This window comes from Hamadaea sp. NPDC051192, assembly GCF_040682475.1.
Lineage (GTDB): Bacteria > Actinomycetota > Actinomycetes > Mycobacteriales > Micromonosporaceae > Hamadaea > Hamadaea flava.
In genome coordinates this window covers 1-53,952 of record NZ_JBFBAZ010000028.1, presented here as the reverse complement: position 1 = coordinate 53,952, position 53,952 = coordinate 1, and the positions used below count along the sequence as shown (strand labels likewise).

The following is a 53,952-nucleotide window of genomic DNA, read 5'->3' as shown; positions in this document are numbered from 1 at the left end:
CGCGGGCCGTGGAGCGCCTGGCTGACCTATGGCGCGTCGAAAGCGGCCAACATCCTGTTCGCGGCGGAGGCCGCTCGGCGGTGGCCCGACCTGCTGTCGTTCTCGTTCCACCCGGGCGTCATCCGCAGCAACTTCGGCACCCCGCTCGCGAAGCTGTTCTTCCAGATCGCCCCCGGCCTGTCCACACCGGAGCAAGGTGCCGACACCCTGGTCTATCTGGCCACCGCGCCCGGTGAGTCACTGGTGAACGGGGCGTACTACGCCGAGCGGAAAGTGTTGCGGCCCAAGGCGTACCTGGTGGACGAGGAGTTCGCCGCGCGGTTCTGGGCGGCATCCGAGCGCGCCGTCGAAAACTAGAGCTCCAGGTTCACCGGGATCGGCTGGCGCTTGGCCGAGCCGAGGATGACGAACGCGACGCCGCTGACGAGCAACGCGATCCCGGCCCAGGCGAGCGGCGCGGGCCGCTGATCCAGCCACAGCCAGCTGATCAGGGCGGCGCCCGGCACTTCCAGCATCACCAGGACGCTGACCGCCGTCGCCGACAGCTCGTGCAACGCGTAGTTGAACATCGAGTGCCCGAGCAACTGGGTGCCGACGGTCAATCCGAGGATGGCCAGCCAGGTGCTCCAGGCGTACCCGTGGAGGGGAACCCGGAACAGCACGCAACCGCAGAGGAGCACGGCCGCGCACACCGCGTAGCAGATGGTGGTGTAGCTCGTGGTGCTGGCTTGCGCGCGGGCGCGTTGGCCGAGGACGGTGTAGACCGCGGCCGCGAGGCCGCCGATCAGGGCGAGCACGTCGCCGAGGAGCGCCCGGCCGGAGCCGCCGACGTCCGCGCCGGTGGCCAGGGTGACGCCGAGGACGGCGGCGAGGATGCCGAGCCACATGGCACGGGTCGGCCGATCGCCCTGCCAGTACGCGATCAGCCCGGCCCACACGGGCTGGGTCGCGGCCAGCGCGGTGGCCGTCGCGACGGCGGTGAGCTGCGCGCCGGCCATCCACGTGGCGAAGTGGACGGCGAGCGCGAGGCCGGCCAGGACGCTCCACCGGAATTCCTTGCCGCGCCACAGCCGGGCGAGTTCGGCGCGCCGAGTCACCACCGCGGCCGGCGTCAGGACGGCGGTGGCCAAAGCGTTGCGCCAGAAGGCGAGCGCCAGCGCCGGAGCCGCCGCGTACGCGATCAGCGGGCCCGACGTCGAGATCGCGACGACGGCCAGCGTCAGCGCGAGCAGGGTCGGCAAGCTGATCTTCACGCCGTGACGGTAACAGTCACGTGACGTTCGGTTCCCCGCCGCTTTGGCGGATGCACAGCCGGTGAAGGAGTCGCTACGCTCGGGCAGTCGCTTGCAATATGCAACTTTCACTTTGGGACTCGTTTGCTGTGTTGGCATCGCCCGGATCGCCCCGAGCCGTCCTCTTCGACTTCTTCGGCACCCTCACCCAGGCCGCCCCGCGCGGCGATGGGCACGCCGCGGTGGCGCGCCTGCTGGGCTGCCCGCCGGCGGAGCTCAACGCCGTCCTCGACACCTCGTTCTACCGGCGCAGCCGGGGTGATTACGGGGACGGACCGACGACGCTGCGCTGGGTCGCGGCCGAACTCGGCCTGCGCCCGGACGCCGAGACGTTGCGAGCCGCCTATCGGGCCCGGGTCGACGCGCTCCGGGCCGACATCCGGCTTCGCCGGGACGCGTACGCCGTCCTGAGCCATCTCCGTCGGGAAGGTCTCCGGATCGCGGTGGTCAGCGACTGCACGCACGAGCTGACCGAGATCCTGCCGACGCTGCCGATCGCGCCGTTGCTGGACACGACGATCCTCTCCGTCCATATCGGAGCGGTGAAGCCGGATCCGACGATCTATCTCGCGGCCTGTGCCGCCCTCCGGGTGGAGCCGCGACACTGCCTCTACGTCGGCGACGGCGGTTCCCGCGAACTCACCGGCGCGAACGCGATCGGCATGTACGCCATCCGCCTGGCCGCCCCCGACCTCGGCGACCACCTGGTGTTCCGGCCCGACGAGGAGTTCTGCGGGCCCTCGGCCCGATCGCTCACCGAGATCTTCTCCCCGTCCCTCGTCGCCGCCTGACCTCCTACCTGCGCGACCTTTGCGTGCGGATCACGGTTACGCAGGCATCCCCGGCCGGATTCGGCACGCACAACCGTGATCCGCAGGGAAAGCCAGTGATCCGCAGGGAATGCCAGTGATCCGCGGGGAAAGCCGGCGGGAGGCGGCGGGGTGGCCGCATAGGATGGGCGCATGAATCCGCTCGTGGAGGAGGCGTCGAAGAAGGCCGCGATCGCCTGGGTGGCGTTCGGCGGCCCGGCGTACGCCGTCTGGTGCCTCCCGTTGGAGGGCAAGCTCTACGTCATCTCCGGCCCCGGCGAGCAGGATCTGCCCGGTCTCGCCGACGCCTTGAGCACGGAGTCGCGCGCCACCGTCAGCCTTCGGGGTGACCACGGCGGCCGGATCGTGTCGTTCGACGCGGCGATCACGGAGATCCACTCGAACGGCACCGAGTTCGAGACGGTCGCGCCGCAGCTGGCGCAGAAGCGGCTCAACGCGTCGGGGACGACCGAGGAGGTCGTGGCCCGGTGGGCGAGGGACTGCGTCCTCATCTCGCTGGAGGCGCAGGAGACCGTTCAGACGCCCGACGACAGCGAATCCGAGGCTCCCCGACCGGCGACCGTGCTCCGGGCGACCCGCAAGCCGTTCCGGCTGCACCGCGTCAAGAAGAGAGCCAAGAAGAGATAGGCCGCACCGCGTCAAGAAGAGACAGGCCGGACCGACCGCTTCTGGACGACCGTCCCGAGCAGGTGCATCTCGATGACGTCGTAGAGGATCTGCTGGGCGTACGGGTCGCCGTCGGCGAAGTCCTTGCCGTCCGCTCGCGCGATCACGCAGTAGACGAGGAAGTGCCCGCGGTAGTCCCAGCCGAGGTGCGTCGACGCCAGCGCCAGCGGCTTCGCCGCGTTCGTCGGCACGTACCCCTTGAACCGGCCCTGCCGGTTGTCGACGATCTGCTTGATCCGGTCGTACGCCGTCTTCGCCGCGTCGGTCGTGGCCAGGTTGAACACGCCTCCGGTGACGAGGTAGTCCCGCGTCGGTGAGCGCAGGGTCGCCCGGACGACCTGGGAGCAGCCCAGCCCGGCCAGGAGAGCGGCGATCCCGCCGTCGGCCGCGTTCTTGCAGGTGACCTGGTTCTGCGCCCCGATCAGCTGATAGGCGGGTTGCGCCGGGTCGATCGAGAGCTGTCGGCCGGGGAACACCTCGGCGGAGGTGAGCGGCCGCGGGTCGGCTTTGCGCGTACCGATGTCGCGCGGGAGCGCGGTGGGCTTCGGCTCGTTCGCCGTGGCGCGCGTACCGGCTTGCTCGTCGCGCAGGATCTGCCAGCTGCCGAAGCCGCACACCATCAGCAACACGAGCGCGGCCAGCCCGGCCAGGCTCGCCTTGAACCACGCCGTCGGGAACGCGTCCCAGAAACCGAAGGCCGGCGCCCGGTGCGATCGGGGGGCGGGTCGCCGGGCGGCGCGGCGCGTTTCGACTCTCGCCCGAGGGGATGTTTCGGACGAGTGCACCATTCCCATAGAAAGGGAGGATAGAGGATAATACCGATCTTCAGCCCCCGACAAGCCCGCCCATCGGCGTGATGGTGAAATGTGTCGTGACAGGCGAGCACTACTTCACGCCCGCGCCCGGTTCGGTCGCGCGCCCGCGTGAGGTCTCCTTCAGCATCGGCGGGCACGACTACACGCTCGCCGCGTCGACCGGCGTCTTCTCCTCGGACCGGCTCGACCCCGGCACCGCGGTCCTGCTCCGCAAGGCGGACCTGCCCGGCCCCGACACCCGCGGCACCCTGCTCGACCTCGGGTGCGGCTACGGTCCCATCACCGCCGTGCTCGCGACCGTCGCGCCGCTCGCGCAGGTGGTCGCGGTGGACGTCAACGAGCGGGCGCGGGAACTGGCCCGGCGCAATGCCGAGACGCTCGAGCTTGCCCAACGGGTACGCGTACAGGCGCCGGACGAGGTGGGCGACGAGGTCGAGTTCCAGCAGATCTGGTCCAACCCCCCGATTCACGTCGGGAAGTCGGAGCTGCACGGGTTGCTGCTGCGCTGGCTGCCCCGGCTGGCTCCCGACGGAGTGGCCTGGCTCGTCGTCGGGAAGAACCTCGGCGGGGACTCGCTGCAGAAGTGGTTGCAGGACCAAGGCTGGATCGTCGAGCGGCACGCCTCCCAGAAGGGGTTCCGCGTCCTGCGCGTCAGCCGGGACTAACGCGTACGCAGTCGCCGGGTCGCGTCGGCCCGTTCGGCCAGGGCGGACGCGTCCTCGGGATAGCCGACCTCGACCAGGGCCAGCCCATGCGGGGGCACCACCGGCACGTCGTCGGCTCGCTGCGTACGCGTGAGCAGGGTGGCCGGCCACGTCGTGGGCCGCCGCCCGTCCCCAGCCGTGAGCAGGCCGCCCATCAGGCTGCGAACCATGTTCTGGCAGAACGCGTCGGCCTGCACGGTGGCGACCAGGATGCCGTCGGGATCCCGCCGCCAATCCAGCCGGGTGATCCGCCGGATCGTCGTGGCGTTCTCCTTGCGCCGGCAGTACGCCGCGAAGTCGTGCTCACCGAGGAGCCCTTCGGCAGCCTCGTTCAGCCGGTCGAGATCGAGCCGTCGCGGCCAGGCCAGCGTGTCGCGGCGACGCAGCGGCTCGGCGCCGAACGGGGCATCGGTCACCCGGTACTCGTATCGGCGGTACAGCGCCGAGAACCGGGCGTCGAACTCCGGCGGCGCCTCCTGCGCTGTGCGTACCCGCAGATCGAGCGGGAGAAGCCCGGACAGCCGCCGGACCAGGGTCTCGCGCACCGCGGACCAGATGTCACCCGGGAGGTCGACGTGCGCGACCTGGCCGGTGGCGTGGACGCCGGCATCGGTGCGACCGGCGACTGTGAGCCCGGTCGCGGTGCCCGCGCCGAGGATCCGATCAAGCTCGGCCATGAGCACGCCCGCGACGGTACGCCGATCCGGCTGGACGGCCCAGCCGGAGAAGTCGGTGCCGTCATAGGAGAGGTCGAGCCGGATCCGCGTCATCTTGCCCCTCTGTCCGCCAGGACACGCAGCGAGCCGGCACCTTCGACAGATGCCGGCTCGCTGACGGGATGTGCTTACTTCTTGTCGTCGGCCTCGGCCTCGATCGCCTCGACCTCGGCGGCGGTGTCCTCGTCGGACACGTTCGCGGTGTCGTCGGCGTCGTCGGCCTTGCTCGCGACGGCCGGGGTCTCCTCGTCGGTGTCACCCGCGAGCGCCGCGACCACATCGGCCTTGGCGGCCTTCCGCTTCTCGGTCTTCGCGTTCGCGGTGGTGGCCACCTCGAGTTCCTCGACCAGTTCGATGATCGCCATCGGCGCGGCGTCGCCGCGGCGCGGGCCGATCTTCACGATGCGGGTGTAGCCGCCCGGCCGGTTCACGTAGCGCGGCGCGATCTGCTCGAAGAGCTCCACGAAGGTGTCCTTCTCGCGGATGACGCGACGGACGCGACGGCGGGCCGCCAGGTCGTCACGCTTGGCGAAGGTCACCAGACGCTCGGCGATCGGCCGGAGCCGCTTCGCCTTGGTCTCCGTGGTGGTGATCCGGCCGTGCTTGAACAGCGAAGTCGCCAGGTTGGCGAGCATCAGCCGCTCGTGCGCGGGGCTGCCGCCGAGGCGGGGGCCCTTGGTGGGCGTGGGCATGGTTCTGCTCCCTGTGTGGTGGCGGCAGCGGGTTACAGCTGCTCGGTCTCGCGGTAGTCGTCGACGTCGGTGTCCGAGTCGGCGTCGTCATAGTCGGCGTCGCCGTAGGAGTCGACGACGTTCGCCGGGTCGAAGCTGGGCGCCGAGTCCTTCAGGCCCAGGCCCATTCCGGCCAGCTTCATCTTGACCTCGTCGATCGACTTCTGCCCGAAATTCCTTATATCGAGGAGGTCGGCCTCGGTACGCCCGATCAGCTCACCGACGGTGTTGATCCCCTCGCGCTTGAGGCAGTTGTACGAGCGAACGGTGAGGTCCAGCTCCTCGATCGGCAGCGCCAGGTCGGCAGCGAGCTGCGCGTCCTGCGGCGACGGGCCGATGTCGATGCCCTCGGCGGTCTCGTCCAGCTCCCGGCACAGCCCGAACAGCTCGACCAGGGTCGAGCCGGCCGACGCCAGCGCGGTACGCGGAGAGATCGAGGCCTTGGTCTCGACGTCGATGATCAGGCGGTCGAAGTCCGTGCGCTGCTCGACACGGGTGGCTTCGACACGGTAGGTCACCTTGAGCACGGGCGAGTAGATCGAGTCGACCGGAATCCGGCCGATCTCGGCGCCACCCTGCTTGTTCTGCGCCGCGGTGACGTAGCCCCGGCCGCGCTCGACCGTCAGCTCCATGTCCAGCCGGCCCTTGCTGTTGAGCGTCGCCAGCTTCAGGTCCGGGTTGTGCACCGAGACACCGGCCGGGGGCTGGATGTCACCGGCGGTCACGTCGCCCGGGCCCTGCTTGCGCAGGTACATGCTGACCGGCTCGTCGTGCTCGGAGCTGACCGACAGCTCCTTGACGTTCATGACGAGCTCGACCACGTCCTCCTTGACCCCGGGGATCGTGGTGAACTCGTGCAGGACACCGTCGACCTTGATGCTCGTCACGGCAGCGCCGGGGATCGAGCTGAGCAGGGTACGACGGAGCGAGTTGCCGAGCGTGTAGCCGAAGCCCGGCTCCAGCGGCTCGATGGTGAACCGGGAGCGAACCTCGCTGATCGACTCTTCGGTAAGAGTCGGCCGCTGCGTGATGAGCACTTCGTGTCTCTTCTCTTTCAGGAGCGCCCGCTATATGACGCTCGCCGTGAGTGACCGGCGCGCCCTTTCGGACGCGCCGGCCGGAGCCCTTACTTGGAGTAGAGCTCGACGATGAGCTGCTCCTGGACCTGGGTGTCGATGGCACCCCGGGCCGGAAGCGAGTGAACCAGGATCTTGAGCTGGCTGGGGATCGCCTCGAGCCACGCCGGAACGGTGCGGCTGCCCGCCTCGCCCTGCGCGACCTGGAACGGGGTCAGCTCCTTCGACTTCGTCCGGACCTCGACGATGTCGTGGTCCGAGACGCGGTACGACGGGATGTCGACCTTCTTGCCGTTCACCGTGAAGTGACCGTGCTTGACCAGCTGACGGGCGTGGTCGCGGGACTTGGCGTAGCCAGCCCGGTAGACCACGTTGTCCAGCCGCGACTCGAGAATCTGCAGCAGCACCTCACCGGTCTTGCCAGCCTTGCGGTTGGCCTCCTCGTAGTAGGTGCGGAACTGCTTCTCCAGCACGCCGTAGATCCGGCGGGCCTTCTGCTTCTCACGCAGCTGGAGCAGGTATTCGGTGTCCTTGGTGCGGCCGCGACCGTGCTGCCCGGGCGGGAACGGCCGGGACTCGAACGGGCACTTCGGCCCGTCGCACTTGCTGCCCTTCAGGAACAGCTTGGTCTTCTCGCGACGGCAGCGGCGGCAGTCGGCGCCGGTGTAACGAGCCATCTTCCTCTATCTCCCCTTAGACCCGACGACGCTTCGGCGGACGGCATCCGTTGTGCGGCTGCGGCGTGACGTCGGAGATGACCCCGACCTCAAGACCAGCGGCGGTCAGCGAACGGATGGCGGTCTCGCGGCCCGAACCCGGGCCCTTGACGAACACGTCGACCTTGCGCATGCCGTGCTCCATGGCGCGGCGGGCAGCGGCCTCGGCGGCCAGCTGCGCGGCGAACGGCGTCGACTTCCGGGAGCCCTTGAATCCGACCTGGCCGGCGGAGGCCCAGGAGATCACAGCACCGGTCGGGTCCGTGATGGACACGATGGTGTTGTTGAAGGTGCTCTTGATGTGCGCCTGCCCGTGGGAGACGTTCTTGCGTTCCTTACGCCGGACCTTCTTGACGGGTGTCCCGGCGCGTGCCTTCGGCGGCATAGTTCTATGCGCTCCTTCTCGATCCAGCTACTACTTCTTGCCGGGCTTCTTCTTGCCCGCGACAGTCCGCTTCGGACCCTTGCGCGTACGCGCGTTGGTCCGCGTGCGCTGACCACGGACGGGCAGGCCCTTGCGGTGCCGGATGCCCGCGTAGCAGCCGATCTCCACCTTGCGGCGGATGTCAGCGGCGACCTCGCGGCGCAGGTCGCCCTCTACCTTGAAATTGGCTTCGATGTGATCACGAAGCTGAACGACCTCTTCGTCGGTGAGGTCCCTCGCCCGCTTGTTGGGGTCGATACCGGTGGCCGCGAGCGTCTGAGCCGCTCGCGTACGGCCAACGCCGAAGATGTAGGTCAGCGCGATCTCCATGCGCTTCTCGCGCGGGAGGTCGACGCCCAGAAGACGTGCCATGTGTGGGCTAGCTCCTCGTGGATGTGGCGGAGGTCTGTACCCGGCCCCTTCCCCACCTGCCCGGATGGGGCCCCGGCCTCCGACCGGGGGTCAGCCACGAGAGTTTCCCCGATGGGGACGTCCCCGCGGCCGGGACGAGCTATTCGGACGTGCGTGATCTGCGGACGCGTTCAGCGCCGGGGCTCAGCCCTGGCGCTGCTTGTGGCGCGGGTCGTCACAGATGACCATGACCCGGCCGTGCCGGCGGATGACGCGGCACTTGTTGCAGATCTTCTTGACGCTCGGCTTGACCTTCACGGTTCGCCTTTACTCCGGTTTTGGACACGGACATGCGTCCGATGTCGGTGTGCTGTTGCTACTTGTAGCGGTAGACGATCCGGCCCCGCGTGAGGTCATAGGGCGACAGCTCTACGACCACCCGGTCTTCGGGCAGGATGCGGATGTAGTGCTGGCGCATCTTTCCGCTGATGTGGGCCAAGACCTTGTGACCATTGGCCAGCTCCACCCGGAACATTGCGTTCGGGAGTGGCTCGATGACCCGGCCCTCGATCTCGATGGCCCCGTCCTTCTTCGGCATGTCCTCCGCTACCTGACATCGGCTGCATTGATTGGCTCACGTTGTCCTCGCGCAGGTGGCCCGGGAACCCGGGTCGCCGGCACGCCAGCCGCGGCACTGTCATCCGCCGGAGCATTGGCAGGCATGACAGAGGGGACGCGGTGCGCCGTTGAGCCAGTCTACGCGGCCATATGCATCGACGCCAAATCAGGGTCCGCCGCACCCGCGGTCGGGCGCGTCACAACCGGCGCGTCGTGATCTCCGTTACGCCACGCCGGTACGCAGCGGAGGTACGCAGCGGAGTTACACGGCGGACGCGGTGACCAGATCGCCGAGGCGGTCGCGCCCGCCGTCCTCCGCGGTGAACACCCAGACGCCGTCCTCGTAGAGGCCGATCGAGTGCTCGACATGGGCGGCGTACGAGCCGTCGACGCTCACCACCGTCCAGCCGTCGCCCAGTTCAAGCGTACGCGGAGAGCCCATCGTGATCATCGGCTCGATCGCCAGCGCCATCCCTGGCACGAGGAACGGACCCTTGCCGGGTCGGCCGTGGTTGAGGATGTGCGGATCCTGGTGCATCTCGGTGCCGATGCCGTGGCCGCCGTAGCCGTCGACGATGCCGTAGCGCCGCCGCGTTCCGGTCACCCGGCCGACGAGGGCCGACTTCTCGCCCCGGATCGAGGCCTGGATCGCGTACGAGATGTCGGTGAGCCGGCCGCGGCCGGACCGCACCCCGCGGGCGGTGGCGGCGATCCCCGCCCACATCGCGTCCTCCGCGACCGCGGCCATCCGCGTCAGCTCCGGCGCGGCCGCACCGACCCCGACGGTGACCGCCGAGTCGCCGTGCCAGCCGTCCAGGATCGCGCCGCAGTCGATGGAGATCAGATCACCGTCGGCCAGCACCTGGCCACCGGACGGGATGCCGTGCACGATCTGCTCGTTGACCGAGGCGCAGATCGAGGCGGGGAAACCCTGGTAGCCCTTGAACGACGGGATCGCACCGGCGTCCCGGATGACCTTCTCGGCGATCGCGTCGAGATCGGCGGTGGAGATCCCCGGCCGCACGGCCTCGCGCATCGCGGCCAGGGCCGCGGCCACGACCAGACCGGCCTGCCGCATCTTCGCGAGCTGGGCCGGCGTTTTGACCTGAATGTCGAGCTGGTGACGCATTAGACCAGACTAAGTCAGTCCCGGAGGGCACATCCTCGGGGCGGGCGGATAGCGGCGTCAGCCACCGTAGGAGCGCAGGGCGTCGATCGCGCGCGCGGTGACGTCCTCCACCGGGCCGGTGGCGTCGATGCCCACCAGCTTGTTCTGGGCGCCGTAGTAGTCCGCCAGCGGTGCGGTGTCACGCTCGTAGACGCGCAGCCGCTCCGCGATCGTCTCCGGCTTGTCGTCGTCGCGCTGGTACAACGAACCGTTGCACCGGTCGCAGACGCCCTCCTTGGTGGGCGGGTCGAACTCGACGTGCCAGATCTTGCCGCAGTTGTGGCAGGTACGCCGCCCGGACAGCCGCCGGATCACCTCGTCGTTGTCGACGACGAGTTCCAGCACCAGGTCGAGCGCCGCACCGGCGTCGGCGAGCATCTTGTCGAGCGCGGTCGCCTGCGGCACCGTACGCGGAAAGCCGTCGAGCAGGAAACCGTCGGCGGCGTCGGGCTCGGCCAACCGGTCCCGCACCATGTTGATGGTGACCTCGTCCGGGACGAGCCCGCCGGAATCCATGTACCGCTTGGCTTCCAGCCCCAGCGGCGTGCCCTGGGACACGTTCGCCCGGAAGATGTCGCCGGTGGAGATCTTGGGCACGGAGAGGGTCGAGGCGATGAACTCCGCCTGCGTACCCTTCCCCGCGCCCGGCGGGCCGACGAGAACCAGCCTCATCGCAGGAAGCCTTCGTAGTTCCGCTGCATGAGCTGGCTTTCGATCTGCTTGACCGTCTCCAGGCCGACGCCGACCATGATCAGTACCGCGGTGCCACCGAACGGGAAGTTCTGGTAGCTGCTGCCGCCGAGCCACATGAAGAAGAAGTTCGGCAGGACCGCGATGATGCCCAGGTAGAGGGCGCCCGGCAGGGTGATCCGGGTCAGGATGAAGTCCAGGTAGTCGGCGGTGGGCTTGCCCGGCCGGATGCCCTGCACGAACCCGCCGTACTTCTTCATGTTGTCGGCCACCTCAGTCGGGTTGAAGGTGATCGACACGTAGAAGTAGGTGAAGAAGATGATCAGCAGGAAGTAGGTCAGGATGTAGACCCAGTCGCTCGGGTTGGCCAGGTGCCGGTCGACCCACGTCCAGACCTTGCCCGGGTCGTCGCTCTTGGTGAACTGGAGCGCCAACTGCGGCAGGTAGAGCAGGGACGAGCCGAAGATGACCGGGATGACGCCGGCCTGGTTGACCTTGAGCGGGATGTAGGTCGAGGTACCGCCGTACATACGCCGGCCGACCATGCGCTTGGCGTACTGCACGGGGATCCGGCGTTGCGCCTGCTCGATGTAGACCACGGCGGCGATGATCGCGACGACCAGGACCAGTACGCCGACGAACCAGTACGCGCCCTTGGACTTGTAGATCTGCCAGCCCTCGGCGGGAAGCCGGGCGGCGATCGAGGTGAAGATCAGGACGGACATGCCGTTGCCGATCCCGCGGTCGGTGATCAGCTCGCCCAGCCACATGATGACGCCGGTACCGGCGGTCATCGTGATCACGAGCGAGGCCAGGGTCAGCCACTGCGGGATCGCGGTCTGCGGGATGATCTCGACGCCGGCCGGGCAGGCGTTGCCGAACAGCTGGCCGGACTTGCCGAGCGCGACGAACGCGGACGACTGCAGGACGGCCAGACCCAGGGTCAGGTACCGGGTGTACTGCGTGATCTTCGCCTGGCCGGACTGGCCTTCCTTGCGCAGCTGCTCGAGCCGCGGGATCACGACGGTCAGCAGCTGCAGGATGATCGACGCGGTGATGTAGGGCATGATGCCCAGCGCGAACACCGACAGCGAGAGCAGCGCTCCGCCGGAGAAGAGGTTCAGCAGGCTGAAGATCCCGTTGGTGTCCCCCGCCTGTGCGTTCTTGATGCACTCCTGGACGTTGCCGTAGGAGACGCCGGGGCTGGGAATGGTGGCACCGAGCCGGTAAAGCGCGATGATGGCCGCCGTGAACAGCAGCTTCTTGCGCAGGTCAGGCGTCTTGAACGCACTGAGAAACGCGGAGAGCAACTCTATCCTCCTGCGCGAGGCGACCTTTTCGGGGTCGGTGGCGGGGGCGTGACGGGATGGCTACGGGACGAATCCCATAGCTGGGTTTGGACTGTAACAGTCCAAGGGTGGTTCTGCTCAGGGGTGTCGACACATTATTTGCCTCAGTGCCCCTGGACCTGTGCTAAAAGCAAGGCGCCGACTGCCGGCTCCACAGAAGGAAGCAGCAGCCGGCGCCCTGATTGCCCGTGCGTAACAGCTCGATGGCTTGCCACCGAGCCTGCCTGGCTTACAGCTCGGTGGCGGTGCCACCCGCGGCGGCGATCTTCTCCTTGGCGGACGCGCTGAACGCGTGCGCCGAGATCTGGAGAGCGATGCCGCCGAGGTCGCCGGTGCCGAGCACCTTGACCGGCTGGCCCTTGCGGACCGCACCGGCCTCGGCCAGCTCCTGCGGGCCGACCTGGCCGCCGTTCGGGAACAGCTCGGCCAGCCGGTCCAGGTTCACGACCTGGAAGACGACCTTGAACTTGTTCTTGAAGCCCTTCAGCTTCGGCAGGCGCATGTGGATGGGCATCTGCCCACCCTCGAACGCCGCCGAGACCTGGTAACGGGCCTTCGTACCCTTCGTACCGCGACCGGCGGTCTTACCCTTGGAGCCCTCACCGCGACCGACACGGGTCTTCGCGGTCTTGGCGCCGGCTGCCGGACGGAGGTGGTGGACCTTGATCGTCATCAGTCGACCTCCTCAACCTTGACCAGGTGGTTCACCGCGAAGATCATCCCGCGAATCTCGGGACGGTCCTCCTTGACGACCACATCGTTGATCCGCTTCAGGCCGAGCGAACGCAGAGACTCGCGCTGGTTGAACTTGGCGCCGATCTCGGACCGGACCTGCGTAACCTTCAGCCGCGCCATCACGCACCCGCTCCCGCGCGCAGTGCCAGCATGCGAGCCGGGGCCACGTCCTCGACCGGCAGACCGCGGCGAGCGGCGACAGCCTCAGGCGACTCCAGCATCCGCAGCGCCTTCACGGCGGCGTGGACGATGTTGATCGGATTGGACGAGCCGAGGCTCTTGGAGAGCACGTCGTGGATGCCGGCGCACTCCAGCACGGCACGCACCGGGCCACCGGCGATGACACCGGTACCAGCGCTCGCCGGCTTCAGCAGGACGACGCCCGCGGCGTCCTCGCCCAGCACCGGGTGCGGGATGGACGAACCGATCCGCGGCACCTTGAAGAAGTGCTTCTTGGCCTCCTCGACACCCTTGGCGATCGCCGCGGGCACCTCCTTGGCCTTGCCATAGCCGACGCCGACCGTGCCGTCGCCGTCGCCCACCACGACCAGCGCGGTGAAGCTGAACCGACGACCGCCCTTGACGACCTTCGCGACGCGGTTGATCGTGACGACCCGCTCGATGTGCGGGGTCTTCTCGACCGGCGCGCGGTCCCGGCCGCCGTCGCGACGGTCGCCGCGACCGCGACGCTGACCGTCGCCGGACTCGTTGCTGTTACCGGACCCGGAGCCCCGGCGCTGTGGACCTGCCATTATTCGATCCACTCCTTCCTAGAACTCGAGCCCGCCGCTGCGGGCCGCGTCTGCCAGAGCCGCAATACGGCCGGCGTAGCGGTTGCCGCCACGGTCGAACACAACCTTGCTGATGCCCGCAGCCTTGGCGCGCTCGGCCACCAGAGCGCCCACCTTCGTGGCGAGGTCGCTCTTGGTGCCCTCGGCGCCCCGGATCGAGGCGTCCATGGAAGAGGCCGACACGAGGGTGTGACCCTTGATGTCGTCCACGATCTGCACGGTGATCTGCCGCAGGCTGCGGGTGACCACCAGACGCGGCCGCTCCGCCGTTCCGCTGAGGTTCTTGCGGATCCGGAAGTGCCGGCGCGCCTTGCCGACGGCGCGCTGAGCCGCGACGCCGCTGCGGCGCTTGAGGAGCTGGGCGCTCACTTCTTACCTGCCTTTCCAGCCTTGCGGCGGATGACCTCGTCCGTGTACTTGACACCCTTGCCCTTGTAGGGCTCCGGCGGACGGATCTTCCTGATCTTCGCGGAGACCTCGCCGACCAGCTGCTTGTCGATACCCGACACGTGGAACAGCGTCGGCCGCTCCACCGTGAAGGTGATGCCCGCGGGGGCGGCCACCAACACCGGGTGCGAGAAGCCCAGGGCGAACTCGAGGTCCGAGCCCTTGGCGGTGACGCGGTAACCCGTGCCGTTGATCTCCAGGCTCTTGCGGTAGCCCTCGGTGACGCCGACGATCATGTTGGCGACCAGGGTACGCGAGAGTCCGTGCAGCTCCTTGGCGCGGCGCTCGTCGTTCGGGCGGCTGATGAGCACCTCGCCGCTCTCACTGCGCTCGGCAGTGATCGGCTCGGCGAGGGTGTGCTCGAGAGCGCCCTTGGGGCCCTTGACCTTGACGGTCGGGCCATCGATGGTGATGTCGACCCCGGTCGGGACCGGGATCGCCTTACGTCCGATTCGCGACATTGCAGACCTTCCTCACCAGACGTAGGCGAGGACTTCCCCGCCCACCCCTCGCTTGCGGGCCTGCCGATCGGTGAGCAGTCCCTGGGACGTCGAGATGATCGCCACGCCCAAGCCGCCGAGCACCTTGGGGAGCTCCTGCGAACGGGCGTAGACCCGAAGGCCGGGCTTGGAGACCCGGCGGATGCCGGCGAGGCTGCGCTCACGGCTCGGGCCGTACTTGAGGTCGACCGTCAGCGTCTTGCCGACAGCCCCCTCCTCGGGCTCCTCAACCGCCCAGGCGGAGATGTAGCCCTCGGCCTTGAGGACCTCGGCGATGTTCGCCTTGATCTTCGAGTAGGGCATCTGCACCCGGTCGTGATACGCCTGGTTGGCGTTACGCAGACGCGTCAGCATGTCTGCGATTGGGTCGGTCATCGTCATGGTTTGTCTTAACCTCTCTCGCCGCGGTTCCGCCGGCTGCCGGACGATCCCGGCCGGGGCCTACGGCGAAGCAAGTATTCGGTCGCCAACGGCCCCTTGAGGCCGCTGGAGATGTGATCGTTTACCACGAAGCCTTCGACACGCCGGGCAGCTCGCCACGGTGCGCCATCTCCCGGATGCAGACCCGGCAGAGACCGAACTTCCGGTAGACGGACTTCGGCCGACCACACCGCTGGCAGCGGGTGTAGGCACGCACGGCGAACTTCGGCTTCGCGGCCGCCTTGATGATCAGCGCCTTCTTGGCCATATCAGTTCTCCTTGAACGGGAAGCCCAGCAGCTTCAGCAGCGCCCGGCCCTCATCGTCGGTCGTGGCGCTGGTCACCAGGGTGATGTCCATGCCCCGAACCGAGTCGATCCGGTCCTGGTCGATCTCGTGGAAGACCGACTGCTCGGTCAGACCGAACGTGTAGTTGCCGTGCCCGTCGAGCTTGCGCCCGTCCAGACCGCGGAAGTCACGGATACGCGGCAGGGCGATCGCCAGCAGCCGGTCCAGGAACTCCCACATGCGGTCGCCGCGCAGGGTCACCTTCGCGCCGATCGGCATACCCTCGCGCAGCTTGAACTGCGCGATGGACTTGGTCGCCTTCCGGATCTGCGGCTTCTGGCCGGTGATGGCCGTCAGGTCGCGAACCGCACCGTCGATCTTCTTGGCGTCGCGGGCGGCCTCGCCCACACCCATGTTCACGACGATCTTGGTCAGCCCCGGAACCTGCATCGGGTTGGCGTACTGGAACTGCTCACGCAGCGCCGGCACGATCTGCTCCCGGTACTTGGTCTTCAAGCGGGGAAGGGTCTTCTCAACAGTCGCCGTCGACATCACAGCTCCTTGCCGCTGCGGCGGGAGATACGGACCTTGCTGCCGTTCTCGTCGATCTTGTAACCCACCCGGGTCGGCTTCCCATCCTCCAGGTACGCGACCTTCGAGATGTGGATCGGCGCTTCCTGAGTGACGATGCCGCCGCTCTTCGCGCCCCGCTGGGTGGTGCGGATCTTGGTGTGCTTCTTGATCCGGTTGACGCCCTCGACCAGGACCTTCTCGATCCTCGGGTAGGCCGCGATGACCTTGCCCTCGATGCCCTTGTCCTTGCCGGAGATCACCACTACGGTGTCGCCCTTCTTGATCTTCATGATCAGAGCACCTCCGGGGCGAGCGAAATAATCTTCATGAACCGCTTGTCCCGCAGCTCCCGGCCGACCGGGCCGAAGATGCGGGTACCGCGCGGGTCGCCACCGTCCTTGATGATGACAGCGGCGTTCTCGTCGAACTTGATGTACGAGCCGTCGGGCCGGCGCTTCTCCTTGGCCGTCCGGACGATGACCGCCTTGACGACATCGCCCTTCTTCACCCCGGCGCCCGGGATGGCGTCCTTGACGGTGGCCACGATGACGTCGCCGATGCTCGCGTAGCGCCGACCCGAACCACCGAGAACGCGGATGCACAGAATCTCCCGGGCACCCGTGTTGTCGGCGACTCGCAGTCGCGACTCCTGCTGGATCACGTCAACTCCTGTATGTCTGCCAGTTCTCCGGAGTACCGAAGCTTGGCGGAACTCGTCCCCACCCCGCGGAACCGGGCGAACCGGCCCCGCGGAGCGTGGGCTGTCTTATTTGCCGGGGGAAGCCCAGCCGTCACTTGGCCTTCTCGAGGATCTCCACGACCCGCCACCGCTTGGTGGCGGACAGCGGACGAGTCTCCATCAGGAGCACCCGGTCACCGATGCCGCACGCGTTCTGCTCGTCGTGCGCCTTCAGCTTGCTGGCACGGCGCAGAACCTTGCCGTACAGCGGGTGCTTGACCCGGTCCTCGACCTCGACGACCACGGTCTTGTCCATCTTGTCGCTGACCACCAGGCCCTCGCGCACCTTACGCGAGGTCCGCTCGGCGGCCTTCTCGTTGGTCTCACTCATGTTGATTACGCCACCTCAGTCGGCGCGGCTGAGAGCCCCAGCTCGCGCTCACGCATGATCGTGTAGATCCGGGCGATGTCCTTGCGGATGACCTGCAGCCGCCGGTTGTTGTCCAGCTGCCCGGTCGCACCCTGCACGCGGAGGTTGAACAGCTCCGCCTTGGCCTCCCGCAGCTTCGTGACCAACTCCTCGCCGGAGAGTTCACGCAGCTCGGCCGACTTCGTGCCCGCCGCCATCACATTTCACCCACTTCACGCGTCACGATGCGGCACTTCATCGGGAGCTTGTGGATCGCGCGACGCATCGCCTCACGCGCGATCGCCTCGTTCGGGAACTGCATCTCGAAGAGAATGCGGCCCGGCTTGACGTTCGCGACCCACCACTCCGGCGAGCCCTTACCGGAACCCATCCGGGTCTCGGCGGGCTTCTTGGTCAGGGCCTGGTCCGGGTAGACCGTGATCCAGACCTTGCCACCACGACGAATGTGACGGGTCATCGCGATACGCGCCGACTCGATCTGGCGGTTCGTGACGTACGCCGACTCGAGCGCCTGGATGCCGAACTCGCCGAACACCACCCGGTTGCCGCCCTTCGACGCGCCATGGCGGTCGGGGTGGTGCGGCTTGCGGAAGCCCTTTGGGGGCTTGCGCGGCATCAGCATTGATCAGCCCTCCTGCGTCTGCACCGGCGCGGCCTCGGGAGCCGCCTCGGTGGTGTTCTCGGTACCGGCGGCAGCCGCGGCGGCCGCCCGGCCGGCCTCGGTGCCACCCGCGGTGGTGCCGGACGAGCCCGACCGGGTGCGGCGCGGCCGCTCCGGACGATCGGCCCGCTCACGACGCGGGCGCTGCGCGCCGGCGTCGGCCAGGGCCTCACGGCCCGGGACGGCGTCACCCTTGTAGATCCAAACCTTCACGCCGATGCGGCCGAAGGTCGTACGCGCCTCGAAGAAGCCGTACTCGATGTTGGCCCGCAGCGTGTGCAGCGGGACCCGGCCCTCGCGGTAGAACTCCGTGCGGCTCATCTCGGCGCCGCCCAGGCGGCCCGAGACCTGCACCCGGATGCCCCGCACGAGCGGGTTCTTCATCGCCGACTGCATCGACTTGCGCATCGCCCGACGGAAGCTGACCCGGCTGGACAGCTGCTCGGCGACGCCCTGCGCCACGAGCTGCGCGTCCGACTCGGGATTCTTCACCTCGAGGATGTTCAGCTGGACCTGCTTGCCGGTGAGCTTCTCCAGCTCACCGCGCAGGCGCTCGGCCTCCGCACCCTTCCGGCCGATGACGATGCCCGGCCGGGCGGTGTGGATGTCGACGCGCACCTTGTCGCGGGTCCGCTCGATGTCGACCTTGGAGATGCCGGCGCGCTCGAGGCCCTTCGACATCATCTTCCGGATCTTGACATCCTCGCCGATGTAGTCCTTGTACAGCTTGTCGGCGTACCAGCGGGACTTCCAGTCGGTCGAGATGCCGAGCCGGAAGCCGGTCGGGTGAACTTTCTGACCCATTACTCGGTCTCCTCCTGCTCGGCGGTCTCGGCCTGGGCGGGCGCGGCCTTCGCCGGCGTCGCCTTCGCGGCCGCTGCCTTCTTCGCGGCCCGAGCCGGCGTACGCGGAGCGACGGCCTCCACCTCGATGGTGATGTGGCACGTGCGCTTGCGGATGCGGTACGCCCGGCCCTGCGCCCGCGGCCGGAACCGCTTCAGCGTCGGGCCCTCGTCCACGTACGCGGCGCTGACCAGGAGCGCGTCCGGGTCCAGCCGCTCGTTGTTCTCCGCGTTCGCGATGGCACTGGCGAGCACCTTGTACACGGGCTCACTGGCCGCCTGCGGCGCGAACTGCAGCACCGTGAGAGCCTCCTTCGCGGGCAGACCGCGGACGAGGTTCACCACACGGCGCGCCTTGGTGGCGGACAGGCGCACGTGGCGGGCTACAGCCCGGGCACCGGGCGCCTGCGCGTCCTGGGTAGGCATTTCGTGTTTCCCCTTGATCCTCAACGGTCCACCGTCAGCGACGGCGGCTCTTCCGGTCGTCCTTCTCGTGACCCTTGAACGTGCGGGTCAGCGCGAACTCGCCGAGCTTGTGCCCGACCATCGCTTCGCTCACGAAGACCGGGACGTGCTTGCGTCCGTCGTGCACCGCGATCGTGTGCCCGAGCATCTCGGGGATGATCGTGGAACGCCGCGACCAGGTCTTGATGACGTTCTTGGAGCCCTTCTCGTTCTGAACTTCCACCTTCTTGAGCAGGTGGTCGTCGATGAACGGGCCCTTCTTCAGGCTGCGAGGCATCTTCTATCTCCCTCAGCCGCGCTTGCGGTTCGCGTAGCGGCGGCGAACGATCAGCCGGTCACTCGGCTGGCCCTTACGACGGGTGCGGCCCTCGGGCTTACCCTGCGGGTTCACCGGGTGGCGACCACCGGAGGTCTTGCCCTCACCACCACCGTGCGGGTGGTCGACCGGGTTCATGGCGACACCACGGACGGTCGGGCGCTTGCCCTTCCAGCGCATGCGGCCGGCCTTGCCCCAGTTGATGTTGGACTGCTCGGCGTTGCCGATCTCGCCAACCGTGGCGCGGCAGCGGACGTCCACCTTGCGGATTTCGCCGGACGGCATACGCAGCGTGGCGTAGTCCTCCTCGCGACCCAGCAGCTGGATGCCGGTGCCCGCCGAACGGGCCAGCTTCGAGCCACCGCCCGGACGCAGCTCCACGTTGTGCACCGTGGTGCCGACCGGGATGTTGCGCAGCGGCAGGTTGTTGCCCGGCTTGATGTCCGCGCCGGTGCCCGACTCGACCGCGTCGCCCTGCTTCAGGTCCTTCGGCGCCAGGATGTAGCGCTTCTCGCCGTCGGCGTAGTGCAGCAGCGCGATCCGCGCGGTCCGGTTCGGGTCGTACTCGATGTGCGCGACCTTGGCGGGGATGCCGTCCTTGTCCGCCCGCTTGAAGTCGATCAGACGGTACTGGCGCTTGTGACCGCCGCCCTGGTGCCGGGTGGTGATCCGGCCGTGGACGTTGCGGCCGCCCTTCTTGGGCAGCGGCACGACGAGCGACTTCTCCGGGGTAGACCGGGTGATCTCCGCGAAGTCGGCGACACTCGAGCCTCGGCGGCCCGGCGTCGTCGGCTTGTACTTACGAATAGCCATTGTCTTATACCCCTCAGCTCACCGGTCCGCCGAAGACCTCGATGCGGTCTCCATCGGCCAGCTTCACCATGGCGCGCTTGGTGTCCTTGCGCTTGCCCCAACCGTTGCGGGTCCGCTTGCGCTTGCCCTCGCGGTTGAGCGTGTTCACCGTGAGCACGCGTACGTTGAAGATCTGCTCGATCGCGATCTTGATCGCGGTCTTGTTGGCATCCGGGTGCACGAGGAACGTGTACCAGTTGCGCGTGAGCTCGCTGTAGCTCTTCTCGGAGACGACCGGGGCGACGATGATGTCCCGCGGGTCGGCGATGGTGGTCACTTGTCACCCTCCTCGGTGCCCGTACGAACGCCGAGGAACTCCTCCAGCGCCTCCTTCGTGAAGATCACGTGGTCGGCGACGAGGACGTCGTACGTGTTGAGCTGGCCGGCCTCGATGAGGTGCACCAGCGGCAGGTTGCGCAGGCTGACCCAGTTCAGCTCGTCCTCCGCGCCCAGTACCACCAGCGACTTCGCCTCGTCGACGCCGATCGCCTTCAGAGTGGCCAGAGCCGCCTTCGTCGACGGCTGCTCGCCGTCCACGAACGCCTCGACCACGTGCACCCGGCTCTCGCGCGCCCGGTCCGAGAGGGCGCCACGCAGCGCGGCGGCCTTCATCTTCTTGGGGGTGCGCTGGCTGTAGTCACGCGGCACGGGGCCGTGGACGACGCCACCACCGGCGAACTGCGGCGCCCGGGTCGAACCCTGGCGAGCGCGACCGGTGCCCTTCTGCTTGTACGGCTTCCTGCCACCACCGGACACCTCGCCGCGGGACTTCGCCTTGTGCGTACCCTGACGGGCCGCGGCGAGCTGCGCCGTGACGACCTGGTGCATCAGCGGGATGTTGGCCTGGACGTCGAAGATGTCGCTGGGCAGCTCGACCGAACCGGCCTTGGCACCGTCGACGCCGATAACGTCAACCGCGGTCACTTCTTCGCACCACCCTTCTTGTCCTTCGCCGCCGAGCGAACCAGCACCAGGGCGCCCTTGGGGCCCGGGATGGCGCCGCGCACCAGCAGCAGGTTGTTCTCGACGTCGATCGCCTGAACCGTGAGGCCCTGCGCGGTGTACCGCACGCCACCCATCCGGCCGGCCATGCGGACGCCCTTGAAGACGCGACCGGGGGTCGCGCAGGCGCCGATGGAGCCCGGCGAGCGGTGCTTGCGCTCGACACCGTGCGAGGACTTCAGGCCGTGGAAGCCGTGACGCTTCATCACACCCGCGAAGCCCTTGCCCTTGGTCTTGCCGGTGACGTCGATCGCCTGGCCCGCCGCGAACGTGTCGACGGTGAGCTCCTGGCCGAGCGTGTACTCGCCGGCGTCAGCCGTGCGCAGCTCGACGATGTGCCGACGGGGCGCGACGCCGGCCTTGGCGAAGTGACCACCGCGCGGCTTGTTGACCTTCCGCGGGTTGATCGCGCCATAGGCGAGCTGAACGGCCGAGTAACCGTCGACGTCGGCGGTGCGGACCTGGGTCACCACATTCGGGCTGACCTCGACGACCGTCACCGGTACGACCTTGTTGTTGTCCCACAGCTGGGTCATGCCCAGCTTGGCGCCCAGGAGGCCCTTGACTTGCCTGTCCATGAGTGTCCGGTCCCTACAGCTTGATCTCGATGTCGACGCCTGCCGGCAGGTCGAGACGCATAAGCGAGTCGACCGTCTTGGGGGTCGGGTCGATGATGTCGATCAGACGCTTGTGCGTACGCATCTCGAAGTGCTCGCGCGAGTCCTTGTACTTGTGCGGCGAGCGGATCACGCAGAAGCGGTTGATCTCCGTGGGCAGCGGCACCGGGCCCGCGACCTGAGCGCCCGTACGAGTCACCGTCTCGACGATCTTGCGTGCCGACGAGTCGACGACCTCGTGGTCGTAGGCCTTGAGCCGGATGCGGATCTTCTGTCCCGCCATGGTGGCTTCTGTTTCCTTCTCTCGTTGTGACCCTCGCCGGAGTGTGTCCGCCGGCGGTTTCAGGCCGTCCGCTCTCTTCTTGTCAACCCGTCTGAGCTGCTCAATCAGAGCTCGTCCGGCTGGTCCTTCCGACCCCCGCGGTCGGGCGTGTCGCGCGTCGGGCCAGTCTGCATCCCCACAAGGGTTGGGATTGACCCGGCGAGCGTCACGCCCGCACAAGGGGCTGGGCGACGCCCGCGATGGCCGTCTTCAGACGGATCGCCGGCCCCGCGGTGGCCGGTGCACCGACGCCCACATCAGTGGGCAGGCGCGAACCAGCCGCAACGCAACCTGTTCATTATGCCGTACTGGGTGCGGCAATGTGAAATCGGGGTGCCGACCTTCACGCCGGGCGAGCCTGGCGTGTGGCCCAGATCATGCAGCGGGCGCCCCGACGGATCGGGGCGCCCGCTGATAGATCACTTGAGGATCTTGGTGACCCGGCCGGCGCCGACGGTGCGGCCACCTTCCCGGATCGCGAACCGCAGGCTCTCCTCCATGGCGATGGGCTGGATCAGCTTCACCGTCATGTTGGTGGTGTCGCCCGGCATGACCATCTCGGTGCCCTCGGGCAGCGTGACGACGCCGGTGACGTCCGTGGTACGGAAGTAGAACTGCGGACGGTAGTTCTGGAAGAACGGGGTGTGGCGGCCACCCTCCTCCTTGGAGAGGATGTAGACCGTCGCCTCGAACTCGGTGTGCGGGGTGGTCGTGCCCGGCTTGATGACGACCATGCCGCGCTCGACCTCCTCACGCTTGATACCGCGCAGGAGCAGACCGACGTTCTCTCCGGCACGCGCGTCGTCGAGGGTCTTGCGGAACATCTCGATCGCGGTGACCTTGGTCTTGAGCGCCTTGTCCTTGATGCCGATGATCTCGACATCCTCGTTCGGGAGCAGGACGCCACGCTCGACACGACCGGTGACGACGGTGCCACGACCGGTGATCGTGAACACGTCCTCAACGGGCATGAGGAACGGCTTCTCGGTCTCACGCTCGGGCTGCGGGATCGCGGTGTCGACCGCGTCCATCAGACCGAGGAGAGCCTGGGTCCACTCCGCGTCGCCCTCGAGCGCCTTGAGCGCCGACACCCGCACGACCGGGACGTCGTCGCCCGGGAACTCGTAGGTGCTCAGCAGCTCGCGGACCTCGAGCTCGACGAGGTCGAGCAGCTCGGCGTCGTCGACCATGTCGGCCTTGTTCAGCGCCACGACGATGTACGGAACGCCGACCTGGCGGGCCAGGAGCACGTGCTCCTTGGTCTGCGGCATCGGGCCGTCGGTCGCCGCGACCACCAGGATCGCGCCGTCCATCTGCGCGGCACCGGTGATCATGTTCTTGATGTAGTCGGCGTGACCGGGGCAGTCGACGTGCGCGTAGTGCCGCGACTCGGTCTGGTACTCGACGTGAGCGATCGAGATGGTGATGCCGCGGGCCTTCTCCTCCGGCGCCTTGTCGATCTCGTCGAACGGCGTGTACGGGTTGAGGTCCGGGTACTTGTCGTGCAGGACCTTCGTGATGGCCGCCGTCAGCGTCGTCTTACCGTGGTCGATGTGACCAATGGTGCCGATGTTGACGTGCGGCTTAGTCCGCTCGAACTTCGCCTTCGCCACTGGTGTCCTCCTGTGGACTGTCTGGTTCGTACGCCCGACGGCGCCACACGGCGCTTTGGACTTCTCCTAGTCGCCTGACCGGCCACGATGACCGGTCAGGCGTTCCCCAACGCTAACGGCGAATTACTCGCCGGTCGCCTTCGAGATGATCTCCTTCGCGACGTTCGTGGGAACCTCGGCGTAGGAGTCGAACTGCATGCTGTAGCTCGCCCGGCCCTGCGTCTTCGACCGGAGGTCGCCGACGTAGCCGAACATCTCCGACAGCGGCACCAGGGCACGGACGACGCGGGCGCCGCCACGCTCCTCCATCGCCTGGATGATGCCGCGGCGGGAGTTCAGGTCGCCGATGACGTCACCCATGTTCTCCTCAGGAGTGGTGACCTCAACGGCCATCATCGGCTCGAGCAGCGCCGGGTCAGCCCTGCGGGCCGCCTCCTTCAGCACCATCGAGCCGGCGATCTTGAACGCCATCTCGGACGAGTCGACCTCGTGGTACTTGCCGTCCACCAGGGTCAGCTTGACGCCGACCAACGGGTAGCCGGCGAGCACGCCGTACTGCATGGCGTCCTGCGCACCGGCGTCGACCGACGGGATGAACTCCTTCGGGATACGACCACCGGTGACGCCGTTGACGAACTCGTAAGTCGCCTCGCCGTCGAGCGGCAGCGGCTCGAGGGAGATGATCACCGACGCGTACTGGCCGGAACCACCGGTCTGCTTCTTGTGCGTGTACTCGACCTTGTCCACCGCGCGGCGGATGGTCTCGCGGTACGCGACCTGCGGCTTGCCGACGTTCGCCTCGACGTTGAACTCGCGCTTCATCCGGTCGACGAGGATCTCCAGGTGGAGCTCGCCCATGCCGGAGATGACCGTCTGGCCCGTCTCCTCGTCGTTCTTGACGCGGAAGGTCGGGTCCTCCTCGGCCAGCTTCTGGATGGCGGTGGAGAGCTTCTCCTGGTCAGCCTTGGTCTTCGGCTCGATCGCGACGTCGATGACGGGCTCCGGGAAGGTCATCGACTCCAGGATCACCGCGTTGGCCGGGTCGCACAGCGTGTCACCCGTGGTGGTCTGCTTCAGACCCTGGACGGCGATGATGTCACCAGCCTGCGCGGACGTACGCTCTTCGCGCTTGTTCGCGTGCATCTGGTAGATCTTGCCGATCCGCTCCTTGCGGTCCTTCGTGGAGTTGATGACCTGGGTGCCGGACTCGACCGTGCCCGAGTAGACCCGGACGTAGGTGAGCTTGCCCAGGTGCTTGTCGGTCTGAACCTTGAAGGCCAGGCCGGAGAAGGGCTCGCTGACGTCGGCGTGCCGCTCGACGACGGTCTCGCCGTCCATGAGCGTGCCGTCGATCGCCGGGATGTCCAGCGGGGACGGCAGGTAGTCGACGACGGCGTCCAGCATCGGCTGCACGCCCTTGTTCTTGAACGCGGAGCCGGTGACGACCGGGTTGACCTTGCCGGCGATGGTGGCGCGACGGATCGCGGCCTTCAGCTCCTCCAGGGTGAACTCGCCACCGTCGAGGTACTTCTCCATGATCTCGTCGTCGGCCTCGGCGAGCGTCTCGAGCAGCTTGGTACGCCACTCCTCCGCCTGCGCCTGCAGGTCGGCCGGGACCTCCTCGACCGCGTAGTCCTCGCCCTTCTGGGTCTCGCCGCGCCAGGTGAGGGCGCGCATGCCCAGCAGGTCGACGACGCCGATGTGGTCGCCTTCGAGCCCGATCGGGATCTGCAGCACGAGCGGGGTCGCGTTGAGCCGGTCGATCATCATCTGCACGCAGCGGAAGAAGTCGGCGCCGGTCCGGTCCAGCTTGTTGACGAAGCACATACGCGGAACGTTGTACTTGTCAGCCTGACGCCAGACGTTCTCGGTCTGCGGCTCTACGCCGGCGACGCCGTCGTAGACCGCCACCGCACCGTCGAGTACGCGCAGCGACCGCTCGACCTCGACCGTGAAGTCGACGTGGCCGGGCGTGTCGATGATGTTGATCGGATGGCCCTTCCACTCGCACTTGGTGGCGGCAGAAGTGATCGTGATACCACGCTCCTGCTCCTGCTCCATCCAGTCCATCACGGCGGCGCCCTCGTGGACCTCGCCGATCTTGTGGGTGATGCCGGTGTAGAACAGGATGCGCTCGGTCGTGGTCGTCTTACCGGCGTCGATGTGCGCCATGATGCCGATGTTGCGGAGCTTGGCGAGCGCGGCGTTTGCGGCGGCCACTTTCGAGTTCCCTTCAGAAGGTGGGTGAACCTAGGTTCGGGGTGGTGCCGGGCCGATCGGCCCGGCACCGAACGATTACTACCAGCGGTAGTGGGCGAAGGCCTTGTTCGACTCCGCCATCTTGTGCGTGTCCTCGCGCCGCTTGACGGCGGCGCCGAGGCCGTTGCTGGCGTCCAGCAGCTCGTTCATGAGCCGCTCGACCATGGTCTTCTCCCGGCGAGCCTTGGAGTAGGTCACCAGCCAGCGCAGGCCCAGCGTGGTCGCGCGGGCCGGGCGAACCTCGACCGGCACCTGGTAGGTCGCGCCACCGACACGGCGGCTGCGGACCTCGAGGGTCGGCTTGACGTTGTCCATCGCGCGCTTGAGCGTGACGACCGGGTCGGTGCCGGTCTTCTCGCGGCAGCCTTCGAGGGCGCCGTACACGATCCGCTCGGCGAGCTGACGCTTGCCTTCCTGCAGGATCTTGTTGACCAGCTGGGTGACCAGCGGCGAGCTGTACACCGGGTCAGCGATGAGCGGGCGACGCGGAGCAGGTCCCTTACGCGGCATCGTTACTTCTTCCCTTCCTTGACAAGCTTCGCGCCGTAACGGCTGCGCGCCTGCTTGCGGTTGCGGACGCCCTGGGTGTCCAGCGAACCGCGAATGATCTTGTAACGAACGCCGGGGAGGTCCTTAACACGGCCGCCACGAACGAGGACGATCGAGTGCTCCTGCAGGTTGTGACCCACGCCCGGGATGTAGGCGGTCACCTCGATCTGGCTGCTGAGCTTGACGCGAGCGACCTTCCGGAGAGCCGAGTTCGGCTTCTTGGGAGTGGTGGTGTACACGCGCGTGCACACGCCACGACGCTGCGGGCTGCCCTTGAGCGCCGGCGTCTTGGTCTTGCTCGTCTTGGCCTGGCGGCCCTTGCGGACCAACTGCTGAATAGTGGGCACCGGGTGTCTCCGCTCCCGTTCTCTCCTGTACAAGGTCGCTGGGTGCGACCAGGGTCTTCACACTGGATCGGCCGATGGACGTCTCCGCGACGCTCACCGGTCGGCCGAACCTGTATTCGACCGGCTCCTCCCGCGTCGCCGACCAGGGGATTCCCTGGGGCATCGCGGTCGTTGCCGACCCCCGCGGTCGGGCGTGTCGTCCGGTCCACGGGCCAGGCGCGCGATCACTCGCCCGCCGGGGTTTGCCGTTGTCGCGGTGCGCTGCCGACGCCTTGCGGCCGCCGTCCATCGCGCACGCACGATGGGCCCAGGCATGCCTGGGCACGAGGGGAAAGAGTACCCATCGCGAGCGCGCAGGTCAAAACGGGGGCTCCCGACCGATTTTCACCAGTCCGATTTCTCGTTGGGACACCCGTACCGTTTTCGCGGCACGCCTCACTCCAGGCCGCTCCACGAACAGTCTACCCGCTCGGTTCGTCCGCGTCGCACGGGATCGGCGGCTGTGAGGGGGCCCACCGGGCTGCGGCGACGCGTACGCAGGTCAGGCTCGCGTCGCCACCAGCAGGATGGCCGAGATCACAGCGATGACCGTCACCACGACGCCGACTCCGCCGCAGATCAGCCCACTGATGGCCAAGCCCTTGCCGGTCAACGCCGACGATCGCCGGATCTGGCGCAGCCCGAGCGCCCCGAGCACCACCGCGCCGCCGCTCAACACCAGGGCCAGCACCGCGAACGCACCGGCGGCGAGCGCGCCCCAGTCGGCGCTCGTGGCGGCCAACGCGAAGAGTGCCACGATCCCGCTGACGAGCAGTCCGGCGATCCCGGCCGCGAGGCTGCCCGAGGCCAGCCCGGTCAGGATCGGGCGGATCGGCAGGATGGCCAGGCCATAGGGCGTACCGGGGACGGGTTCGATCCGGGCCGGCGGCGGGAACCGCACGGGCGGGATCGGGGCCGGCATACCGGTCGACTGGGTCACGCCTGCGATCCTCGCACACTCCCCTGGTCGCTAGAAGTGCAGTCAGAAGTGCGGTCAGTTCACGCCCGGCGGAAAGTCGTGGTTCGGATTCGCCGACCGCATCAGCACGCCGATGGTCACGGCCGCACAGACGGCGAGCACCGCGAGCCCCAGCGCGATCCAGGCAAGCAGCTGTCCGCGTACCGCCAGCCGATCGCCGGTGCGCCAGCCCTGCCCGTCCGCTATCTCGCCGCGAGCCTGCCGGGCCAGGGCCAACGCCACGACGGCCGGGACCACGCCGCCCACGAGCAGGCCCGTGGCCACGGCGATCCATCCCAAGATGTACGCGGTCAGGGCCTTGCTGTCGCGGATCGGCTCCGGATCGTCCGGGTGTCGCATTCGCGTAGATTATCAACGCGACGCGGCCCGCGATCGGAAGTGATCGCGGGCCGCGTCTTGCGTTTGTTCAGCAGATCTCGAAGATCAGCGGTACGCACCGAAGTCGAAGTCGTCCAGCGGGACGGCCAGACCACTCGCCGGGCCGAACCCGTAGTCGGTCTCGCCGTAGGCGGCGGTCATCGAGTAGACCTTCGCCTTCGCCTCCTCGGTCGGCTCCACCCGGATGTTGCGGTACTTGCTGATGCCGGTACCGGCCGGGATGAGCTTACCGATGATGACGTTCTCCTTGAGGCCGATGAGCGAGTCGCTCCGGCTGTTGATCGCCGCTTCGGTGAGCACCCGGGTCGTCTCCTGGAAGGAGGCGGCCGAGAGCCACGACTCGGTGGCGAGCGACGCCTTCGTGATACCCATCAGCACCGGACGTCCGGCCGCGGGCTCGCCGCCCTCGGACACGACGCGCCGGTTCTCCGACTCGAACTGAGCCCGGTCGACCAGCACACCCGGCAGGAACTCGGTCGCGCCGGAGTCGATGACCGTGACGCGCTTGAGCATCTGCCGAATGATGATCTCGATGTGCTTGTCGTGGATCATCACGCCCTGCGACCGGTAGACCTCCTGGACCTCCTGGGTCAGGTGGACCTGCACCGCCCGCGGGCCGAGCACCCGGAGGAGCTCGTGCGGGTCGATGGTGCCCTCGGTCAGCTTCTCGCCGACCTCCACGTGCGCGCCGTCGTGCACCCGAAGGCGTACGCGCTTGGAGATCTTGTCGTGGACGATCTCGTCGCTGCCGTCGTCCGGCACGATGATGATCTTCCGCGACCGGTCGCCGTCCTCGATCCGGATCCGGCCCGGGGTCTCCGCGATCGGCGCCTTGCCCTTGGGCACGCGCGCCTCGAAGATCTCCTGGACACGGGGCAGACCCTGGGTGATGTCCTCACCCGCGACACCACCGGTGTGGAAGGTACGCATCGTCAGCTGCGTACCGGGCTCACCGATGGACTGGGCCGCGATGATGCCGACCGCCTCGCCGACGTCGACCGTCTTACCGGTCGGCAGCGACCGCCCGTAGCAGGCGGCGCAGACGCCGAGCTTCGACTCACAGGTCAGCACGCTCCGCACCCGAACCGTCTCGACACCGGCCTTGACCAGCGCGTCGATGATGATCGAGTTGAGGTCGACACCCCGGGACGCGACGAGCTTGCCCGCGTCGTCGGTGACGTCGTCGGCGAGCGTACGCGCGTGGCCGCCGGTCTCCGCGAACTCGTGCACGACCACCGTGCCGTCGGCGCGCTCGCCGACGTGGATCGGGATGGCCCGGTCCGTGCCGCAGTCCTCTTCGCGGATGATGACGTCCTGCGAGACGTCCACCAGACGACGGGTCAGGTAACCCGAGTCGGCGGTACGCAGCGCGGTGTCGGCCAGACCCTTACGAGCACCGTGGGTCGAGATGAAGTACTCCAGCACCGACAGACCCTCGCGGAACGAGGACTTGATCGGACGCGGGATGATCTCGCCCTTCGGGTTGGCCACCAGACCACGGATCGCGGCGATCTGCCGCAGCTGGAGCAGGTTACCGCGGGCGCCCGAGTGGATCATCTTCCACAGCGAGCCCTCCTGCGGCAGGGCCGTCTCCATCTCCTTGGCGACCTCGTTGGTCGCCTTGGTCCAGATCTGGATCAGCTCGCCCCGGCGCTCCTCAGAGGTCATGAGGCCGCGCTGGTACTGCTTGTCGATCCGCTCGGCCTCCTTCTCGTAGCGCTCCAGGATGCCCTTCTTGGCCGGCGGCTGGACGACGTCCTCGATGCCGATGGTCACGCCGGACCAGGTGGCCCAGTGGAACCCGGCTTCCTTGAGCGCGTCGAGCGTCGCCGCCAGGGCGACCTTCGGGAAGCGCTCGGCGAGGTCGTTGACGATCGCCGAGAGCTGGCCCTTGCGGATCTCGTAGTTCACGAAGCGGTAGCCGACCGGCAGCGTCTCGTTGAACAGGACCCGGCCGAGGGTGGTGTCCACGATCAGCGGCTGACCGGGCTCCCAGTCCTCCGGGGCCTCCCACTCGGGCTTGCCCACTCCGTTGTCCACGCCGATCAGGCCGTCGAGCCGGATCTTGACCGGCGCCTGCAGGTGCAGCTCGCCCTGGTCGTACGCCATCCGCGCCTCGGCGTCCGTGCTGAACGCCCGACCCTCGCCGAGCAGACCCGTCCGCAGGTGCGTCAGGTGGTAGAGCCCGATGACCATGTCCTGGGTCGGCATGGTGACCGGCTTGCCGTCGGCCGGCTTGAGGATGTTGTTCGAGGACAGCATCAGGATGCGGGCCTCGGCCTGCGCCTCAGCCGACAGCGGCACGTGCACCGCCATCTGGTCGCCGTCGAAGTCCGCGTTGAACGCGGTGCAGACGAGCGGGTGGATCTGGATCGCCTTGCCCTCGACCAGCTGCGGCTCGAAGGCCTGGATGCCCAGACGGTGCAGGGTCGGCGCGCGGTTCAGCAGAACCGGGTGCTCGGTGATGACCTCTTCGAGGACGTCCCACACGACCGGCCGCTGACGCTCGACCATCCGCTTGGCGGACTTGATGTTCTGCGCGTGGTTCAGGTCCACCAGGCGCTTCATCACGAACGGCTTGAACAGCTCCAGCGCCATCTGCTTGGGCAGACCGCACTGGTGCAGCTTCAGCCGCGGGCCGACGACGATGACCGATCGGCCGGAGTAGTCCACGCGCTTGCCGAGCAGGTTCTGGCGGAACCGGCCCTGCTTGCCCTTGAGCATGTCGGACAGCGACTTCAGCGGACGGTTGCCCGGCCCGGTGACCGGACGGCCACGCCGGCCGTTGTCGAACAGCGCGTCGACGGCCTCCTGCAGCATCCGCTTCTCGTTGTTCACGATGATCTCGGGCGCGCCGAGGTCGATCAGACGCTTGAGGCGGTTGTTGCGGTTGATCACGCGACGGTAGAGGTCGTTCAGGTCGCTGGTGGCGAAGCGGCCACCGTCGAGCTGCACCATCGGACGCAGGTCCGGCGGGATGACCGGTACGCAGTCCAGCACCATGCCGAGCGGCGAGTTGTTGGTGTTCAGGAACGCCGCCACGACCTTCAGCCGCTTGAGCGCCCGGATCTTCCGCTGGCCCTTGCCGGTGCGGATGGTCTCCCGGAGATCGTCGGCCTCGTTGCTGAGGTCCATGTTCTCCAGCAGCGCCTTGATCGCCTCGGCGCCCATGCCGCCGGTGAAGTACTCGCCGAACCGGTCGCGCAGCTCCCGGTAGAGCAGCTCGTCGGTGACCAGCTGCTTCGAGTCCAGCTTCCGGAAGGTGTCGAGCACCTCGTCGAGCCGGTCGATCTCGCGCTGCGCCTTGTCCCGGATCTGGCGCATCTCGCGCTCGCCGGACTCCTTGACCTTGCGGCGCACGTCGGCCTTGGCGCCTTCGGCCTCCAGCTCGGCCAGGTCGGCCTCGAGCTTGGCGGCGCGCTTCTCGATCTCGGCGTCGCGGGCGTTCTCGGCCTGGCGCTTCTCCGCGAAGATCTCGTTCTCGATGGTCGAGAGATCACGGTGACGCGCCTCGGTGTCAACGCTCGTGATGACGTAGGAAGCGAAGTAGATGATCTTCTCAAGGTCCTTCGGAGCCAGGTCGAGCAGGTAGCCCAGCCGGCTCGGGACGCCCTTGAAGTACCAGATGTGCGTCACCGGAGCGGCGAGCTCGATGTGGCCCATCCGCTCACGACGCACCTTGGACCGGGTCACCTCGACGCCACACCGCTCACAGACGATGCCCTTGAAGCGGACCCGCTTGTACTTACCGCAGTAGCACTCCCAGTCCCGCTGCGGACCGAAGATCTTCTCGCAGAAGAGTCCGTCCTTCTCGGGCTTCAGGGTGCGGTAGTTGATGGTCTCGGGCTTCTTGACCTCGCCGTGCGACCAGCGTCGAATGTCTTCCGCGCTCGCCAAGGCGATTCGCAGCTCATCGAAGAAGTTAACGTCGAGCACTTAATTTCCTTCTGGCTCGTTCTTGCCTAGGTCGTCTTCGTGGGGTGAGCCGGGGGCCTCGCGGCCCCCGGCAAGCACCTTGATCAGACTTCGTCGACGCTGATCACGCCTTCATTGGGCCGGCGGGACAAGTCGATGCCCAGCTCCTCGGCCGCCCGGAACACCTCGTCGTCGGTCTCCCGCATCTCCAGGGCGACGCCGTCGCTGGAGAGGACCTCCACGTTCAGGCAGAGCGACTGGAGTTCCTTGAGGAGGACCTTGAACGATTCCGGGATACCCGGCTCGGGGATGTTCTCGCCCTTGACGATCGCCTCGTAGACCTTCACCCGGCCGAGGACGTCGTCGGACTTGATGGTGAGCAGCTCCTGCAACGCGTACGCCGCGCCGTAGGCCTGCATCGCCCAGCACTCCATCTCACCGAAGCGCTGACCACCGAACTGCGCCTTACCACCCAGCGGCTGCTGCGTGATCATCGAGTACGGACCGGTCGACCGAGCGTGGATCTTGTCGTCGACCAGGTGGTTCAGCTTCAGGATGTAGATGTAGCCCACCGCGATCGGGTCCGGCAGCGGCTCACCGCTGCGGCCGTCGAACAGCTGGGCCTTGCCGGACGCCCCCACGAGCTGCTTGCCGTCACGGTTCGGCAGCGTCGAGGCGAGCAGACCGGTGATCTCCTCCTCCTTGGCGCCGTCGAAGACCGGCGTGGCGACGTTCGTGTCAGGCACCGACTCGTGAGCGTCGATCGACCGGAGAGCCTTCTTCCAGTCCGCGTCCTCGCCCTCGATCTTCCAGCCGGTCTTGGCCACCCACCCGAGGTGGGTCTCCAGGACCTGCCCGATGTTCATTCGCGAGGGCACACCCAGCGGGTTGAGCACGATGTCGACCGGCGTGCCGTCCTCGAGGAACGGCATGTCCTCGACCGGAAGGATCTTGGAGATGACGCCCTTGTTGCCGTGGCGGCCCGCGAGCTTGTCACCGTCCTGGATCTTCCGCTTCTGGGCCACGTAGACCCGGACCAGCTCGTTCACACCCGGAGGCAGCTCGTCGCCGTCCTCACGGGAGAAGGTGCGTACGCCGATGACCGTGCCGGTCTCGCCGTGCGGAACCTTCAGCGAGGTGTCCCGGACCTCACGCGCCTTCTCGCCGAAGATCGCGCGGAGCAGCCGCTCCTCCGGGGTCAGCTCGGTCTCGCCCTTGGGCGTCACCTTGCCGACCAGGATGTCACCGGGGACGACCTCGGCGCCGATCCGGATGATGCCGCGCTCGTCGAGGTCGGCGAGCATCTCCTCGCTGACGTTCGGGATGTCGCGGGTGATCTCCTCCGGGCCGAGCTTGGTGTCCCGGGCGTCGACCTCGTGCTCCTCGATGTGGATCGAGGTGAGCACGTCCTCCTGCACGAGGCGCTGCGACAGGATGATCGCGTCCTCGTAGTTGTGGCCCTCCCACGGCATGAACGCGACCAGCAGGTTGCGTCCGAGCGCCATCTCGCCCTCGTCGGTGCAGGGACCGTCGGCGATGACCTGGCCGGCCTCGACGCGGTCGCCCTCGAAGACGACGGGCTTCTGGTTGACGCAGGAGCCCGAGTTGGAGCGGCGGAACTTGTGCAGCAGGTACGTGCGGCGGTGACCGTCGTCCTGGTGAACCGTCACGTAGTCGGCGCAGAGGTCCTCGACCACACCGCCGACCTCGGCCACGACCACGTCGCCGGCGTCGACCGCGGCCCGGTACTCCATGCCGGTGCCGACCAGCGGGGACTCCGCCTTGACCAGCGGCACGGCCTGACGCTGCATGTTCGCGCCCATCAGGGCCCGGTTGGCGTCGTCGTGCTCGAGGAACGGGATCATGGCGGTCGCGACCGACACCATCTGGCGCGGCGAGACGTCCATGTAGTCGACCTGCGTCGGCGCGACGAAGTCGACCTCGCCGCCCTTCCGGCGGACGAGCACCCGGTCGCCGACGAAGTGACCGTCGGCCATCAGCGGCTCGTTGGCCTGCGCGATGACGTGCCGGTCCTCCTCGTCCGCGGTCAGGTAGTCGATCTGGTCGCTCACACGACCCTCGACGACCTTCCGGTACGGCGTCTCGATGAAGCCGAACGGGTTGACCCGGGCGAAGGTGGACAGGGCGCCGATGAGGCCGATGTTCGGGCCTTCCGGCGTCTCGATCGGGCACATGCGGCCGTAGTGCGACGGGTGGACGTCACGAACCTCGAAGCCGGCGCGCTCCCGGGACAGACCACCCGGGCCGAGCGCCGAGAGCCGGCGCCGGTGGGTCAGACCCGCGAGCGGGTTGGTCTGGTCCATGAACTGGGAGAGCTGCGACGTGCCGAAGAACTCCTTGATCGCGGCCACCACGGGGCGGATGTTGATCAGGGTCTGCGGCGTGATCGCCTCGACGTCCTGGGTCGTCATACGCTCGCGGACGACGCGCTCCATCCGGGACAGGCCGACACGGACCTGGTTCTGGATGAGCTCGCCCACGGTACGCAGACGCCGGTTGCCGAAGTGGTCGATGTCGTCGGCCTCGTAGCCCTCTTCACCCACGTGCAGGCGAGCGAGGTACTCGACGGTCGAGACGATGTCCTCTTCGGTCAGGACGCCCGTGGTGATCGGGACGTCGACCTCGAGCTTCTTGTTGAACTTGTAGCGACCGACCTTCGCGACGTCGTACCGCTTCGGGTTGAAGAAGAGGTTGTCGAGAAGGGTCTGCGCGTTCTCGCGCGTCGGCGGCTCGCCCGGACGCAGCTTGCGGTAGATGTCGAGCAGCGCCTCGTCCTGGCTGGCGATGTGGTCCTTCTCCAGCGTGGTCATGAGCAGCTCAGACCAGCCGAAGCGCTCCCGGATCTGGTCCGCGGACCAGCCGATCGCCTTCAGCAGGACGGTGACGGCCTGCCGGCGCTTGCGGTCGATCCGCACGCCGACGGTGTCGCGCTTGTCGATGTCGAATTCGAGCCAGGCGCCCCGGCTCGGGATGACCTTGACACTCGTCAGGTCACGGTCGGAGGTCTTGTCCGGCTCCTTGGTGAAGTAGACACCCGGGGAACGGACAAGCTGGGAGACGACGATCCGCTCCGTGCCGTTGATGATGAAAGTGCCCTTGGGCGTCATCATCGGGAAGTCACCCATGAACACCGTCTGGCTCTTGATCTCGCCGGTGGTGTTGTTGGTGAACTCCGCGGTAACGAAGAGCGGCGCGCAGTAGGTGAGGTCCTTCTCCTTGCATTCCTCGATCGAGGCCTTGACCTCTTCGAAGCGCGGGTTGGAGAAGGAAAGCGACATAGTGCCGGAGAAGTCCTCGATGGGACTGATCTCTTCGAGGATTTCTGCGAGGCCCGAGCGGGCGTGCTGATCAGCTGCCGAGCGGGTCTGCCAAGCCTCGTTGCCGACCAGCCAGTCGAAGGACTCGGTCTGGATGGCGAGGAGGTTGGGGACCTCTAGATGTTCGGTGATCCTGCCGAAGGAGATCCGGCGGGGAGCGAAAGCGCTCGACGTACGACTGGTCTTCGCAGGGCGGGAAGTTGCCAAGATACGTCCTTCCGAGGACCGGTGGTGCAACGGCCGTTACGCGTGCACTCCAACAACCCCTGATCCGGAACTACCGCGCGGAAAGTCCGCGGGGAAGTTATCCCAGGCAGGGGCAGATAGAAGGGCAGCGCAAACTAGCAGTGTAGCCGGAAGGCACGCCGCTGTAAAGTCGCCACGGCAAGACCGGGCCAGACGTGTCGCACACCACCCTAACCCAGAGGGGCGACAGTTTCCCTCGAACAGATCGGGGACCGTCTCGGGTGCTTCGGTGGCGACTGTCCTTTCTTCGGCAACCAGCGTTGTGTACTGACATCAGCGTGCCCTCCGCCGCCTGCCACGTCAAGACCATGCCGCATAACAGTGTGGGCGTGGCATCATGAGCCGTCGGCGAAGCCTGGCAAATCCGCCCGAGACCCCCCGCTGACCGGCCGAAAGACCCGTCGAGGAGCCATGACTTCGAACGTGCTGACCGCGCCCGCGACACGCCGGGCGCCCGCCCGCCAGACTCTCCGGCGTCACCTTCCGGCCCTGGTCGCGTGGGGTGTCGGGGCCCTGATCTTCCTCATCACGACGGCGTACCACTATCGCGTGCTGGGCACCGAGCCGCGTCCGGCCAAGCTGATCTTCGAGGACTGGCTCATCTGGGACTCCGGACACTACCTCGACATCGCCGAACGTGGATACGACACCTTCGAACGGCACGCCTTCTTTCCCGCGTACCCGCTGCTCCTGCACGGCAGCGACTATCTGCCCGGCGGGCAACGGGTGGCCGGCCCGATCGTCACGATGCTCGTCGCGCTCGCGGCGCTGATCCTGATCCAGCGGCTCGCCGAGCACGAGTTCGACGGCCCGGTCGCGCGGCGTACGGTCTTCTATGTCGTGGCGTTCCCGACCGCGTTCTTCCTCTATGCCCCGTACAACGAAGGCTTGTTCATCCTCTTCGCCGTCGGCGCGCTCTATGCGGCGCGACGGGGGAACTGGTGGGTCGCGGGGCTCATGGGCGGTCTCGCCGGCACCGTCCGGCTCTTCGGACTGCTTCTCCTGCTGCCCCTGGCGTACGAGTATCTGCGGGTGCATCGCCGTCCCCGGTGGTCCGCGCTCGCGCTTCTCCTGGTCCCGGCCGGGCTTTTGGCGTACTCGTGGTATTGCTGGACGACCACCGGCGATGCCCTGGCCTTCGCGCATGCCCAGGACCACTGGCATCGGGCTTATCAATGGCCCGGCGTGCCGCAGTGGCACGCGTTGCGGCTGATCGGCGAGCAGCCGCTGCTCAGCGCGCGGAGCCTGCTCTACGCACAGCAGCTCGCGCTGTTCGGGCTAGGGCTGATCACCCTCGTGCTCGCGCTGGTGGGGCCGTTCCGGTTCCGCGCTGATCAGCGCTATCTCATCGTGTACGCCGCGGCGCTGTTCCTGCCGTTGTTGATCACCGAAGTGGGGCCCGACGATCCACTGGGTTCCCTCCCCCGGTTCCTTCTGGAGATCGTCCCGATCTTCTTCGTGCTCGGCCGGATCGGGGCGAGAGAGCTGCTGGACCGGACGCTCCTGCTGACCCTGATGTCGCTGAACGTGATCAACATCCTCACGTTCCTGCGTCGCGACACCTTCGTCTCCTGAGTACGCGAAAGGGGGCCGTGGATGTCCACGGCCCCCTTTCGGCAGAGGTCACTTGAGCGTGACGCCCGCGCCCTCAGCCTCGAGCTTGCCCTTGGCCTTGTCGGCGGTCTCCTTGTTGACCTTCTCGAGGATCGCCTTGGGGGCGGCCTCGACGAGGTCCTTGGCCTCCTTCAGGCCCAGGCCGGTCAGCTCACGCACGACCTTGATGACCTGGATCTTCTTGCCACCGTCGTTCTCCAGGACGACGTCGAACTCGTCCTGCTCCTCGACGGCCGGAGCCTCCGCGCCGCCACCGGCGGCGGCAACGCCCGCGACGGCGACCGGCGCGGCAGCGGTGACCTCGAAGGTGCTCTCGAACTGCTTCACGAACTCGGAGAGCTCGATCAGGGTCATCTCCTTGAACGCGTCAAGGAGCTCCTCGGTGCTCAGCTTCGCCATGATGTGGCGTCCTTTCTCAAACTACGAAAACGTTGATCGGTGGTGCCGGAGCCCTCAGGGCTACTCGGCGCCTTCCTTCGCGCGCTTGTCCTGCAGTGCGGCGACCGTGCGAACGGTCTTCGAAAGCGGGGCCTGGAGCACGGCCGCGGCCTTGCTCAGGTTCGCCTTCATGGCGCCGGCCAGCTTGGCCAGCAGCACATCGCGGGACTCCAGGTCAGCGATCTTGGTGACCTCGGCCGCCGTGATCGCCTTGCCCTCGAAAACGCCACCCTTGATGACGAGGAGCGGGTTGGCCTTCGCGAAATCACGAAGGCTCTTCGCCGCCTCGACGGGGTCGCCGGAGACGAAGGCGAGCGCGGTAGGACCGGTGAACAGCGCATCGAGGCCTTCGATGCCCGCCTCGGTCGCGGCCCGCTTCGCGAGCGTGTTCTTCGCGACCGTGTAGCTGGTCGTACGGCCCAGCGAGCGCCGCAGCTCGGTCAGCTGCGCCACGGTCAGTCCGCGGTACTCGGTGAGCACGGTGGCCGGCGAGTTACGGAAGTTCTCGGTGAGCTCCGCAACGGCGCCCGCCTTGTCGGCCCGAATCGGCTTGTCCGCCATGTCCCTCCTCTCTCCTGCTTCGAGCTGGTCAGGTCGCGCCCGGCGGAACCCGGGCGGGGAGGAACCGAGAAAAGCAAAACGCCCCGGCGCAGGCGCACGGGGCTTCTTCGGTGCTGAGCACCGGGAGCAAATCCGTCATCCTGCGCGGGTCGCCCGCTGTCGCGGGACCTTCGACCACGCCCTTGCGGGCGCGATGACCAGCGGTCTTTGGGTGAAACTCCAGTAACGATAGCGGACATCCGGTGACACGTCCAAATCCGTGCCGCACGTCACCCATGGAACTGTCAGACGTCTGCGGTAGAAAAAGCGACAGAGGCTTGAGCGCCACGGGGGAGCTCAAGCCTCTGTCTACGTCCGACGGACGGGTGGGGGTCAGCCCTCCGCGCCCTCGTGGAAGTTCCGCGTCACGTTCGGGTCGACCGGGACGCCAGGGCCCATGGTCGTGGTGACGGTGATCTTCTTGACGTACTTGCCCTTGGCCGCGGACGGCTTGGCCCGCTGCACCTCGTCGACGACGGCGGCGTAGTTGTCGATCAGCTGCTCGGCCGAGAACGACGCCTTGCCGATGATCAGGTGGAGGTTGGAGTGCTTGTCCACCCGGAAGGTGATCTTGCCACCCTTGATCTCGTTGACGGCCTTGGTGACGTCCATGGTGACCGTGCCGGTCTTCGGGTTCGGCATGAGGCCGCGCGGGCCCAGGATCCGCGCGATCCGGCCGATCTTGGCCATCTGGTCCGGCGTGGCGATCGCCGCGTCGAACTCCAGCCAGCCCTCCTGAATCCGGGCGACCAGTTCGTCGGTGCCGACGACGTCGGCGCCGGCGGCTTCCGCCTCGGCCGCCTTCTCACCGGCGGCGAACACGATCACTCGCGCGGTCTTACCGGTGCCATGCGGCAGGTTGACAGTGCCCCGGACCATCTGGTCCGCCTTACGCGGGTCGACACCGAGGCGCATCGCGACCTCGACCGTGGCGTCGAACTTGGTGGGGCTCGTGTCCTTCGCCAGCTTGATGGCGTCGGCGGGGGCGTAGAGCTTGGCGCGGTCGATCTTCTCGGCCGCCTGCTTGTAAGCCTTGCTGTGCTGCATCTCTGCTTAATCTCCTGTGGTCTGCAACGAGCCGCGTGGGGCGGCTCTCCCACGGCACCCGGCGAACGGGCGCCTCAAGGTCACTCGTTGACGGTGATGCCCATCGACCGGGCGGTGCCGGCGATGATCTTCATGGCCTGCTCGACGTCGTTGGCGTTGAGGTCGGCCATCTTCTTCTCGGCGATCTCCCGCACCTGGGCGCTGGTGACCTTGCCGACCTTCTCCTTGTGCGGGACGCCCGAGCCCTTGGGCACGCCGGCCGCCTTGATCAGCAGCTGGGCGGCGGGCGGGGTCTTCAGCACGAAGGTGAAGGACCGGTCCTCGTAAACGGTGATCTGCGCCGGAACGACGTCACCGCGCATCGAGTCGGTCGCGGCGTTGTACGCCTTGACGAACTCCATGATGTTCACACCGTGCTGACCGAGCGCGGGACCAACCGGCGGAGCCGGAGTCGCCGACGCAGCCTTCAGCTGAAGCGTGAACGTCTTGACGATCTTCTTCTTCTTCGGAGGCATGTCTCTTCCTGGGCTGTATGGGCAGGGTGCGGCCGCATCCCGCCCGGGGTGGTTTTCACCGGATCGGCCTGCTCAGCGCGCACGGTCAGCGCACCTGTTCACAGGCCAGACGTTCCATGATAACGCCGGTAAATTCGATCTTCGAACCTGGCCCTGAGACTGAGATGCGGATCCATTTCTTCCCGCTTCCTCGCAAGGCGCACGACCCCGTCGTGTGCTCGCGGCACACGACGGGCAGCGCCGTCAGGAAAGCAACGGGCCGTATCTCAGATCTTCGAAACCTGGTTGAAGTTGAGCTCCACCGGCGTCTCGCGGCCGAAGATCGAGACCAGGACCTTCAGCTTCTGCTGGTCCGCGTTGATCTCGTTGATGGTGGCCTGCAGCGAGGCGAAGGCGCCGTCGGTCACCGTGACCGAGTCGCCGACCTCGAAGTCGAGCACCTTGACCTCGACCTTGGCCTTCTTGCCCGGCTCCGCCACGGCCGCCGGGGCGAGCCACTTGAGAACCTCGTCGAGGCTCAGCGGCGCGGGACGGTCGGCCCGGTCGGTCGCGCCGACGAAGCCCGTCACCCCGGGGGTGTTGCGGACGCAGGAGTAGGACTCCGGCGTCAGGTCCATCCGGACGAGGATGTAACCCGGGAACACCTTGTTCGTGACGACCTGCCGCTTGCCGTTCTTGATCTCGGCCTCTTCGCGGGTCGGGACCTCCACCTGGAAGATGAAGTCCTCCATGTCGAGGCTGGTGATCCGGGTCTCGAGGTTCGTCTTGACCTTGTTCTCGTAACCGGCGTACGAGTGCACCACGTACCAGTCGCCGGGGGCGAAGCGAAGCTTCTGCCGCAGCTCGGCGACCGGGTCGAAGGGAGCGTCGTCGTCCGCCGGCTCGACCACTGCCGTCTCTTCGGCCTGGTCGGTGACCTCGTCGGTCACGGCGGTCTCGTCGTACTCAGCCACGCTCGCTCACTTCCGTCACATCTGTCACTTAGGGTTGCCGAAGATGTACAGCACACCCTTGGCATAACCGAGATCGAGGAGGCCGACGAGCGTCATCATGATCGCAACGAATACCACCACGACAGCGGTGTAGGTCAACAGATCATTGCGCGTCGGCCAGATGACCTTGCGCAGCTCGCCGATGACCTCACGGAAGAACAGCCAGATCCGGCGCAGGCCGAACAGGCCCCGGCCCTCCGAACGCTTCGCCGCCTTGGCATCCTTCGCGTCCTTGTTCGACGCCGCCTTGGTCGACTTCTTGTCGGTCGGGCTTTCCTCGGTCAGCTCGGCGTCGTCGTCGACAGCGTCGTCGAACACGTCTTCGACGTGCTCGGCCGCGGCGCCCTCGCCACGTCGATTGCTCTCGGCCACTTCGCCCTACTTCCGTGTCGCGGGGGTGGGAGTGCTTGTTTCCGCACTCAGTCACACGCTAGCCCAACGCCCGCCGAAACGCGCCTGCGTTGACTGGAGGCCAGGCCCCGCTCCGGAAGGCATCAAGCCGCAGGGGCGACAGGACTCGAACCTGCAACCTGCGGTTTTGGAGACCGCTGCGCTACCAATTGCGCCACACCCCTGTGCGGTCAGCAAACCTCAGCCGGCGGCATGCACCACTGGCCGGGGTCACTCACCCCACGGCGGACCAGTGTACGGGTAGGCGTCCCCGTTGCCAACTCAGGTAGGCCACTCGACGTGATTTCGCGTTCACACAGCAGAAAGACCGGCAGCCCATCGGGCGCCGGTCTTTCTGGAAAGCTGCTGGCGGAACCGCCGGATCAGCGGGTCTCGCGGTGCGCGGTGTGCTTGCCGCAACGCGGGCAGAACTTCTTCAGCTCGATCCGGTCCGGGTCGTTACGCCGGTTCTTCTTGGTGATGTAGTTACGCTCTTTACAGTCCACGCACGCCATGGTGATCTTTGGACGTACGTCAGTCGCCTTAGCCACAGCAGTGCCTTCCTGAATGAGCTGTGCATATCGAGGTCCCAGCGTAGGAGAACACTGCGCTGAAACGCAAAAGAGCGAGCCACAAATGTGACGACGCTCAAGTAGCGGTGGCCGGACTTGAACCGGCGACACAGCGATTATGAGCCGCTTGCTCTACCAACTGAGCTACACCGCTGGGCGCGGGTTGTCCTGAGACACCCGGGTCGAGCCCCCTTACGGAATCGAACCGTAGACCTTCTCCTTACCATGGAGACGCTCTGCCGACTGAGCTAAGGGGGCGTGCGCCACGCTTACCGCGTCGCGCGCCTTGGTAAGAGTACACGGCGGCCCCCATTCCACGAAATCGGGTTAGCCCCTCGACTCGCGCCGTGTTTCGCGGCCGGTCAGCCGACCGCGCGCAGCCGCCTGACTTCGCCGCCAGGCGTCGGTTCGCCGTCCGTCCGGGCCCCCAGCCAAGCCTCCAGCCGCTCGTACGGCAGCGGCCGGCTGAAGAGGAAGCCCTGCCCGATGTCGCAGCCGATCTCGGCGAGCAGATCGAGCGTGAGTTCACTCTCGACTCCCTCGGCCACCACCGCCAGACCGAAGTGCCGCGAGATGTCGACCACCGCCCGCACGATCGCCAGATCGCCGGCGTCGGTCGCCATGCCCTGCACGAACGACCGATCGATCTTCACCTCGTGCACCGGCAGCCGGCGCAGGTACGACAGCGACGAATAGCCCGTCCCGAAGTCGTCCACCGAAAGGCGTACGCCCAGCTCGTAAAGCCGGCGCAGAGTCGGCAACGGCCGATCCTCCTCGCCGACGAAGCCGTCCTCAGTGATCTCCAAGGTGAGCCGGTCGGGCGAGACCGCGTACTCCCGAAGGATCTCGTCGACCCGGTTCGGAAACTCGGTGTCGAGCAGCGTACGCGCGGAGAGGTTGACCGCCACGCCGAGCGGCCGCCCGGCGTCGATCCACTCCCGTGCCCGCCGGAGTCCCTCGCGCAGCACGGCCTCGGTAAGCCTGCTGAGTTGCCCCGTGTGCTCGGCGACCGCCACGAAGTCCTCCGGCGCCACCGAACCGTGCGTCGGATGCTCCCAGCGGGCCAGACACTCCACCCCGACCAGATGCCGGTCCCGCAGATCCACCTTGGGCTGGAAGTAGACCTCCAGCTCGTTGTTGTCCAGCGCCCGGCGCAGATCCCCCGCCAGCCCCAGCCGCCGCACCGACCGCGACTCCATGCCCAGACTGAACAGCTGTACGCCGTTCGCACTGGACTTCGCGGCATGTGTCGCCAACTCGGCGCGCTGCAACAAAGTGGCGGGATCGGTCCCATGATCGGGATGCACCACGATGCCGACCGCGGTGTCCACGTCCAGCGTCAGCGTCCCGAAGCTCAACGGCTGCTGCAACTGCTTACGCAGACTCGTCGCCAAACTGGTCGCCGCCTCGGCGCTCGGAATCCGCAACGTCACGACGAACTCGTCACCGCCGACCCGGCCGACCAACGCCCCCGCCGCGGCCGCGCTACGCAACCGTGTCGCCACCTCGCCGATCAGCCGGTCACCGGCCGCGTACCCGAGCGAGTCGTTCACGTCCCGCAACGAGTCCACATCGAAGAACAGGACCGCGACCACCTCACCCGGCGCGCGGACCTTCACCGACTCCTCCAGCGCCGTGGTCACGCGGCGGCGGTTCGGCAGCCCGGTCAACGCATCGTGGTACGCGTCGTAGCGCAACCGGTCGACGAGACGTGAGTTCTCCACAGCGACCGCGGCATGCGCCGCGACAGCCTCCAGCAGCTTCACGTCGCCCGGCAAGAAGGTGACGGTGTCGCCGAGGCGGCCGGCGACCTCCAGTGTTCCGATGACCGCTGATCCCGTACGCAACGGCACGATGATCGCGTCCTTGCCGCCAGCCGCTTGGAGTTCTGTCAGATCCTCGTTCTCGCCGAACGTGGATCCGAGCGCGAGCATCTCTCCTGTCTCGAACACCCGATGGCGGAGATGGTCCGGCGTCACCACCACGTCTATCAGGCCGAGCGACTCGACCCTCGCACTCAGGAGGACCTCTGGATACCTGCCTTGCGCGGGCACCCACAGGGAGGCGTACTCCGCGGAGAGGAGCGAACGGACCCGGGCCAGTAGCACGTCGATCAGCGTGCCGTCGTAACGCGTGTCAGCGATCGCTCTGGTCAGCTCGTAGATAGCGGCGAGCGCATTGTGCTGCCGCAGGAATCCGGCGTACGACCGGTACGCGACCACGAACCCGGCGCCGAGTATGCCGAACAGCAGCACCGCTAAAACGCTCTGTGCCCAAAGGACAAGGACGACCATCGCCACGGTCATGTTGACGAGTGCCAGCACGAGACCAGAGATGGCTGTGCTGGACATGACCCGTTGCGGAATTCGACCCTGAACGATGGTGATGACGCCGGTGACGGCGAACATCGAGACGAAGTGGCTGGTCAACCCCGCCGCGTAAAGCGCGATCCAGGTACGCGGCGACTCGGCGGACAACGACCCGAACAGATGTAATACGAGTTCGGCGAAGACCGTGCACGCGCCTGCGGCCGCAACGTTGAACGCGGCTTTGACCGGAGGCATCTTCCGTCTCACCTGGCTCAGCGAGGTGGCGACCACGCGGACCAGGATCAATGTGACGGGCGGCAGGAAGAACAGGCCGAGAATGAAGGGAATCTCTACCAGGGACGCCTGAAACGATTGACGCCGGACTTCGAAGTGCATCCGGACCATATCGGCCCAGAGGAACAACAAAAGGAACAGGAGGCCGAGAAGCCATTTTCCGGTCGAGTCTTTACCACTCGCTGCGATGACCGCGGTGAGGACTACTGCTACTAGTGCCAGCGGACCGGTGACCAGCCAGGCGAGCTCCGAAGACCGCCCGGATCTCGCCCCAGCCACACTCGTCTCCGCTCAGCCACTTGCAGCGTCAGTCCCGTGTTGTCGGCTCAGCCCCACTCGAAGTCGCCGAGGGCCTGCATCGAGGGCAGGTCGTCAGCGTGCGTGACCGCCGACGCCGGCTCGGTCGAGCCCGCACCCCACTCGAAGTCGTCCGCGCTGGCGATGTTCGGCGCAGCCAAGACTCCACCGAGGACCAGAGCCAATGCGCCCAAAACCAAGCGGCGACGAACCTTGTCGGCGTTCATCGGCGGCTCCTGACATCGATTGCGACGGTATGCGTTGGGCATGGGGGCTCAACGGATAGTGCCACAATAACGCGGGCCGAGGAAAGTCCCAACGCGGAGCCACACCATCGACTCGTGAGACTTCGTCCCTATCAGCGAAGATTGTCGACGGTCGGAGGACCCCTCCCGGGTCGGACGGTTACCCATGAATCGGATCTGTCCGACTCTGAGTATTGCTCACAGTAAGGAACTGATTCCGAGAAGTCAACGATAGTTCGTGAACTGAAGTGCGACTCCGAAGTCCCCGGCCTTCAGCAGAGTGATGACTTCCTGCAGGTCATCCTTCTTCTTGCCGGTCACTCGAAGTTGATCGCCCTGGATCTGCGCCTGAACGCCCTTGGGACCTTCGTCACGAATCTTCTTGCTGATCGCCTTGGCCTTCTCCTGATCGATGCCCTGAATGATCTTGCAATCGATCTTGTAACCCTTGCCCGAGGTCTTCGGCTCGCCGGCGTCGAGCGACTTCAAGGAGATGTTCCGCTTGATCAGCTTCTCCTTGAAGACCTCCAGCGCGGCCTTGACCCGATCCTCGGTCTCCGCCGACAGCGCCACTGCTTCCTCGCCGGCCCAAGAGATGGAGGCGCCGGTGCCGCGGAAGTCGAACCGCGTGCCCAGCTCCTTCTCCGTCTGGTGCAGCGCGTTGTCGACCTCCTGGCGGTCGACCTTGCTGACGATGTCGAACGACGGGTTGGCAGCCATCTTCCCTGCTCCTCGTGGACTGGCCGCCGCATGACGGCCGATCTTCATGGACTGGAGATATGTACGGTTCATCAGCCTATCGGGCCGCGACACCGGGTTGCGAAGTGAGCCGGGCAACCCGGTTGCACGAACGCCCTCCGGTACCGCTATCCTTTCTCAAGTCAACGCGCCCGACGCTTCGGCCGAGGGTGTGGCGACGGCTTTGGCGGGTTGCCCGAGTGGTCAATGGGAGCGGACTGTAAATCCGTCGCGAAAGCTACGAAGGTTCGAACCCTTCACCCGCCACAGCAGAAGATCAAGAGCCTCTGGCAGACGCCAGAGGCTCTTGTCGTTGCTTGGTGGAGCGGGGCGGAAGATCCACATCCGGCTTCGTGTCGCTTCGATGGCTCATAGCGACACATGACGGGATGTGGATCTTCAATTTCTCATGAGCTGGCTGTGCACCCTCTCCCGGAGGTCGGCGACGGCTCGAGACGGCGTGTCCCCCGTACCGGCGGCCACCAATCCGCGTTGATCATGGACTTTTCACCTTCGCCACGCCGGCGAGACCACAGTTAACTCCATGATCAACGAGGAGGGGCGGGGCGAGGAAAAGTGCGGCCCCGCCCGGGGAGGGCGAGGCCGCACAGCGAAAGAGGTTGGGGTCAGCGGGCGTACTGGATGGGGCCGGAGTTGGCCGCCATCAGTTCGAGCCGGCGGACGCGCTCTTCCATCGGCGGGTGCGTCGAGAAGAGGCTGGCGATGCCGCCGCCCTTGAACGGGTTGTCGATCATCAGGTGCGCGGTGCTCGTCAGCCGGTTGTCCGCCGGGAGCGGCAGCTGCTGCGTACCCATGTGAATCTTGCGCAGCGCCGAGGCGAGCGCGAGCGGGTCGTTGGTGAGCGAGGCGCCTGACTGGTCGGCCTGGAACTCGCGGCTCCGGCTGACGGCCAGTTGGATGACCGACGCGGCCAGTGGGCCGAGGATCAGCATCATCAGGAAGACCGCCGGGTTGGGGCCGTCTTCGTCGTCGCCGCCCATCGGGATGAACCAGGCGAGGTTGGCCAGCATGGTGATGATGCCCGCGAGGGCGCCCGCCACGCTGGAGATCAGGATGTCGCGGTTGTAGACGTGCGAAAGTTCGTGGCCGATGACGCCGCGCAGCTCCCGGTAGTCCAGGATGCGCGTGATGCCCTCGGTCACGCAGACCGCCGCGTTCTGCGGGTTGCGGCCGGTGGCGAAGGCGTTGGGCTGTGAGGTGGGGCTGACGTACAGCCGGGGCATCGGCTTGCCCGCCTGCTGCGAGAGCTCGCGGACCATCTGGTAAAGCGCCGGGAACTCTTGTTCGGTGACCGGCTGTGCGCCCATCGACCGCAGCGCGAGCTTGTCGGAGAAGAAGTAGCTGACGCCGTTCATGACCAGGGAGAGGACGACGGCGATGACGAGGCCCGTGCTGCCGCCCAGCCAATACCCGACCGCAAGGATCATCGCGGTCAGGAGGCCGAGCAGCGCGGCCGTCTTGAGCCCGTTGTGGCTGTGCACGATCACTCCTGTTCGATACAGCCGGGTGACGACCGCGGTGGTCGCCTCCCTTGCCAGGTGTCAACTGGCGGCCTGGGCAACATCATCCCTCTCGGCGCTGAGAATCGCCTGTGAGACCGCCATGGCAATGCGGGGTTAACCACATCTTTCCCCTAAGTATGGACAATACGGGCCTACCCCGGAGACTTGACGGATGTCCACCTCCCGCGCTTTCGCCTCGGCTCTGCCGTCTTCGGGATCGCGGCGCACCTGGTGGGCCATGTTGCGGGACAGCTGGCCGGTGATCCGGCCGATCGCCGTCCAGATCCTCTTGGCGGCGATCGGCTCCACCGTGCTGGCTTTCCTCCTCGGCCACCAGGGGTTCCCGATCTTCGCCCCACTCTTCGCCGTCGCCACCATGGAGCTGATCTGTGCCCGGCATCACCGCCGAGCGGTCGAGATGCTCTTCGGCGTCGCGGTCGGAGCACTGCTCACCGCGGTCGCCGGACCGAGCTGGAGTACCCCGCACGTGCTGATCGATGCGGCGGTCGGTACGGCCACCGCGCTCGGGGTGGCCTGGCTCACCACGCCCCGATCCCCGGTCACCCTCGTCAACCAGGCGATCGACCCGCTGCTCACCAGCCTCACGACCAACCTCCGGACCGTCTCCACCGCACTGCGGCAGCACGATCCGGCCGCCGCCGGCGCCGCGGTCTACGCGCTCGTGGAGACCGACGTCTGGCTGCGCCGGCTGGAGGAGGCCCTCCTACAGGTACGCCGGTCAGCCCTGATCCTGCGCTGGTCGACCGGCCAGGACCTCACCACGCACACCGGCATGGCCACCGAGATCGGGTACGCCGTACGCCACATCCGCAGTCTCGCTCAGCACGCCTGGTGGGGCATCCTGCGGGCGGGCGAGCCGGTGCCCGTCGCGTTGCCGCAGGCGCTGGACGCGCTGGCCGACGGGATCGGCGTACTGCGGGAGCAGTTGGAGCGCCAGGGCTGCCCACGCGACGCCCGGCCGCTGCTGATCTCGGCCGCCCAGTGGGTGGCGATGATGCGGGAAGAGAAGCTCAGCCTGGGCGCCGCCGGAGTGGCTGCCAGCGCCGACGCCGCCGTGCTGCACCTGCTCGTCGCGTCGGGCGTACCGGCCGAGGAGGCGGACGTGCTTCAGCATCGGCGTACGCCGGTCGCCGCCTGACGGATCAGCCCTGCGGAACCGCTGGGACCGGAGCCTCCGCGCCGAGGACGTGGCGGGCGAGGATCGTCCCGCCCGCCACCGCTGCGGGCATCACGAAGACCGCGCCGAGCGGGATCAGGAAGCAGAGGAAGACGCAGGCGCCGAAGCCGACCGCGATCCACCGGTGCCCGCGGAGTTTCGCGACGCGGTCCCGGAAGGTCAGGCCCCGCCGGGAGAAGGCGACGCCGACGAGTTCGACCGCGAGGAACCAGCCGCCGACCAGCGCGCCGATCACCGGGATGACGGTCTGGCCGACGATCGGGATGAACCCGGCGAGGAACAGCGGGATGCCGAAGAGCGTGGAGATGAGCATCAGCCGCAGCGAGTCCCGCAGCCCGCGGGACAACTCCTGCCAGAAGGTCCGGTCGACCTCGTCCGGTACGCCGCCGAGCGAGACCTCGACCTGCTCGGCGATCTTCTCGTAGAACGGGTCGCCGATGAGCAGCGTGATCGCCGTGAACGAGACCACCCAGAGCAGCATCGCCACCCCGACGAGCCCGACTCCGGCCGCGATCCGGGTCGCCGTACGCCAGCCGGTGGACCAGTCGTCGGCGAACCACGTGACGGTGGCGCTCAGGTCGTCCACGAAGTACAGCAGCAGTCCGAAGAGGAACGCGAACAACAGCAGGGTGATCAGAGCCGGAATGATGCCCAGCACGACCAGCCCCGGATTGCGTCCGTAGATCTTCAGGCCGCGGCCGAAGATGCGTACGCCCGCGAACAACTGCGCCATCATGGACGCGCAGCTTAGCCGAACCGCACTACACGAGACGGACGCGAACCCGACGGTTCGCCTTGCCCTTGCTCTCCACCTTCACGACCTGCACTTTGCCGACCGCCGAGGTCGAGGCGACGTGCGTACCGCCGTCGGCCTGCACGTCGAGACCCACGATGTCGACGATCCGGATCTCCGCCTCGTCCGCCGGAATGAGGTTGGACTGCGTCCGGATGATGTCGGGCAGCGCGAGCGCCTCGTCGCGGCCGAGCACCTTCGTGACGACCTTCCGGTCGGCCACGATCTCGGCGTTGACCAGCTCCTCCAGCCGGGCCTTGAACTCGGCGGGCACCTCGGGGAGGTTGAAGTCCATCCGCGCCTCGCCGGGCTCCATGTTGCCGCCCGTCACCAGCGCGCCGAAGTCGCGGAACACCACGCCGCACAGGATGTGCAGGCCGGAGTGCGTGCGCATGAGCAGCGACCGCCGCTCGTCCTCGACCGCGCCGACGACCTGCGTGCCGACCGGCGGGATCGGGTCGCCCTCGACCGGAATCAGGTAGAGGTCGTCACCCTTGCGCGTCCCGGCGATCCGGGTCTGCACGCCCTGCCACAACAGCACGCCGTGGTCCGGCGGCTGGCCGCCGCCACCCGGGTAGAACGCCGACCGGTCCAGCACGATGCCGGTCTCGGGGTCCGCGGCCACCACGGTGCACTCCCACTCGCGCAGGGTGGGGTCCAGCAGGTCCAAGCGATCGGTACGCCCATGGCGCGTCACACCCATGCGGGCGAGCGTACTCCCGAGCCGGTCCGGCCAGGCGCCGGCTCAGTGGGTGCCGCTCAGTCGTTCAGGAACGACGAGATGCGATCGCGCAGCTCGGCGCGCTCGGTCCAGAGCAGGGCCGGACGCTGGTAGATCTGCACCTGCGCGTTGGGCAGCGCTTCGGCCAGTTCTTCGGCCACGCCGACCGGGTGCAGCTCGTCGCCAAGGCAGCCGATCACCAAAGCCGGCACCCGTACCTTGGCCAGCGCGGTGAGGTCGAGGATCGCGGACTGCTCGGCGAAGGCGGCGACTCCCGGCGCGAGCCCGTCGCGGAGCAGCGCGTCGAGCCGCTGCCGCACGTACGCCCAGCCGGGTGCGGCGTTGCGGAACGTCTTGGGCACCTCGGCCACCAGCTGATTGGCGAGCTGGCCGATGTCGCCGCTGTCGAGCGCCTCCAGCAGCGTCGTGATGCGCTCCTGGCTGGCCGTCGAGACCCGCTGGGTCAGCACCGCCGGCAGGACGAAGACGAGCTTCTCGAACCGGTCCGGCGAGTCCACCAGCAGCCGGGTGAGGGCACCGGCGCCGAGGCTGACACCGAGCGCGCGCGTCGCACCGGAGAGGTCGGCGATCGCTCGCAGGTCCCGGGTGAGGTCGGCGTACGTCCACTCGCCGGGCGGGGCGTCGGACCGGCCGTGCCCCCGGAACTGGAAGAACACCCGCCGGCCGGTGACGCCGCTGCCGTAGACGCGGGTCTCCGGGATGCCCTGGGCCAGCCCGTGCGCGAAGACGGTCACGGGGTCGCCGATGCCGGTGACGAGCCGCTCCAGCAGTACGCCGTGCGGCGTGGCGATCAGCTCGGTCGTCGCCGCGAGCGGGGCCGGGCGGGCCGACCGGGGCGCCCCGTACCGCGGCCGCACCCGCCGGGGTGTGCCGTCCGGCGGCGGCGGCCAGCGGAACTGGTTCACCAGCGACCCTCCAGGAGTTCTCGGAAGCCCGAGCGCAGCTGGAGCAGGTAGAAGCCGGTGAAGCCGAGACCGATCAGACCCAGCATGAACAGCGAGCCCAGGACGCCGAAGAACAGCGTGATGATCAGGGACAGGATGAGGATGACCAGCCAGCCGCCCTTGGGGATGGGCGTGCCGAGGGCGGTGAACGCGTCCGGGCGCTGCATGGCGCAGTGGATGACCGCCCAGGCCTCCAAGATGATCGCCGCGATGTTGATGATCAGGTTCAGCCAGCCCACGATGGTGTCGGCGAAGTACGACGACGAAACCAGTCCCATGCCGCCAAGAGTATGCAACTGGGGTCGTCCTCGCACATCACGAGGACGACCCCAGCGCATCGGCGTTTTTCTCAGCCCTCTGGCGTGGCCTTCGGCTTGCGTGCGGTCGGCTTGGCGGTGGGCTTCGGCGCGTTGGGCGCCTCCGGGTCGGCGGTCGCCTGCGGGGCCGGGTCGACGATCTCGGAGTCGACCACGTCGGCCGCGCCGGGCTCGGTGTCGACGACGCGCTCGCCCCGGGCGACCAGGTCGCCGTAGAGGGCGGTCGCCTTCTCGGCGGCCTTCTGCGCGTTCGTCATCAGGACGGTGCGGATGCGCTCGACGTCGACCTTGCCGGTCAGCTCGGCGGCCTTCTCGGTGGCCTGGGCGCGCAGCGTCGGGCCCTGCTCACGCAGCTGCCCGGCCTTGGTACGCAGCTGGTCGGCCAGCGCCGGAATCTTCTTCAGCTGCTCGACGGCCAGGTCGCCGATGCCGGCGGCGGCGTACACGGCGTTGGAGTGCTTCTGGTCGGTGGTGCTCACTGGTATTCCTCCTCAACGGCGGCGCTCTCGGCGATGCCGGCGTCGTCACGGTCGGTGTCCCGCGCGTTCTCCCGGCGGAATGTCTCGTAGATCTGGGTCAGGGACTGCTTCTGCGCCAGGGTCAACTCGGGATCGGCCGAGATGGCCGCGACGACGCCGTGCGTGTCGTCCTTCCCGAGCAGTCCCGCCCGCAGGTACATCGCCGGAGTCGAGACACGCAGCGCGCCCGCGATGGAAGCGAGCACCTCCGCGCTCGGCTTGCGCAACCCCCGCTCGATCTGGCTGATGTACGCGTTGCTGACACCGGCCTGCTCGGCGAGCTGCCGGAGCGAGATCTTGGCGTTCTCGCGCAGGTCCTTGATGAAGGAGCCGATGTCGGGCGTGTGCACTCACCCAAGGTATGCCGGGGTGTTAACTCTTGCAAGCAGAATGCTAACAACAGTTAGCAGGGTCACCAGGTGGCCCGGACCGCCCCCACCGGCTCTCCCCCACCGAGCAGCCGAAACTCGGTCAGCTCCGAGAGTACGGGCGCTTCGACGCCCAAGCGGCGCAACGCGCTCACCACGATCGGCATGCGCGCCCGCATCCCACCGTCGTCGATCTTCACCGCGACCGCGCCGACCCCGGGGACGGCCAGCGCGTGCACGCCTTCGGCTCCGCCCTTCGACAGCAACCCCGGTACGCCCTTCATCAAGCGGTCGTCGTCCTGCCCGGTGCCGCTCACCAGTTCCGGGTACGCCCGCATGGCGTCGGCCACCGACCGCTCCGCCGAGCCGACGGGTGCCTCCACCAGCGCGAGGAACGCCCGTGCGAGCCCGGTCAGCGAGATCGCGAGCACCGGCGCGCCGCAGCCGTCGACCCCGGTCGCGGCCACCGGCTCGCCCGCGAACGACTCGACCGCGTCCCGCAGCCGCTCTTGCAACGGGTGCTCGGGATCGAGGTACCCCTCGGTCGCCCAGCCCGCCGCGAGGCAGGTGAGCAGCATCCCCGTGTGCTTGCCCGAACAGTTCATGTAGACGCGCTCGGCCCGGCCGCCCGCGCGCAGCACCTCGGCCCGCGCGGCCTCGTCCAGGGGAAGATCCGGCGGGCAGCGCAGCGCCGACTCGTCGACCCCGGCGGAGCGCAGCAGTGCGCGTACTCGTGAGATGTGAAAGTCCTGGCCGAAGTGACTCGCGGCGGCGAGAGCGAGATCAGCCGGGTCGGTGAGCCGCAGCCCCGCGCGGAGCATGCCCACCGCCTGCATGGGCTTGTTCGACGAGCGCGGGAAGATCGGCGCCTCGACGTCGCCCGCGGACGCGACCCGCGTGCCCGTGGCGTCGAGGACGACCACCGAACCGCGGTGCAGCCCCTCGACGAATCCCGACCGGACGACTTCGGCGAGCAGCTCGCCACCCTGATAGGTCTTGCCCATACTGGCAGGGTAGAGGGCATGGAATTCCGCGATGTCGTCGCCCGGCGGCGGATGGTGCGCAACTACGACCCCGACCGTCCGGTACCCCCGGAGATCGTCGATGAACTCCTCCAGCACGCGATCCACGCCCCGAGCGCGGGCTTCTCGCAAGGCTGGGCGTTCCTCGTCCTCGACACCCCGGCCTCGGTGGCCGAGTTCTGGGCCGCGACCACCCCACCGGCCGCTGGACCACCCGACAACTGGCTGCGTGGCATGCGGTCGGCGCCGGTGATCATCGTGCCGCTGTCCTGCAAAGACGCGTACCTGGACCGGTACGCCGAGCCGGACAAGGGCTGGACCGATCGCGACGAGTCCCGGTGGCCGGTCCCCTACTGGTACATCGACGCCGGGATGGCCTCGCTGATGATGCTGCTCACCGCGGTCGACAACGGACTCGGCGCGTGCTTCTTCGGCATCCCGCCCGCCCGGGTCGACGCGTTCCGGGCCGCGTTCGACGTGCCCGGCTCGTACACGCCGATCGGGGCGATCACCGTGGGCTACCGCGCACCGGACCGGCGCTCGCCTTCGCTCCGCCGCGGCCGCCGCGGCGTCGACGAGGTCGTCCACCGCACCCGCTTCACCCCGCGCTAACGCCCCCTACCGCCCCCGCCCCCTACCGCTCGTGCCTCGCTCACCCCCACCCCACCCCCTCCGCGCGTTGATCATGGAGTTAACTGCGGTCTCGACGGCGTGTCGAGGGGGCAAAC

Annotated in this window: 66 protein-coding genes, 4 tRNA genes and 1 pseudogene (1 of these 71 only partly in view); 8 read left to right on the top strand and 63 right to left on the bottom strand. The window is 67.5% G+C overall.

The window, feature by feature from the left end; genetic code table 11:
• Positions 1-357, top strand: the final stretch of a protein-coding gene (locus AB0M47_RS14875; protein ID WP_363413060.1) for an SDR family NAD(P)-dependent oxidoreductase. The gene continues 465 nt to the left of window position 1, outside the view; 357 of the gene's 822 nt are visible here — the last part of the coding sequence; its start codon lies beyond the left edge, outside the window; it ends in the stop codon at positions 355-357.
• On the opposite strand, the gene AB0M47_RS14870 is transcribed toward AB0M47_RS14875, so the two are convergent.
• Positions 354-1,253, bottom strand: coding sequence for a DMT family transporter (locus tag AB0M47_RS14870; RefSeq protein ID WP_363413000.1), 900 nt, complete (start codon positions 1,251-1,253; stop codon positions 354-356). The two genes, AB0M47_RS14875 and AB0M47_RS14870, sit on opposite strands and share 4 nt — an antisense overlap.
• Positions 1,254-1,384: 131 nt before the next feature.
• Here AB0M47_RS14870 and AB0M47_RS14865 point away from each other — a divergent pair, with 131 nt between their 5' ends.
• Together AB0M47_RS14865 and AB0M47_RS14860 are read left to right on the top strand one after the other, a co-directional pair.
• Positions 1,385-2,083 (top strand): HAD family hydrolase, encoded by a 699-nt coding sequence (locus AB0M47_RS14865; RefSeq protein WP_363412998.1) that lies wholly within the window; start codon positions 1,385-1,387, stop codon positions 2,081-2,083.
• A 171-nt stretch (positions 2,084-2,254) separates the two neighbouring features.
• Positions 2,255-2,749 carry a hypothetical protein gene (locus AB0M47_RS14860; protein ID WP_363412996.1) on the top strand — a complete coding sequence of 165 codons (495 nt, stop codon included), beginning with the start codon at positions 2,255-2,257 and terminating at the stop codon, positions 2,747-2,749.
• Between the two features lie 11 nt (positions 2,750-2,760).
• Here the strand turns inward: AB0M47_RS14860 and AB0M47_RS14855 are convergent, their stop codons facing one another.
• Positions 2,761-3,582 carry a hypothetical protein gene (locus tag AB0M47_RS14855; RefSeq protein ID WP_363412994.1) on the bottom strand — a complete coding sequence of 274 codons (822 nt, stop codon included), beginning with the start codon at positions 3,580-3,582 and terminating at the stop codon, positions 2,761-2,763.
• A 77-nt stretch (positions 3,583-3,659) separates the two neighbouring features.
• Here AB0M47_RS14855 and AB0M47_RS14850 point away from each other — a divergent pair, with 77 nt between their 5' ends.
• On the top strand, positions 3,660-4,268 hold the full coding sequence (locus AB0M47_RS14850; protein WP_363412992.1) for a methyltransferase: 609 nt from the start codon (positions 3,660-3,662) through the stop codon (positions 4,266-4,268).
• Here AB0M47_RS14850 and truA read toward each other — a convergent pair.
• From truA to AB0M47_RS14650, 40 genes are all read right to left on the bottom strand, one after another.
• The gene (truA, locus tag AB0M47_RS14845) at positions 4,265-5,077 is read right to left on the bottom strand and encodes a tRNA pseudouridine(38-40) synthase TruA (protein WP_363412990.1); all 813 of its coding nucleotides are present in this window, start codon (positions 5,075-5,077) and stop codon (positions 4,265-4,267) included. The genes AB0M47_RS14850 and truA overlap by 4 nt on opposite strands.
• Before the next feature lie 74 nt (positions 5,078-5,151).
• A complete protein-coding gene (gene rplQ, locus AB0M47_RS14840; protein ID WP_253758268.1) occupies positions 5,152-5,715 on the bottom strand; it encodes a 50S ribosomal protein L17 in 564 nt (187 codons plus the stop codon).
• A gap of 32 nt (positions 5,716-5,747) precedes the next feature.
• Positions 5,748-6,791, bottom strand: a complete 1,044-nt coding sequence (locus AB0M47_RS14835) for a DNA-directed RNA polymerase subunit alpha (protein ID WP_253758270.1) — start codon at positions 6,789-6,791, stop codon at positions 5,748-5,750.
• A gap of 89 nt (positions 6,792-6,880) precedes the next feature.
• Positions 6,881-7,507, bottom strand: a complete 627-nt coding sequence (rpsD, locus tag AB0M47_RS14830; RefSeq protein WP_253758272.1) for a 30S ribosomal protein S4 — start codon at positions 7,505-7,507, stop codon at positions 6,881-6,883.
• A 16-nt stretch (positions 7,508-7,523) separates the two neighbouring features.
• Entirely contained in the window at positions 7,524-7,931 is a 408-nt protein-coding gene (gene rpsK / locus AB0M47_RS14825; protein WP_253758274.1) for a 30S ribosomal protein S11, read from the bottom strand.
• A 30-nt stretch (positions 7,932-7,961) separates the two neighbouring features.
• Entirely contained in the window at positions 7,962-8,342 is a 381-nt protein-coding gene (gene rpsM, locus AB0M47_RS14820) for a 30S ribosomal protein S13 (protein WP_363412987.1), read from the bottom strand.
• Between the two features lie 183 nt (positions 8,343-8,525).
• The gene (gene rpmJ / locus AB0M47_RS14815) at positions 8,526-8,639 is read right to left on the bottom strand and encodes a 50S ribosomal protein L36 (protein ID WP_197006680.1); all 114 of its coding nucleotides are present in this window, start codon (positions 8,637-8,639) and stop codon (positions 8,526-8,528) included.
• A gap of 58 nt (positions 8,640-8,697) precedes the next feature.
• Entirely contained in the window at positions 8,698-8,919 is a 222-nt protein-coding gene (gene infA / locus AB0M47_RS14810) for a translation initiation factor IF-1 (RefSeq protein WP_007073013.1), read from the bottom strand.
• 282 nt (positions 8,920-9,201) lie between these two features.
• The gene (gene map / locus AB0M47_RS14805; RefSeq protein ID WP_363412984.1) at positions 9,202-10,068 is read right to left on the bottom strand and encodes a type I methionyl aminopeptidase; all 867 of its coding nucleotides are present in this window, start codon (positions 10,066-10,068) and stop codon (positions 9,202-9,204) included.
• A gap of 57 nt (positions 10,069-10,125) precedes the next feature.
• Positions 10,126-10,779, bottom strand: coding sequence for an adenylate kinase (locus AB0M47_RS14800; protein WP_363412982.1), 654 nt, complete (start codon positions 10,777-10,779; stop codon positions 10,126-10,128).
• Positions 10,776-12,107 carry a preprotein translocase subunit SecY gene (gene secY / locus AB0M47_RS14795; RefSeq protein ID WP_253758282.1) on the bottom strand — a complete coding sequence of 444 codons (1,332 nt, stop codon included), beginning with the start codon at positions 12,105-12,107 and terminating at the stop codon, positions 10,776-10,778. The genes AB0M47_RS14800 and secY overlap by 4 nt, the downstream gene beginning before the upstream one ends.
• 268 nt (positions 12,108-12,375) lie before the next feature.
• Positions 12,376-12,819 (bottom strand): 50S ribosomal protein L15, encoded by a 444-nt coding sequence (gene rplO / locus AB0M47_RS14790; RefSeq protein WP_253758284.1) that lies wholly within the window; start codon positions 12,817-12,819, stop codon positions 12,376-12,378.
• Complete coding sequence (rpmD, locus tag AB0M47_RS14785; protein ID WP_363413058.1) at positions 12,819-13,001, bottom strand: 50S ribosomal protein L30; 183 nt, start codon at positions 12,999-13,001, stop codon at positions 12,819-12,821. The genes rplO and rpmD overlap by 1 nt, the downstream gene beginning before the upstream one ends.
• Entirely contained in the window at positions 13,001-13,633 is a 633-nt protein-coding gene (rpsE, locus tag AB0M47_RS14780) for a 30S ribosomal protein S5 (RefSeq protein ID WP_253758289.1), read from the bottom strand. The genes rpmD and rpsE overlap by 1 nt, the downstream gene beginning before the upstream one ends.
• Before the next feature lie 18 nt (positions 13,634-13,651).
• Positions 13,652-14,041, bottom strand: coding sequence for a 50S ribosomal protein L18 (rplR, locus tag AB0M47_RS14775; RefSeq protein ID WP_253758291.1), 390 nt, complete (start codon positions 14,039-14,041; stop codon positions 13,652-13,654).
• Positions 14,038-14,580: a 50S ribosomal protein L6 gene (rplF, locus tag AB0M47_RS14770; RefSeq protein WP_363412979.1), complete on the bottom strand. Its 543-nt coding sequence runs from the start codon at positions 14,578-14,580 to the stop codon at positions 14,038-14,040. Before rplF ends, rplR begins: the two co-directional genes overlap by 4 nt.
• A gap of 12 nt (positions 14,581-14,592) precedes the next feature.
• On the bottom strand, positions 14,593-15,000 hold the full coding sequence (rpsH, locus tag AB0M47_RS14765) for a 30S ribosomal protein S8 (RefSeq protein WP_253758295.1): 408 nt from the start codon (positions 14,998-15,000) through the stop codon (positions 14,593-14,595).
• Positions 15,001-15,121: 121 nt separating this feature from the next.
• Positions 15,122-15,307 (bottom strand): type Z 30S ribosomal protein S14, encoded by a 186-nt coding sequence (locus AB0M47_RS14760; protein WP_253758297.1) that lies wholly within the window; start codon positions 15,305-15,307, stop codon positions 15,122-15,124.
• Between the two features lies 1 nt (position 15,308).
• Positions 15,309-15,878, bottom strand: a complete 570-nt coding sequence (gene rplE, locus AB0M47_RS14755) for a 50S ribosomal protein L5 (RefSeq protein WP_253758299.1) — start codon at positions 15,876-15,878, stop codon at positions 15,309-15,311.
• Positions 15,878-16,195 carry a 50S ribosomal protein L24 gene (rplX, locus tag AB0M47_RS14750; RefSeq protein WP_363413056.1) on the bottom strand — a complete coding sequence of 106 codons (318 nt, stop codon included), beginning with the start codon at positions 16,193-16,195 and terminating at the stop codon, positions 15,878-15,880. Before rplX ends, rplE begins: the two co-directional genes overlap by 1 nt.
• Positions 16,192-16,560, bottom strand: coding sequence for a 50S ribosomal protein L14 (gene rplN, locus AB0M47_RS14745; RefSeq protein ID WP_253758301.1), 369 nt, complete (start codon positions 16,558-16,560; stop codon positions 16,192-16,194). The genes rplX and rplN overlap by 4 nt, the downstream gene beginning before the upstream one ends.
• Before the next feature lie 130 nt (positions 16,561-16,690).
• Positions 16,691-16,969 carry a 30S ribosomal protein S17 gene (gene rpsQ / locus AB0M47_RS14740; RefSeq protein WP_253758303.1) on the bottom strand — a complete coding sequence of 93 codons (279 nt, stop codon included), beginning with the start codon at positions 16,967-16,969 and terminating at the stop codon, positions 16,691-16,693.
• A gap of 5 nt (positions 16,970-16,974) precedes the next feature.
• On the bottom strand, positions 16,975-17,205 hold the full coding sequence (rpmC, locus tag AB0M47_RS14735) for a 50S ribosomal protein L29 (RefSeq protein ID WP_253758305.1): 231 nt from the start codon (positions 17,203-17,205) through the stop codon (positions 16,975-16,977).
• Complete coding sequence (rplP, locus tag AB0M47_RS14730) at positions 17,205-17,630, bottom strand: 50S ribosomal protein L16 (protein ID WP_363412975.1); 426 nt, start codon at positions 17,628-17,630, stop codon at positions 17,205-17,207. The genes rpmC and rplP overlap by 1 nt, the downstream gene beginning before the upstream one ends.
• A 3-nt stretch (positions 17,631-17,633) precedes the next feature.
• Positions 17,634-18,473 (bottom strand): 30S ribosomal protein S3, encoded by an 840-nt coding sequence (gene rpsC, locus AB0M47_RS14725; RefSeq protein ID WP_253758309.1) that lies wholly within the window; start codon positions 18,471-18,473, stop codon positions 17,634-17,636.
• Positions 18,473-18,937 (bottom strand): 50S ribosomal protein L22, encoded by a 465-nt coding sequence (gene rplV / locus AB0M47_RS14720; RefSeq protein ID WP_360005105.1) that lies wholly within the window; start codon positions 18,935-18,937, stop codon positions 18,473-18,475. Before rplV ends, rpsC begins: the two co-directional genes overlap by 1 nt.
• Before the next feature lie 34 nt (positions 18,938-18,971).
• Positions 18,972-19,253 carry a 30S ribosomal protein S19 gene (rpsS, locus tag AB0M47_RS14715; RefSeq protein WP_344170711.1) on the bottom strand — a complete coding sequence of 94 codons (282 nt, stop codon included), beginning with the start codon at positions 19,251-19,253 and terminating at the stop codon, positions 18,972-18,974.
• Between the two features lie 12 nt (positions 19,254-19,265).
• Positions 19,266-20,105: a 50S ribosomal protein L2 gene (gene rplB, locus AB0M47_RS14710; protein ID WP_253758315.1), complete on the bottom strand. Its 840-nt coding sequence runs from the start codon at positions 20,103-20,105 to the stop codon at positions 19,266-19,268.
• 13 nt (positions 20,106-20,118) lie between these two features.
• Entirely contained in the window at positions 20,119-20,421 is a 303-nt protein-coding gene (rplW, locus tag AB0M47_RS14705) for a 50S ribosomal protein L23 (RefSeq protein WP_253758317.1), read from the bottom strand.
• The gene (gene rplD, locus AB0M47_RS14700) at positions 20,418-21,068 is read right to left on the bottom strand and encodes a 50S ribosomal protein L4 (RefSeq protein ID WP_363412971.1); all 651 of its coding nucleotides are present in this window, start codon (positions 21,066-21,068) and stop codon (positions 20,418-20,420) included. The genes rplW and rplD overlap by 4 nt, the downstream gene beginning before the upstream one ends.
• Positions 21,065-21,724, bottom strand: a complete 660-nt coding sequence (gene rplC, locus AB0M47_RS14695; protein ID WP_363412969.1) for a 50S ribosomal protein L3 — start codon at positions 21,722-21,724, stop codon at positions 21,065-21,067. The genes rplD and rplC overlap by 4 nt, the downstream gene beginning before the upstream one ends.
• Positions 21,725-21,737: 13 nt before the next feature.
• The gene (rpsJ, locus tag AB0M47_RS14690) at positions 21,738-22,046 is read right to left on the bottom strand and encodes a 30S ribosomal protein S10 (RefSeq protein WP_007073037.1); all 309 of its coding nucleotides are present in this window, start codon (positions 22,044-22,046) and stop codon (positions 21,738-21,740) included.
• A gap of 458 nt (positions 22,047-22,504) precedes the next feature.
• On the bottom strand, positions 22,505-23,698 hold the full coding sequence (gene tuf / locus AB0M47_RS14685; protein WP_253758323.1) for an elongation factor Tu: 1,194 nt from the start codon (positions 23,696-23,698) through the stop codon (positions 22,505-22,507).
• 123 nt (positions 23,699-23,821) lie between these two features.
• Positions 23,822-25,918 (bottom strand): elongation factor G, encoded by a 2,097-nt coding sequence (fusA, locus tag AB0M47_RS14680; RefSeq protein ID WP_363412966.1) that lies wholly within the window; start codon positions 25,916-25,918, stop codon positions 23,822-23,824.
• 78 nt (positions 25,919-25,996) lie between these two features.
• The gene (rpsG, locus tag AB0M47_RS14675; protein WP_253758325.1) at positions 25,997-26,467 is read right to left on the bottom strand and encodes a 30S ribosomal protein S7; all 471 of its coding nucleotides are present in this window, start codon (positions 26,465-26,467) and stop codon (positions 25,997-25,999) included.
• A 2-nt stretch (positions 26,468-26,469) separates the two neighbouring features.
• On the bottom strand, positions 26,470-26,853 hold the full coding sequence (rpsL, locus tag AB0M47_RS14670; protein WP_120317147.1) for a 30S ribosomal protein S12: 384 nt from the start codon (positions 26,851-26,853) through the stop codon (positions 26,470-26,472).
• 541 nt (positions 26,854-27,394) lie between these two features.
• Complete coding sequence (locus AB0M47_RS14665) at positions 27,395-27,832, bottom strand: DUF4190 domain-containing protein (RefSeq protein ID WP_253758327.1); 438 nt, start codon at positions 27,830-27,832, stop codon at positions 27,395-27,397.
• Positions 27,833-27,886: 54 nt separating this feature from the next.
• The gene (locus AB0M47_RS14660) at positions 27,887-28,210 is read right to left on the bottom strand and encodes a hypothetical protein (protein WP_363412963.1); all 324 of its coding nucleotides are present in this window, start codon (positions 28,208-28,210) and stop codon (positions 27,887-27,889) included.
• Positions 28,211-28,294: 84 nt separating this feature from the next.
• Positions 28,295-32,185: a DNA-directed RNA polymerase subunit beta' gene (locus AB0M47_RS14655; RefSeq protein ID WP_363412961.1), complete on the bottom strand. Its 3,891-nt coding sequence runs from the start codon at positions 32,183-32,185 to the stop codon at positions 28,295-28,297.
• 83 nt (positions 32,186-32,268) lie between these two features.
• Positions 32,269-35,709, bottom strand: a complete 3,441-nt coding sequence (locus AB0M47_RS14650; RefSeq protein ID WP_253758333.1) for a DNA-directed RNA polymerase subunit beta — start codon at positions 35,707-35,709, stop codon at positions 32,269-32,271.
• A gap of 450 nt (positions 35,710-36,159) precedes the next feature.
• On the opposite strand from AB0M47_RS14650, the gene AB0M47_RS14645 reads away from it, so the two are divergent.
• On the top strand, positions 36,160-37,323 hold the full coding sequence (locus tag AB0M47_RS14645) for a mannosyltransferase family protein (RefSeq protein WP_363412959.1): 1,164 nt from the start codon (positions 36,160-36,162) through the stop codon (positions 37,321-37,323).
• Positions 37,324-37,371: 48 nt separating this feature from the next.
• On the opposite strand, the gene rplL is transcribed toward AB0M47_RS14645, so the two are convergent.
• The 13 genes from rplL to AB0M47_RS14580 all read right to left on the bottom strand — a co-directional run bounded on the left by rplL (position 37,372) and on the right by AB0M47_RS14580 (position 45,781).
• Positions 37,372-37,761, bottom strand: coding sequence for a 50S ribosomal protein L7/L12 (gene rplL / locus AB0M47_RS14640; protein ID WP_253758337.1), 390 nt, complete (start codon positions 37,759-37,761; stop codon positions 37,372-37,374).
• A 60-nt stretch (positions 37,762-37,821) separates the two neighbouring features.
• The gene (rplJ, locus tag AB0M47_RS14635; protein ID WP_253758339.1) at positions 37,822-38,361 is read right to left on the bottom strand and encodes a 50S ribosomal protein L10; all 540 of its coding nucleotides are present in this window, start codon (positions 38,359-38,361) and stop codon (positions 37,822-37,824) included.
• A gap of 372 nt (positions 38,362-38,733) precedes the next feature.
• Positions 38,734-39,447, bottom strand: a complete 714-nt coding sequence (gene rplA, locus AB0M47_RS14630) for a 50S ribosomal protein L1 (protein WP_363412956.1) — start codon at positions 39,445-39,447, stop codon at positions 38,734-38,736.
• Positions 39,448-39,527: 80 nt separating this feature from the next.
• Entirely contained in the window at positions 39,528-39,962 is a 435-nt protein-coding gene (rplK, locus tag AB0M47_RS14625; protein WP_253758343.1) for a 50S ribosomal protein L11, read from the bottom strand.
• Between the two features lie 266 nt (positions 39,963-40,228).
• Positions 40,229-40,891, bottom strand: a complete 663-nt coding sequence (nusG, locus tag AB0M47_RS14620; protein ID WP_253763706.1) for a transcription termination/antitermination protein NusG — start codon at positions 40,889-40,891, stop codon at positions 40,229-40,231.
• A 48-nt stretch (positions 40,892-40,939) separates the two neighbouring features.
• Positions 40,940-41,326 (bottom strand): preprotein translocase subunit SecE, encoded by a 387-nt coding sequence (secE, locus tag AB0M47_RS14615; RefSeq protein ID WP_363412954.1) that lies wholly within the window; start codon positions 41,324-41,326, stop codon positions 40,940-40,942.
• A gap of 130 nt (positions 41,327-41,456) precedes the next feature.
• Positions 41,457-41,529 (bottom strand) — tRNA-Trp (locus tag AB0M47_RS14610).
• 198 nt (positions 41,530-41,727) lie between these two features.
• Positions 41,728-41,895 (bottom strand): 50S ribosomal protein L33, encoded by a 168-nt coding sequence (gene rpmG / locus AB0M47_RS14605; RefSeq protein WP_018347744.1) that lies wholly within the window; start codon positions 41,893-41,895, stop codon positions 41,728-41,730.
• A 102-nt stretch (positions 41,896-41,997) separates the two neighbouring features.
• A tRNA-Met gene (locus AB0M47_RS14600) sits at positions 41,998-42,070 on the bottom strand.
• A gap of 31 nt (positions 42,071-42,101) precedes the next feature.
• Positions 42,102-42,174, bottom strand: a tRNA-Thr gene (locus tag AB0M47_RS14595).
• A 104-nt stretch (positions 42,175-42,278) separates the two neighbouring features.
• Complete coding sequence (locus AB0M47_RS14590) at positions 42,279-44,621, bottom strand: bifunctional diguanylate cyclase/phosphodiesterase (RefSeq protein ID WP_363412952.1); 2,343 nt, start codon at positions 44,619-44,621, stop codon at positions 42,279-42,281.
• 224 nt (positions 44,622-44,845) lie between these two features.
• On the bottom strand, positions 44,846-45,043 hold the full coding sequence (locus AB0M47_RS14585; RefSeq protein ID WP_363412950.1) for a hypothetical protein: 198 nt from the start codon (positions 45,041-45,043) through the stop codon (positions 44,846-44,848).
• Between the two features lie 243 nt (positions 45,044-45,286).
• Entirely contained in the window at positions 45,287-45,781 is a 495-nt protein-coding gene (locus AB0M47_RS14580) for a YajQ family cyclic di-GMP-binding protein (protein WP_253763707.1), read from the bottom strand.
• A 204-nt stretch (positions 45,782-45,985) separates the two neighbouring features.
• Here AB0M47_RS14580 and AB0M47_RS14575 point away from each other — a divergent pair.
• Positions 45,986-46,066: transfer RNA gene (locus tag AB0M47_RS14575), tRNA-Tyr, on the top strand.
• 359 nt (positions 46,067-46,425) lie between these two features.
• Here AB0M47_RS14575 and htpX read toward each other — a convergent pair.
• Positions 46,426-47,301: a zinc metalloprotease HtpX gene (gene htpX, locus AB0M47_RS14570; protein WP_363412948.1), complete on the bottom strand. Its 876-nt coding sequence runs from the start codon at positions 47,299-47,301 to the stop codon at positions 46,426-46,428.
• Between the two features lie 193 nt (positions 47,302-47,494).
• Between htpX and AB0M47_RS14565 the strand changes: the two genes are divergently transcribed.
• Positions 47,495-48,481 (top strand): hypothetical protein, encoded by a 987-nt coding sequence (locus AB0M47_RS14565; RefSeq protein WP_363412946.1) that lies wholly within the window; start codon positions 47,495-47,497, stop codon positions 48,479-48,481.
• Positions 48,482-48,485: 4 nt separating this feature from the next.
• On the opposite strand, the gene AB0M47_RS14560 is transcribed toward AB0M47_RS14565, so the two are convergent.
• From AB0M47_RS14560 to AB0M47_RS14530, 7 genes and pseudogenes are all read right to left on the bottom strand, one after another.
• Positions 48,486-49,256: an EI24 domain-containing protein gene (locus tag AB0M47_RS14560; RefSeq protein WP_363412944.1), complete on the bottom strand. Its 771-nt coding sequence runs from the start codon at positions 49,254-49,256 to the stop codon at positions 48,486-48,488.
• A 25-nt stretch (positions 49,257-49,281) separates the two neighbouring features.
• Positions 49,282-50,016 carry an alanyl-tRNA editing protein gene (locus tag AB0M47_RS14555; RefSeq protein WP_363412942.1) on the bottom strand — a complete coding sequence of 245 codons (735 nt, stop codon included), beginning with the start codon at positions 50,014-50,016 and terminating at the stop codon, positions 49,282-49,284.
• Between the two features lie 56 nt (positions 50,017-50,072).
• Entirely contained in the window at positions 50,073-50,960 is an 888-nt protein-coding gene (locus AB0M47_RS14550) for an alpha/beta hydrolase (protein WP_253758403.1), read from the bottom strand.
• Entirely contained in the window at positions 50,957-51,277 is a 321-nt protein-coding gene (locus AB0M47_RS14545; protein ID WP_363412940.1) for a DUF2516 family protein, read from the bottom strand. The genes AB0M47_RS14550 and AB0M47_RS14545 overlap by 4 nt, the downstream gene beginning before the upstream one ends.
• 71 nt (positions 51,278-51,348) lie before the next feature.
• Complete coding sequence (locus tag AB0M47_RS14540; protein WP_363412938.1) at positions 51,349-51,795, bottom strand: hypothetical protein; 447 nt, start codon at positions 51,793-51,795, stop codon at positions 51,349-51,351.
• Between the two features lie 59 nt (positions 51,796-51,854).
• Positions 51,855-52,184 (bottom strand): annotated as a pseudogene (locus tag AB0M47_RS14535) (helix-turn-helix transcriptional regulator); the annotation flags it as partial.
• 62 nt (positions 52,185-52,246) lie between these two features.
• Positions 52,247-53,206: an asparaginase gene (locus AB0M47_RS14530; RefSeq protein ID WP_363412936.1), complete on the bottom strand. Its 960-nt coding sequence runs from the start codon at positions 53,204-53,206 to the stop codon at positions 52,247-52,249.
• Positions 53,207-53,224: 18 nt separating this feature from the next.
• Here AB0M47_RS14530 and AB0M47_RS14525 point away from each other — a divergent pair, with 18 nt between their 5' ends.
• Positions 53,225-53,836, top strand: coding sequence for a nitroreductase family protein (locus AB0M47_RS14525; protein ID WP_363412934.1), 612 nt, complete (start codon positions 53,225-53,227; stop codon positions 53,834-53,836).
• Positions 53,837-53,952: the final 116 nt, after the last annotated feature.

Bases quoted from the DNA above. Each gene is read 5' to 3' on its own strand.
- AB0M47_RS14860 (WP_363412996.1), top strand. From the start codon at position 2,255: ATGAATCCGCTCGTGGAGGAGGCGTCGAAGAAGGCCGCGATCGCCTGG.
- AB0M47_RS14855 (WP_363412994.1), bottom strand. From the start codon at position 3,582: ATGGGAATGGTGCACTCGTCCGAAACATCCCCTCGGGCGAGAGTCGAA.
- truA (WP_363412990.1), bottom strand. From the start codon at position 5,077: ATGACGCGGATCCGGCTCGACCTCTCCTATGACGGCACCGACTTCTCC.
- rplQ (WP_253758268.1), bottom strand. From the start codon at position 5,715: ATGCCCACGCCCACCAAGGGCCCCCGCCTCGGCGGCAGCCCCGCGCAC.
- rpsD (WP_253758272.1), bottom strand. From the start codon at position 7,507: ATGGCTCGTTACACCGGCGCCGACTGCCGCCGCTGCCGTCGCGAGAAG.
- rpsK (WP_253758274.1), bottom strand. From the start codon at position 7,931: ATGCCGCCGAAGGCACGCGCCGGGACACCCGTCAAGAAGGTCCGGCGT.
- rpsM (WP_363412987.1), bottom strand. From the start codon at position 8,342: ATGGCACGTCTTCTGGGCGTCGACCTCCCGCGCGAGAAGCGCATGGAG.
- infA (WP_007073013.1), bottom strand. From the start codon at position 8,919: ATGCCGAAGAAGGACGGGGCCATCGAGATCGAGGGCCGGGTCATCGAG.
- map (WP_363412984.1), bottom strand. From the start codon at position 10,068: ATGCGTCACCAGCTCGACATTCAGGTCAAAACGCCGGCCCAGCTCGCG.
- AB0M47_RS14800 (WP_363412982.1), bottom strand. From the start codon at position 10,779: ATGAGGCTGGTTCTCGTCGGCCCGCCGGGCGCGGGGAAGGGTACGCAG.
- rplO (WP_253758284.1), bottom strand. From the start codon at position 12,819: ATGACGATCAAGGTCCACCACCTCCGTCCGGCAGCCGGCGCCAAGACC.
- rpmD (WP_363413058.1), bottom strand. From the start codon at position 13,001: ATGGCGCGGCTGAAGGTTACGCAGGTCCGGTCCGAGATCGGCGCCAAG.
- rpsE (WP_253758289.1), bottom strand. From the start codon at position 13,633: ATGGCAGGTCCACAGCGCCGGGGCTCCGGGTCCGGTAACAGCAACGAG.
- rplF (WP_363412979.1), bottom strand. From the start codon at position 14,580: ATGTCGCGAATCGGACGTAAGGCGATCCCGGTCCCGACCGGGGTCGAC.
- rpsH (WP_253758295.1), bottom strand. From the start codon at position 15,000: ATGACGATGACCGACCCAATCGCAGACATGCTGACGCGTCTGCGTAAC.
- AB0M47_RS14760 (WP_253758297.1), bottom strand. From the start codon at position 15,307: ATGGCCAAGAAGGCGCTGATCATCAAGGCGGCCGCGAAGCCGAAGTTC.
- rplE (WP_253758299.1), bottom strand. From the start codon at position 15,878: ATGTCGACGGCGACTGTTGAGAAGACCCTTCCCCGCTTGAAGACCAAG.
- rpsQ (WP_253758303.1), bottom strand. From the start codon at position 16,969: ATGAGTGAGACCAACGAGAAGGCCGCCGAGCGGACCTCGCGTAAGGTG.
- rpmC (WP_253758305.1), bottom strand. From the start codon at position 17,205: ATGGCGGCGGGCACGAAGTCGGCCGAGCTGCGTGAACTCTCCGGCGAG.
- rplP (WP_363412975.1), bottom strand. From the start codon at position 17,630: ATGCTGATGCCGCGCAAGCCCCCAAAGGGCTTCCGCAAGCCGCACCAC.
- rpsC (WP_253758309.1), bottom strand. From the start codon at position 18,473: ATGGGTCAGAAAGTTCACCCGACCGGCTTCCGGCTCGGCATCTCGACC.
- rplV (WP_360005105.1), bottom strand. From the start codon at position 18,937: ATGCCTACCCAGGACGCGCAGGCGCCCGGTGCCCGGGCTGTAGCCCGC.
- rpsS (WP_344170711.1), bottom strand. From the start codon at position 19,253: ATGCCTCGCAGCCTGAAGAAGGGCCCGTTCATCGACGACCACCTGCTC.
- rplB (WP_253758315.1), bottom strand. From the start codon at position 20,105: ATGGCTATTCGTAAGTACAAGCCGACGACGCCGGGCCGCCGAGGCTCG.
- rplC (WP_363412969.1), bottom strand. From the start codon at position 21,724: ATGGACAGGCAAGTCAAGGGCCTCCTGGGCGCCAAGCTGGGCATGACC.
- rpsJ (WP_007073037.1), bottom strand. From the start codon at position 22,046: ATGGCGGGACAGAAGATCCGCATCCGGCTCAAGGCCTACGACCACGAG.
- rpsG (WP_253758325.1), bottom strand. From the start codon at position 26,467: ATGCCGCGTAAGGGACCTGCTCCGCGTCGCCCGCTCATCGCTGACCCG.
- AB0M47_RS14660 (WP_363412963.1), bottom strand. From the start codon at position 28,210: ATGCGACACCCGGACGATCCGGAGCCGATCCGCGACAGCAAGGCCCTG.
- AB0M47_RS14645 (WP_363412959.1), top strand. From the start codon at position 36,160: ATGACTTCGAACGTGCTGACCGCGCCCGCGACACGCCGGGCGCCCGCC.
- rplL (WP_253758337.1), bottom strand. From the start codon at position 37,761: ATGGCGAAGCTGAGCACCGAGGAGCTCCTTGACGCGTTCAAGGAGATG.
- rplJ (WP_253758339.1), bottom strand. From the start codon at position 38,361: ATGGCGGACAAGCCGATTCGGGCCGACAAGGCGGGCGCCGTTGCGGAG.
- rplA (WP_363412956.1), bottom strand. From the start codon at position 39,447: ATGCAGCACAGCAAGGCTTACAAGCAGGCGGCCGAGAAGATCGACCGC.
- rplK (WP_253758343.1), bottom strand. From the start codon at position 39,962: ATGCCTCCGAAGAAGAAGAAGATCGTCAAGACGTTCACGCTTCAGCTG.
- AB0M47_RS14590 (WP_363412952.1), bottom strand. From the start codon at position 44,621: ATGCACTTCGAAGTCCGGCGTCAATCGTTTCAGGCGTCCCTGGTAGAG.
- AB0M47_RS14585 (WP_363412950.1), bottom strand. From the start codon at position 45,043: ATGAACGCCGACAAGGTTCGTCGCCGCTTGGTTTTGGGCGCATTGGCT.
- AB0M47_RS14580 (WP_253763707.1), bottom strand. From the start codon at position 45,781: ATGGCTGCCAACCCGTCGTTCGACATCGTCAGCAAGGTCGACCGCCAG.
- AB0M47_RS14565 (WP_363412946.1), top strand. From the start codon at position 47,495: ATGTCCACCTCCCGCGCTTTCGCCTCGGCTCTGCCGTCTTCGGGATCG.
- AB0M47_RS14560 (WP_363412944.1), bottom strand. From the start codon at position 49,256: ATGATGGCGCAGTTGTTCGCGGGCGTACGCATCTTCGGCCGCGGCCTG.
- AB0M47_RS14555 (WP_363412942.1), bottom strand. From the start codon at position 50,016: ATGGGTGTGACGCGCCATGGGCGTACCGATCGCTTGGACCTGCTGGAC.
- AB0M47_RS14545 (WP_363412940.1), bottom strand. From the start codon at position 51,277: ATGGGACTGGTTTCGTCGTCGTACTTCGCCGACACCATCGTGGGCTGG.
- AB0M47_RS14530 (WP_363412936.1), bottom strand. From the start codon at position 53,206: ATGGGCAAGACCTATCAGGGTGGCGAGCTGCTCGCCGAAGTCGTCCGG.
- AB0M47_RS14525 (WP_363412934.1), top strand. From the start codon at position 53,225: ATGGAATTCCGCGATGTCGTCGCCCGGCGGCGGATGGTGCGCAACTAC.